We start from the raw sequence: 57,671 nt of genomic DNA on the forward strand, positions 1-57,671 counted from the left end.
GCTTGCCGCCCGCCGACAGCGTGCCGTCTTCCTTGACGGCTCCCGCGTCCGCGCCCGGAGTGTGGGGCGTGATGACGGCCACGTCGTCGGTGCCGTTGATGGTGACGCTGACCGTCTTGGTGTCCGTGCCGCCCTGGCCATCGCTGACCTGCACCGTATAGGTTTCGGTCACGGCCTGACCGGACTTCAGCACCTGCGCGGCGCTGTTGTCCAGCGTGTAGGTCCACTTGCCGGTGCTGGCATCGACCGTGAAGGCGCCAAAGGTGCCTTTGGCGTTGCCGGCGACGGAGTAGGTGAGCTTGTCGCCGACGTCGATGTCCGTGCCCGTCAGCGTGCCGGTCGCGGTCTTGACGCCATCTTCGGTGACCGTGCCCGTGGCCTCGCCCGACAGCCTGGGTGCGTCGTTGGTGCCCTGGATGGTGACCGTGACGTCGTGCGTGGTGCCGTCGGCCGACTTGACGGTGATCGTTTCCGTCATGGTCTTGCCCGCGCCCAGCGCCTGGACAGCCGGGTTGGTGTTGTCCAGCGTGTAGACCCACGCGCCCGTGGTGCCGATGGAGAAGGTGCCGTACTGGCCCTTGGTGGCCAGCTGCGCCTGGAAGTACGACTGGCCGACGTCGGCATCCGTGATGTCCAGATTGCCGGCGGCGACCAGCGTGCCGTCTTCCTTCACCGTTCCCAGGTCGGCGCCCGGCGTGCGCGGCGTGATGATCGCGCCATCGTCGGTGCCGTTGATGGTGACGGTGACCGTCTTCACGTCCACGCCGCCCAGCCCGTCGCTGACCTGCACGACGTAGGTTTCCTTGATGCTCTGGCCCGCCGTCAGGCCCTGTGCCGCGGCGTTGTCCAGCGTGTAGGTCCACTTGCCGGTGTTGGCATCGACGGCGAAGGAACCCAACACGCCGGTGTTCGCGCCCACCACCGAATAGGTCAGCTTGTCGCCCACGTCGATGTCGGTGCCTACGAGCTGGCCGGTGGCGGTCTGCACGCCGTCCTCGGTGACCGTGCCCGTGACGTCCCCGGACAGCGTGGGCCGGTCGTTGGTGCCCCAGATGGTGACGGTGACGTCGTGCGTGGTGCCGTCGGCCGACCGGACCGTGAAGGTCTCGGACAGCGACTTGCCGAAGCCCAGCGCCTGCACCGCGGGGTCGCCGTTGTGCAGGTCGTAGGCCCAGGTGCCGGCCGCGTCGATGGAGAAGTGGCCATACTGGCCCTTGGTCGCCAGTTGCGGCTGGAAGTACGACTGGCCGAAATCCGGGTCCAGCACGCTCAGTTGGCCGCCGGTGCCCAGCGTCACGTCTTCCTTCAAGACGCCCGAGTCCGAGCCCGGCAGGGTCGGCACGATGATGGCCGCGTCGTCGGTGCCGTTGATGGTGATGGAGACGGTCTTCGTGTCCGTGCCGCCCTGGCCGTCGCTGACCTGGACGGTATAGGTTTCCGTGACCGTCTGGCCCGACTTCAGCACCTGGGCGGCATTGTTGTCCAGCGTGTAGGTCCACTTGCCGGTGTCGGCGTCGACCGTGAAGGCGCCGTAGGTGCCGATGTAGATGCCCGAGACCGAGTACGTCAGCTTGTCGCCGGCATCCACGTCGGCGCCGGCGAGGGTGCCGGTGGCGGTCCTCACGCCGTCTTCGGTGACCGATCCCGAGACGTCGCCCGACAGCGTGGGCGCGTCGTTGGTGCCCTGGATGGTCACGGTGACCTGGCTGGTGGTGCCGTCGGCCGACATCACCGAGAAGGTCTCGGTCATGAACTTGCCCGCGCCCAGCGCCTGCACGGCGGGGTCGGCATTGTTCAGGTTGTAGGTCCAGTTGCCGCTGGCGTCGACGGCGAAGGTACCGTGCGCGCCTTGCGTGCCGGCCTGCGCCTGGAAGACCGCCTGGCCGGCGTCCGGATCGAACACGTCCAGCTTGCCGCCGGTGGCCAGCGTGCCGTCCTCGCGGACATAGCCCAGGTCGGCGCCGGGCAGGTGCGGCACGATGATGGCGGCGTCATCCGTGCCGTTGATGGTGATGGAGACGGTCTTCGTGTCCGTGCCGCCCTGGCCGTCGCTGACCTGCACCGTATAGGTCTCGGTCACGGTCTGGCCGGACTTCAGCGCCTGTGCGGCGCCGTTGTCCAGCACGTAGGCCCATTTGCCCGTGCCGGGATCGACCGCGAAGGCCCCGTAGGCGCCGACGGGCGAGCCCAGCACCGTGTACGTCAGCCGGTCGCCGGCATCCACGTCCACGCCCGTGAGCGTGCCGCTGGCGATCTTCGTGCCATCCTCGGTGACCGAGCCGGTGACGTCGCCCGACAGCCTGGGCGCGTCGTTGGTGCCCTGGATGGTGACCGTGACGTCGTGCGTGGTGCCGTCGGCCGACCTGACGGTGAAGGTCTCGGACACGGACTTGCCCGCGCCCAGCGCCTGCACGGCGTTGCTGTTGTTGTCGAGGTTGTAGGTCCAGTTGCCGCTGGCGTCCACGGCGAAGGTGCCATAGGCGCCCTTGGTGGCCGCTTGCGCCTGGAACACCGCCTGGCCCGCGTCGGGGTCCGCCACGTCGAGCTTGCCGCCCGCCGACAGCGTGCCGTCCTCGCGGACGGCGCCCGCGTCCGCGCCCGGGGTGTGGGGCGTGATGACGGCGGTGTCGTCGGTGCCGTTGATGGTGATGTTGACGGTCTTCGTGTCCGTGCCGCCCTGGCCGTCGCTGACCTGGACGGTGTACGTCTCGGTCACGGTCTGGCCGGACTTGAGCACCTGCGCGGCGCTGTTGTCCAGCGTGTAGGTCCACTTGCCGGTGTTCGGATCCACGGCGAACGCGCCGTAGGTGCCCGCGGCGCTGCCCACCACCGAGTAGGTGAGCTTGTCCCCCGCATCCACGTCCGCCCCGGTGAGTTGGCCGGTGGCGGACTTCACGCCATCCTCGGTGGCCGCGCCCGTGACCTGGCCGGACAGCACCGGCGCGTCGTTGGTGCCCTGGATGGTGACGGTGACGTCATGCGTGGTGCCGTCGGCGGACTTGACGGTGAAGGTCTCGGTGACGGACTTGCCCGCGCCCAGCGCCTGCACGGCGTTGCTGTTGTTATCGAGGTTGTAGGTCCAGTTGCCGCTGGCGTCCACGGCGAAGGTGCCATAGGCGCCCTTGGTGGCGGCCTGGGCCTGGATGACGGCCTGGCCCGCGTCGGGGTCGGCCACGTCCAGCTTGCCGCCCGCCGACAGCGTGCCGTCCTCGCGGACGGCGCCCGTATCGGCGCCCGGGGTATGGGGCGTGATGATGGCGGCGTCGTCGGTGCCGTTGATGGTCACCGACACGGTCCTGGTGTCGGTGCCGCCCTGGCCATCGCTGACCTGCACCGTATAGGTCTCGGTCACGGCCTGGCCGGACTTCAGCACTTGCGCGGCGCTGTTGTCCAGCGTGTAGGTCCACTTGCCGGTGTTGGCATCGACCGTGAAGGTGCCGTACGTGCCCTTGGCATTGCCGGTGACGGAGTAGGTCAGCGTGTCGCCGACGTCGACGTCCGTGCCGGTGAGGGTGCCCGTGGCGGTCTTGACGCCATCTTCGGTGACCGAGCCCGTTACGTCGCCCGACAGGCGGGGCAGGTCGTTGGTGCCCTGGATGGTGACCGTGACGTCGTGCGTGGTGCCGTCGGCGGACTTGACGGTGATGATCTCCGTCATGGTCTTGCCCGCGCCCAGCGCCTGCACGGCCGGGTTGGTGTTGTCCAGGGTGTAGACCCACGCGCCGGTGGTGCCGATGGAGAAGGTGCCGTACTGGCCCTTGGTCGCCAGTTGCGCCTGGAAGTACGACTGGCCCGCATCCGCGTCGGACACGTCCAGGTTGCCGCTGGCGACCAGCGTGCCGTCCTCCTTCACGGTGCCGAGATCCGCGCCCGGCGTGCGCGGCGTGATGACCGCGCCGTCGTCGGTGCCGTTGATGGTGACGGTGACGGTCTTCACGTCCACGCCGCCCAGGCCGTCGCTGACCTGCACGACATAGGTTTCCTTGATGCTCTGGCCCGCGGTCAGGCCCTGCGCGGCGGCGTTGTCCAGCGTGTAGGTCCACTTGCCGGTGTTGGGATCGACCGCGATGGACCCGTACAGGCCCTTGTTCGCGCCGACGATCGAGTAGCTCAGCTTGTCACCGACGTCGATGTCGGTGCCGGTGAGCTGTCCGGTGGCGGTCTGCACGCCGTCCTCGGTCACCGCGCCGGTGGCTTCGCCCGACAGCCTGGGCACGTCGTTGGTGCCCCAGATGGTGACGGTGACGTCGTGCGTGGTGCCGTCGGCCGACTTGACCGTGAAGGTCTCGCTCATCGACTTGCCGAAGCCCAGCGCCTGCACGGCGGGGTCGCCGTTGTGCAGCTCGTAGGCCCACGTGCCGGCCGCGTCGATGGAGAAGTGGCCGTACCGGCCCTGGGTCGCCAGCTGCGGCTGGAAGTAGGCCTCGCCGAAGTCGAAGTCGATCACGTCCAGCTTGCCGCCCGTGACCAGCACGAGGTCTTCCTTCAGCGTGCCGCTGTCGCCGCCGGGCAGGTGCGGGAAGATGATGGCGTCGTTGTCGGTGCCGTGGATGCTGATCGTGACGGTCTTGATGTCCGTGCCGCCCTGGCCGTCGCTGACCTGGACGTCGTAGGTCTCGGTCACGGTCTGGCCGGACTTCAGCGGCCCGGCCGCGTTGTTGTCCAGCGTGTAGGTCCACTTGCCCGTGGCGGCGTCGACGCTGAAGGCGCCGTACGTACCCTTCGCATTGCCCGAGACCGCGTAGGTCAGGGTGTCGCCGGTGTCGACGTCCGCGCCGGTCAGCGTGCCGCTGGCCGTCTTCGTGCCGTTCTCCGTGACGGAGCCGGTCACGTCGCCGGACAGCCTGGGCGCGTCATTCGTGCCCTGGATGGTGACCGTGACCTGGCTGGTCGTGCCGTCGGCCGACTTCACCGAGAAGGTCTCGGTCATCGACTTGCCGGCGCCCAGCGCCTGCACGGCCGGGTCGGCGTTGTTCAGGTTGTAGGTCCAGTTGCCGTTGGCGTCGATGGCGAAGGTGCCGTGCGCGCCCGGCGTGCCGGCTTGCGCCTGGAACACGGCCTGGCCGGCATCGGGGTCGGCCACGTCCAACTTGCCGCCGGTGCTCAGTGCGCCGTCTTCGCGGACGGCGCCCGCGTCCGCCCCCGGCGTGTGCGGCGTGATGACGGCGGTGTCGTCGGTGCCGTTGATGGTGATCGAGACCGTCTTCGTGGCCGTGCCGCCCTGTCCATCGCTGACCTGCACGTTGTAGGTCTCGGTGACGCTCTGGCCCGACCGCAGCACCTGCGCGGCGCTGTTGTCCAGGGTGTAGGTCCACTTGCCGGTGTCGGCATCGACGGCGAAGGCGCCATACGTGCCCGTGGTCGCGCCCGCCACCGAATAGCTCAGCCTGTCGCCGACGTCGATGTCGGCGCCGGTGAGTTGGCCGGTGGCCGTCTTGACGCCGTCTTCCGTGACCGAGCCGGTGACGGCGCCGGACAGCGTCGGGGCATCGTTGGTGCCCTGGATGGTGACGGTGACGTCGTGCGTCGTGCCGTCGGCAGACTTGACCGTGAAGGTCTCCGCCAGCGTCTTCCCGGCACCCAGCGCCTGCACGGCCGGGTCGGCGTTGTTCAGGCTGTAGGTCCAGTTGCCGCTGGCGTCGATGCCGAAGGTGCCATGCGCGCCCTGCGTGCCGATCTGCGCCTGGAACACGGCCTGGCCGGCGTCGGGATCGGCCACGTCCAGCTTGCCGCTGGTCGTCCGCGCGCCATCTTCCTGCACGGTGCCCAGGTCCGCGCCAGGAGTGTGCGCGGTGATCACGGCGGTGTCGTCGGTGCCGTTGATGGTGACGCTGATCGTCTGCGTGGCCGTGCCGCCATGTCCATCGCTGACCTGCACGGTATAGGTTTCGGTGACGCTCTGGCCGGCCGTCAGCACCTGCGCGGCGCTGTTGTCCAGGGTGTAGGTCCACTTGCCGGTCGCGGCATCGACCGTGAACGCGCCGTACGTCCCGCTGGCGGTGCCCACCACGGCATAGGTGTGCGTGTCGGTGGCGTCGAGGTCGGTCGCCGTCAGTTGGCCGGTGGCCGTCTTGACGCCGTCCTCCGTGACGGAACCCGTCAGTTCGCCGGACAGTACCGGCGCATCGTTGGTGCCCTGGATGGTGACCGTGATGTCGTGCGTGGTGCCGTCGGCGGCCTTGACCGTGAAGGTCTCGCTCAGCGATTCGTTGGCGCCCAGCGCACGCACGGCCGCGTCGCCGCCGTTCAGGTTGTAGGTCCAGTTGCCGCTGGCGTCGACGGTGAAGGTGCCGTGCGCGCCTTGGGTGCCCGCCTGCGCCTGGAAGACGGCCTGGCCGGCATCCGAATCGGTGATGTCGAGCTTGCCGCTGGCGGTCAGGGCGCCCTCGGCCACCGCGCCGGCATCGGCGCCAGGCGCGTGCGGCGCGATGACCGCACCGTCGTCCGTGCCGTTGATGGTGACGGTGATGGCCTGGGTATCCGTGCCGCCATGGCCATCGCTGACCTGCACCGTGTAGGTCTCGGTCACGCTCTGGCCGCTGGTCAGCGCCTGTGCGGCGCTGTTGTCCAGGGTGTACGTCCACTTGCCGTTGGCGTCGACGCTGAAGGCGCCATAGGCTCCGGTGGCGTTGCCGACCACGGAATAGGTGTGCGTGTCGGTGGCGTCGGCGTCGGCGGTCGTCAGCTGTCCGGTGGCCGTCTTCACGCCGTCTTCCGTGACGGAGCCGGTCAGTTCGCCCGACAGCACGGGCGCGTCGTTGGTCCCTTGGATCGTGACCGTGACGTCGTGCGTGCTGCCATCGGCCGACTTCACCGTGAAGGTCTCGGTCAGCGACTCGTTGGCGCCCAGCGCGCGCACAGCGGCGTCGCCGCCGTTCAGCGCATAGGTCCAGTTGCCGTCGGCATCGATGCTGAACGCGCCATGCTGGCCCTGCGTGCCGGCCTGGGCCTGGAACACGGCCTGGCCCAGGTCCGGATCGGTCACGTCCAGCTTGCCGCCGGCGCTCAGCGCGGCTTCGTCCACCGTGCCGGCATCGGCGCCAGGCGCGTGCGGGGCGATGATCGCGCCGTCGTCCGTGCCGTTGATGGTGACGGTGATGGTCTGGGTGTCCGTGCCGCCGTGGCCGTCGCTGACCTGGACCGTGTAGGTTTCCGTGATGGCCTCGCCGCCCTTCAGGGCCTGCGCGGCGGCGTTGTCCAGCGTATACGTCCACTTGCCGTTGGCATCGACGGCGAACGCGCCGTAGGTGCCGGCGGCGTTGCCGACCACGGAGTAGGTGAGGGTGTCAGTGGTGTCCACGTCGACGGCCGTCAGCTGGCCGGTGGCCGTCTTCACGCCGTCTTCCGTGACGGAGCCGGTCAGTTCGCCCGACAGCGTGGGCGCATCGTTGGTGCCCTGGATGGTGACCGTGACGTCGTGCGTGCTGCCGTCGGCGGCCTTGACCGTGAAGGTCTCGGTCAGTGTCTCGTTCGCGCCTAGCGCGCGCACGGCAGCATCGCCGCTGTTCAGGTTGTAGGTCCAGTTGCCGTTGGCATCGATGGTGAAGGCGCCATGCGCGCCTTGCGTGCCGGTCTGCGTCTGGAAGACGGCCTGGCCCGCGTCGGGATCTGTGATGTCGAGCTTGCCGCTGGTCGCCAGCGACCCCTCGGCCACCGTACCTGCATCGGCGCCGGGCGCATGCGGCGTGATGATCGCGCCGTCGTCCGTGCCGTTGATGGTCACGGTGATGACCTGGGTATCCGTGCCGCCGTGCCCATCGCTGACCTGCACCGTATAGGTCTCGGTCACGCTCTGGCCGCCTTTCAATGCCTGGGCGGCATCGTTGTCCAGCGTGTACGTCCACTTGCCCGTGGCGGGATCGACGGCGAACGCGCCGTAGGCGCCCGTGGCCGAGCCGACCACCGCATAGGTGTGCGTATCGGTGGCGTCGGCGTCGGTGGCGGTCAGCTGGCCGGTGGCCGTCTTGACGCCGTCTTCCGTGACCGAGCCGGTCAATTCGCCGGACAGTGCGGGCGCATCGTTGGTGCCCTGGATCGTGACCGTGATGTCGTGCGTGCTGCCGTCGGCCGCGCGCACCGTGAACGTTTCCGTCAGCGACTCATTGGTGCCGAGGGCGCGCACCGCGGCGTCGCCGCTGTTCAACGCATAGGTCCAGTTGCCGTTGGCATCGATGGAGAAGGCGCCGTGCGCGCCTTGCGTGCCCGTCTGCGCCTGGAAGCTCGCCTGGCCGGCGTCGGGGTCGGTGATGTCCAGCTTGCCGCTGGTCGTCAGCGCGCCTTCGGCCACGCTGCCGGCATCGGCGCCTGGGGCGTGCGGCGCGATGATCGCGCCGTCGTCCGTACCATTGATGGTGACGGAGATGGTCTTGGTATCCGTGCCGCCGTGGCCGTCGCTGACCTGGACGGTATAGGTTTCCGTGACCGCTTCGCCGCCCTTCAGGGCCTGCGCGGCGGCGTTGTCCAGCGTGTAAGTCCACTTGCCGGTGGCATCGACGCTGAACGCGCCGTACGTGCCGGCGGCATTGCCGGCCACGGAGTAGGTGAGGGTGTCGGTCGTGTCGACGTCGACGGCCGTCAGCTGGCCGGACGCCGTCTTCACGCCGTCTTCCGTGACCGAGCCGGTCAGTTCGCCGGACAGCACCGGCGCCTCGTTGGTGCCCTGGATCGTGACCGTGACGTCATGCGTCGAGCCATCGGCCGCGCGCACCGTGAAGGTCTCGGTGAACGACTCGTTGGCGCCGAGCGCGCGCACGGCGGCATCGCCGGCATTCAGCGCATAGGTCCAGTTGCCATTGGCGTCGATGGCAAACGTGCCGTGCGCGCCTTGCGTGCCCGTTTGCGTCTGGAAGACGGCCTGGCCCGCATCCGGGTCGGCGATGTCCAGCTTGCCGCTGGCGGTCAACGCGCCTTCGGCCACCGTGCCCGCATCGGCGCCAGGCGCATGCGGCGTGACGATCGCGCCGTCGTCCGTGCCATTGACGGTGACGGTGACGACCTGGGTGTCGGTGCCGCCGTGGCCGTCGCTGACCTGCACCGTATAGGTCTCGGTCACGCTCTGGCCGCCTTTCAGGGCCTGTGCGGCGTCGTTGTCCAGCGTGTACGTCCACTTGCCGGTGGCGGGATCGACGGCGAACGCGCCGTAGGCGCCCGCGGCGGCGCCGACGACGGCGTAGCTGTGCGTGTCCGTCGTGTCGGGGTCGGCCGCGGCCAACTGGCCCGTGGCCGTCTTGACACCGTCTTCCGTCACGGAACCGGTCAGCTCGCCCGACAGCGTCGGGGCGTCGTTGGTACCCTGGATCGTGACCGTGACGTCGTGCGTCGAGCCGTCGGCCGCGCGCACCGTGAAGGTCTCCGTGAACGACTCGTTGGCGCCCAGGGCACGCACGGCGGCGTCGCCGGGGTTCAACGCGTAGGTCCAGTTGCCGTTGGCATCGACCGAGAACGCGCCATGCGCGCCCGGCGTACCCGTCTGCGTCTGGAAGCTTGCCTGGCCGGCGTCGGGGTCGGCGATGTCGAGCTTGCCGCTGGCGGTTGACGCGCCCTCGGCAACCGTGCCGGTATCCGCGCCCGGCGCATGCGGCGTGATGACCGCGCCATCGTCCGTGCCGTTGATGGTCACGGTGATGGTCTGGGTGTCCGTACCGCCATGGCCGTCGCTGACCTGGACCGTATACGTTTCCGTGACGCTCTGGCCGGCCTTGAGCACCTGTGCCGCGCTGTTGTCCAGCGTGTAGGTCCACTTGCCGGTGTTCGGATCCACGGCGAAGGCGCCGTAGGTGCCCGCCGCGGAACCGACCACCGCATAGCTGTGCGTGTCGGTGGTGTCGAGGTCGGTGGTCGTCAACTGGCCGGTGGCCGTCTTGACGCCATCCTCCGTGACCGAACCGGTCAGTTCCCCGGACAGCACCGGGGCGTCGTTGGTGCCCTGGATGGTCACCGTGATGTCGTGCGTCGACCCATCGGCCGCCCGGACGGTGAAGATTTCGGTCACAGACTCGTTGGCGCCCAGCGCGTGAATCGCGGCGTCGCCGCTGTTCAACGCGTAGGTCCAGTTGCCGTTCGCATCGATGGAGAAGGCGCCGTGCGCGCCTTGCGTGCCGGCCTGCGTCTGGAAGGTCGCCTGGCCCGCGTCGGGGTCGGTGATGTCCAGCTTGCCGCTGGCGGTCAATGCGCCTTCGGCAACGGTGCCGGCATCCGCGCCCGGCGCATGCGGGGCGATGATCGCGCCGTCATCGGTGCCGTTGATGGTAACGGTGATGACCTGGGTGTCCGTGCCGCCATGGCCATCGCTGACCTGGACTGTATAGGTCTCGGTGGCGGCCTCGCCGCCCTTCAGGGCCTGCGCGGCGGCGTTGTCCAGCGTGTACGTCCACTTGCCGTTGGCGTCGACGGCGAAAGCGCCGTAGGCGCCCGTCGTCGCACCGACGACGGAGTAGGTGTGTGTGTCCGTCGTGTCGGCATCGGCCGTGGCCAGCTGGCCAGTGGCCGTCTTCACGCCATCTTCCGTGACCGAACCGGTCAGCTCCCCGGACAGCACCGGGGCGTCGTTGGTGCCTTGGATCGTGACGGTGACGTCGTGCGTCGAGCCATCGGCCGCGCGTACCGTGAAGGTTTCGGTGAACGACTCGTTGGCGCCCAATGCGCGTACCGCGGCATCGCCGCTGTTCAGTGCATAGGTCCAGTTGCCGTTGGTATCGATGGAGAACGCGCCGTGCGCGCCCTGCGTGCCGGTCTGCGCCTGGAACGACGCCTGGCCCGCATCGGGATCGCTGATATCGAGCTTGCCGCTGGTGGTCAACGCGTTATCCGCGACGGTGCCGGCATCGGCGCCCGGGGCGTGCGGCGTGATGATCGCGCCGTCGTCCGTGCCGTTGATGGTCACGGTGATGACCTGGGTGTCCGTGCCGCCATGGCCGTCGCTGACTTGCACGGTGTACGTTTCGGTGACGCTCTGTCCACCCTTCAACGCCTGGGCGGCGGCGTTGTCCAGCGTGTACGTCCATTTGCCGTTGGCATCGACGCTGAACGCGCCGTACGCGCCCGCCGCGCTGCCGACGACGGAATAGGTGTGTGTATCCGTCGTGTCGGCGTCAGCCGTGACCAGCTGGCCCGTGGCCGTCTTCACGCCGTCTTCCGTGACGGAGCCGGTCAATTCGCCGGACAGCGTCGGCGCATCGTTGGTGCCCTGAACGGTGACGGTGATGTCATGCGCCGAGCCATCGGCCGCGCGGACGGTGAAGGTCTCGGTGAACGACTCGTTGGCGCCCAGCGCGCGCACCGCGGCATCGCCGGGGTTGAGCGCGTAGGTCCAGTTGCCGTTGGCATCGATGGAGAACGCGCCATGCGCGCCCTGCGTGCCGGTCTGCGCCTGGAAGCTTGCCTGGCCGGCGTCGGGATCCGTGATGTCCAGTTTGCCGCTGGCAGTCTGCGCACCCTCGGCCACCGTGCCGGCATCGGCGCCCGGTGCGTGCGGCGTGATCACCGCGCCATCGTCCGTGCCGTTGATGGTCACGGTGATGGTCTGCATGTCCGTGCCGCCATGGCCATCGCTGACCTGGACGGCGTAGGTTTCAGTCACGCTCTGGCCGGCCTTCAGCACCTGCGCGGCGCTGTTGTCCAGCGTGTAGGTCCACTTGCCGGTGTTCGGTTCCACGGCGAAGGCGCCGTAGGTGCCCGCCGCGGAACCGACGACCGCATAGCTGTGCGTGTCGGTGGTGTCGACGTCGGTGGTGGTCAACTGGCCCGTGGCCGTCTTGACGCCATCTTCCGTGACGGAGCCCGTCAGTTCACCCGACAGCCTCGGGGCATCGTTGGTGCCCTGGATGGTGACCGTGATGTCGTGCGTGCTGCCATCGGCCGCGCGGACGGTGAAGGTCTCGGTCAGCGACTCGTTGGCGCCGAGCGCGCGGACCGCCGCGTCGCCGGCATTCAGCGCGTACGTCCAGTGGCCGTTGGCGTCGACCGAGAACGCGCCGTGCGCGCCTTGGGTGCCGGTCTGGGCCTGGAAGACGGCCTGGCCCGCATCGGGGTCGGTGATGTCGAGCTTGCCGCTGGCGGTCTGCGCGCCTTCGGCGACAGTGCCGACATCCGACCCCGGCGCATGCGGGGCGATGATCGCACCGTCGTCCGTGCCGTTGATGGTGACGGTGATGGTCTGCGTATCCGTGCCGCCGTGGCCATCGCTGACCTGCACGGTGTAGGTCTCGGTGGCGACTTCGCCGCCCTTCAGCGCCTGCGCGGCCGCGTTGTCCAGCGTATAGGTCCACTTGCCGCTGGCATCGACGCTGAACGCGCCATAGGTGCCGGCGGCATTGCCGACGACGGAGTAGGCGAGGGAGTCGGTCGTGTCGGCGTCGGCGGCCGTCAATTGGCCGGTGGCGGTCTTCACGCCATCTTCCGTGACCGAGCCGGTCAGTTCGCCGGACAGCACCGGCGCCTCGTTGGTGCCCTGGATCGTGACGGTGACGTCGTGCGTCGAGCCATCGGCCGCGCGTACCGTGAATGTCTCGGTGAACGACTCGTTGGCGCCCAATGCGCGCACCGCCGCGTCGCCGCTGTTCAGCGCATAGGTCCAGTTGCCGTTGGCATCGACCGAGAACGCGCCGTGCGCGCCCTGCGTGCCGGTCTGCGTCTGGAACGAGGCCTGGCCCGCATCGGGGTCGGTGATGTCCAGCTTGCCGCTCGTCGTCTGCGAGCCCTCGGCCACCGTGCCGACGTCCGCGCCCGGCGCATGCGGCGTGATGATCGCGCCGTCGTCCGTGCCGTTGATGGTGACCGTGATGACCTGAGTATCCGTGCCGCCATGGCCGTCGCTGACCTGGATGGTATACGTCTCGGTCACGCTCTGGCCGCCCTTCAGGGCTTGGGCGGCGTCGTTGTCCAGCGTGTACGTCCACTTGCCGGTGTTCGAGTCGACCGCGAAGGCGCCGTAGGCCCCCGTGGCCGCGCCGACCACCGAATACGTGTGCGTGTCTGTGGTGTCGGCATCGGCGGTGGCCAGTTGGCCCGTCGCCGTCCTGACGCCATCTTCCGTGACGGAACCGGTCAGTTCTCCGGACAGCGCGGGCGCATCGTTGGTGCCCTGGATGGTGACCGTGATGTCGTGCGCGGAACCATCGGCCGCGCGCACGGTGAAGGTTTCCGTGAACGACTCGTTGGCGCCCAATGCGCGCACCGCCGCGTCGCCGCTGTTCAACGCGTAGGTCCAGTTGCCGTTGGCATCGACCGAGAACGTACCGTGCGCGCCTTGCGTGCCAGTCTGCGTCTGGAAGCTTGCCTGGCCGGCATCGGGGTCGGTGATGTCCAGCTTGCCGGTGGCGGTCTGCGCGCCTTCGGCAACGGTTCCGGCATCGGCGCCCGGCGCATGCGGCATGATCACCGCCCCATCATCGGTGCCGTTGATGGTCACGGTGATGACCTGGGTGTCGGTGCCGCCATGGCCGTCGCTGACCTGGACGGTGTAGCTTTCCGTGACGCTCTGGCCGGCCTTCAACACCTGCGCGGCGTCGTTGTCCAGCGTGTAGGTCCACTTGCCGTTGGCATCGACCGCGAACGCGCCGTACGTGCCGGCCGCGCTGCCGAGGACGGAGTAAGTGTGCGTGTCGGTCGTGTCGACGTCGGCCGTGGCAAGTTGGCCGGTGGCGATCTTCACGCCATCTTCCGTGACCGAGCCCGTCAACTCGCCGGACAGCGTCGGAGCATCGTTGGTGCCCTGGATGGTGACGGTGATGTCGTGGGTCGACCCATCCGCCGCGCGAACGGTGAAGGTCTCGGTCAGCGATTCGCTGGCGCCCAGTGCGCGGATCGCGGCGTCGCCGGTATTCAGCGCGTAGGTCCAGTTGCCGTTGGCGTCGACCGAGAACGTGCCGTGCGCGCCTTGCGTGCCGGTCTGCGTCTGGAAGACGGCCTGGCCGGCATCGGGGTCGGTGATGTCCAGCTTGCCGGTGGCGGTCTGCGCGCCTTCGGCAACGGTTCCGGCATCGGCGCCCGGCGCATGCGGGGCGATGATCGCGCCGTCGTCCGTGCCGTTGATGGTCACGGTGATCGTCTTGGTATCCGTACCGCCATGGCCATCGCTGACCTGCACGGCGTAGGTTTCCGTGACCGCTTCGCCGCCCTTGAGCGCTTGGGCGGCGGCATTGTCCAGCGTATACGTCCACTTGCCGTTGGCGTCGACGCTGAATGCGCCGTAGGTGCCCACGGCATTGCCGACGACGGAGTAGGTGAGGGTGTCGGTGGTGTCGACATCGACGGCGGTCAACTGGCCGGAAGCTGTCTTCACGCCGTCTTCGGTGACCGAACCGGTCAGCTCGCCGGACAGCACGGGCGCCTCGTTGGTGCCCTGGATCGTGACGGTGATGTCATGCGTCGAACCATCGGCCGCGCGGACGGTGAAGGTCTCGGTCAGCGATTCGTTGGCGCCCAGCGCACGCACGGCGGCATCGCCGGCATTCAGCGCGTAGGTCCAGTTTCCATTGGCGTCGATGGCGAAGGTGCCGTGCGCGCCTTGCGTGCCTGTCTGCGTCTGGAAGGTTGCCTGGCCAGCGTCAGGGTCGGTGATGTCCAGCTTGCCGATGGCGGTCAGCGCGCCTGCGGCGACCGTGCCGGCATCGGCGCCCGGCGCATGCGGCGTGATGATCGCGCCGTCGTCGGTGCCGTTGATGGTGACCGTGATGACCTGGGTATCCGTGCCGCCGTGGCCGTCGCTGACCTGGACGATGTAGGTCTCGGTCACGCTTTGCCCGCCCTTGAGTGCCTGGGCCGCGTCGTTGTCCAGCGTGTAGGTCCACTTGCCGGTGGCGGGATCGACCGCGAAGGCGCCATAGGCGCCCGTCGCGGCGCCGGCGACCGCATAGCTGTGCGTGTCGGTGGTGTCGGCGTCGGCCGCGACCAGTTGACCCGTTGCCGTCTTGAGGCCGTCTTCCGTGACCGAGCCGGTCAGTTCGCCCGACAACGTCGGCGCGTCGTTGGTGCCTTGGATCGTGACGGTGATGTCGTGCGTGGAGCCATCGGCCGCGCGGACGGTGAAGGTCTCGGTGAACGACTCGTTGGCGCCCAGCGCGCGGACCGCGGCATCGCCGTTGTTCAGCGCGTAGGTCCAGTTGCCGCTGGCATCCACGGAGAACGCGCCGTGCGCCCCTTGCGTGCCGGTCTGGGCCTGGAAGACGGCCTGGCCCGCATCCGGGTCTGTGATGTCGAGCTTGCCGCTGGCGGTCTGCGCGCCTTCAGCGACCGTGCCCGTGTCCGCACCCGGCGCATGCGGCGTGATGATCGCGCCGTCGTCCGTGCCGTTGATGGTGATGGTGATGACCTGGGTATCCGTGCCGCCATGGCCATCATTGACCTGGACCGTATAGGTCTCGGTGACGCTTTGGCCGGCCTTCAGCACCTGCGCGGCGCTGTTGTCCAGCGTGTAGGTCCATTTGCCGTTCGCATCGACCGCGAAGGCACCGTACGTGCCGGCGGCGTTGCCGACGACGGAGTAGGTGTGCGTGTCGGTGGTGTCGACGTCGCTCGTGGCCAACTGGCCCGTAGCCGTCTTCACGCCGTCCTCCGTGACCGAGCCGGTCAGTTCGCCGGAGAGCACAGGCGCCTCATTGGTGCCCTGGATGGTGACCGTGATGTCGTGCGTGGAACCATCGGCCGCGCGCACGGTGAAGGTCTCGGTCACCGATTCGTTGGCCCCCAGCGCGCGAATCGCGGCGTCGCCGCTGTTCAACGCATAGGTCCAATTGCCGTTGGAATCGACCGAGAACGTGCCGTGCTGGCCCTGCGTGCCGGTCTGGGTCTGGAACACCGCCTGGCCCGCATCGGGGTCGGTGATGTCGAGCTTGCCGCTGGCGGTCTGCGCGCCTTCGGCGACCGTGCCCGCGTCCGCCCCAGGCGCGTGTGGGGCGATGATCGCACCGTCATCGATGCCGTTGATGGTGACGGTGATCGTCTTCGTATCCACGCCGCCGTGGCCGTCGCTGACCTGGACCGTGTAGGTCTCGGTGGCGACTTCGCCGCCCTTCAGCGCCTTGGCGGCGCCGTTGTCCAGCGTGTAGGTCCATTTGCCGTTGGCGTCGACGCTGAAGGCGCCATAGGTGCCGGAGGCATTGCCGACGACGGAGTAGGTGTGCGTGTCGGTGGTGTCGGCGTCGGTCGTGACCAGTTGGCCGGTAGCGGTCTTGACGCCATCTTCCGTGACGGAGCCCGTCAGCTCGCCTGACAGCACGGGCGCCTCATTGGTGCCCTGGATCGTGACGGTGATGTCGTGGGTGCTGCCGTCGGCCGCGCGCACCGTAAAGGTCTCTGTGAACGACTCGTTGGCTCCCAATGCGCGCACCGCGGCATCGCCGCTGTTCAACGCGTAGGTCCAGTTGCCATTCGCATCGACCGAGAACGTGCCGTGCGCACCCTGCGTGCCGGTTTGCGCCTGGAACACCGCCTGACCCGCATCCGGATCGGTGATGTCGAGCTTGCCGTTGGTCGTTTGCGACCCTTCGGCAACCGTGCCGGCATCGGCGCCCGGCGCATGCGGCGTGATGATCGCGCCGTCGTCCGTGCCGTTGATGGTGACGGTGATGGTCTTCGTGTCTGTACCGCCGTGGCCGTCGCTGACCTGCACCGTGTAGGTCTCGGTCACGCTCTGGCCGCCCTTCAAGGCCTGGGCCGCGTTGTTGTCCAGGGCATATGTCCACTTGCCGCTGGCATCGACGCTGAAGGCGCCGTAGGTGCCGGCGGCATTGCCGACCACGGAGTAGGTGGGGGTGTCGGTCGTGTCGACGTCGACGGCCGTCAACTGGCCGGAGGCGGTCTTGACGCCGTCCTCGGTCACCGAGCCGGTCAGTTCGCCGGACAGCGCCGGGGCATCATTGGTGCCCAGTATGGTGACCGTGACGTCGTGCGTCGTGCCGTCGGCCGACCTGACCGTGAAGGTCTCCGTCAGCGACTGGTTCGCGCCCAGCGCCTGGGTGGCCGGATCGGCGTTGTTCAGGCTGTAGGTCCAGTTGCCCGCGGCATCGATGGCGAAGGTGCCATGCGCGCCTGGCGTGCCGGCTTGCGCCTGGAACACCGCCTGGCCGCCGTCCGGATCCACGACGTCCAGCTTGCCGCCGGTGGCCAGCGTGCCGTCCTCGCGGACGGTGCCCGCGTCCGCGCCCGGGGTGTGCGGCGTGATGACGGCGCCGTCATCGGTGCCGTTGATGGTGACGGTGATGGTCTGGGTGTCCGTACCGCCATGGCCATCGCTGACCTGCACCGTGTAGGTCTCGGTCACGCTCTGGCCAGACTTCAGCACCTGCGCGGCGCTGTTGTCCAGGGTATAGGTCCACTTGCCGTTGGCGTCGACGCTGAAGGCGCCATAGGTGCCGCTGGCATTGCCCACGACTGAGTAGGTGTACGTGTCGGTGGTGTCGGCGTCGGCCGTGACGAGCTGGCCCGTCGCAGTCTTGACGCCGTCCTCGGTCACGGAACCGGTCAACTCGCCGGACAGCACGGGCACATCGTTGGTGCCCCGGATGGTGACCGTGATGTCGTGCGTCGAGCCGTCGGCGGCCCGGACGGTGAACGTTTCCGTGACCGACTCGTTGGCGCCCAGCGCTCGCACGGCGGCATCGTTGCCGTTCAGCGCATAGGTCCAGTTGCCGTTGGCATCGACGGAGAAGGTGCCATGTGCGCCTTGCGTGCCGGTCTGCGCCTGGAAGGTCGCCTGGCCCGCATCGGGGTCGAAGATGTCGAGCTTGCCGCTGGCGGTCGACGCGCCTTCGGCCACCGTGCCTGCATCGGAGCCGGGCGCGTGCGGCGTGATGATCGCGCCGTCGTCCGTGCCGTTGATGGTGATGGTGATGGTCTGCGTATCCGTACCACCGTGGCCGTCGCTGACCTGCACCGTGTAGGTCTCGGTGACGGTCTCGCCGCCCTTGAGGGCCTTGGCGGCATCATTGTCCAGCGTATACGTCCACTTGCCGCTAGCAGGATCGACGGCAAACGCACCATAGGCGCCGGCGTCCGAGCCGACGACTGCGTACGTGTGTGTGTCGGTGGTGTCGGCGTCGGCCGTGACGAGCTGGCCCGTGGCCGTCTTCACCCCGTCTTCCGTGACGGAGCCCGTCAGTTCGCCGGACAACACCGGCGCCTCGTTGGTGCCCTGGATCGTGACGGTGATGTCGTGCGTAGAACCATCGGCCGCGCGGACGGTGAACGTCTCCGTCAGCGATTCATTGGCGCCCAGCGCACGCACGGCGGCATCGCCGCCGTTCAACGCATAGGTCCAGTTGCCGTTGGCATCGACGGAGAAGGTGCCATGCGCGCCCTGCGTACCCGTCTGCGCCTGGAACACCGCCTGGCCCGCATCCGGATCGGTGATGTCGAGCTTGCCGCTGGCGCTCAGCGTGCCTTCGGCGACGGTGCCCGCGTCCGCGCCGGGCGCGTGCGGCGTGATGATCGCGCCATCGTCCGTGCCGTTGATGGTGACCGTGATGGTCTTCGTATCCGTGCCGCCATGGCCATCGCTGACCTGCACCGTATACGTCTCGGTCGCGCTTTCGCCGCCCTTCAACGCCTGGGCGGCGGTGTTGTCCAGCGTGTACGTCCACTTGCCGTTCGCATCGACCGCGAACGCCCCGTAGGCGCCCGTCGTCGTACCGATGACAGAGTAGGTGTGCGTGTCGGTCGTATCGGCATCGGCCGTGGCCAACTGGCCGGTGGCCGTTTTCACGCCATCCTCGGTCACGGATCCGGTCAGTTCGCCCGACAGTACGGGCGCATCGTTGGTGCCCTGGATGGTGACCGTGACGTCATGCGTGGAGCCGTCAGCCGACCGCACTGTGAAGGTTTCGGTCAGTGTTTCGTTGGCGCCCAGCGCACGCACCGCGGCGTCGCCGCTGTTCAATGCGTACGTCCAGTTGCCGTTCGCATCGATGCTGAACGCGCCATGCTGGCCCGGCGTGGCGGTCTGGATCTGGAACGAGGCCTGGCCCGCATCGGGATCGGTCACGTCCAGCTTGCCGGCGGCGTTCAGCGCGCCTTCCGCGACGGTGCCCAGGTCCGAGCCCGGCGCGTGCGGCGCGATGATGGCGGCGTCGTCGGTGCCGTTGATGGTGATGGTGATGACCTGGGTATCCGTACCGCCATGGCCATCGCTGACCTGGACGGTGTACGTCTCGGTCACGCTCTGGCCGGCCTTCAGCGCCTGCGCGGCGTTGTTGTCCAGCTTGTACGTCCACTTGCCGTCGGCGTCCACGCTGAACGCGCCGTACGCGCCCACCGAGCTGCCCACGACAGAATAGGCATGGGTGTCTGTGGTGTCGGCGTCGCTGGTGACGAGCTGGCCCGTGGCGGTCTTGACACCGTCTTCGGTCACCGAACCCGTCAACTGTCCGGACAGCGCCGGCGCATCGTTGGTGCCCTGGATGGTGACCGTGACGTCGTGCGTGCTGCCGTCCGCCGACCTGACCGTGAAGGTCTCCGTCAGCGTCTGGTCCGCGCCCAGCGCCTGGATGGCCGGGTCGGCATTGTTCAGCGCATAGGTCCAGTTGCCGGCGGCATCGACGGCGAAGGTGCCATGCGCGCCCGGCGTGCCGGCCTGCGCCTGGAACACGGCCTGGCCCGCATCGAGGTCGGCCACGTCCAGCTTGCCGCCGGTCGACAGCGCGCCATCCTCGCGGACAGTGCCCGCGTCCGCGCCGGGCGTGTGCGGCGTGATGACGGCGCCGTCATCGGTGCCGTTGATGGTGACGCTGATGACCTGGGTGTCCGTGCCGCCATGGCCATCGCTGACTTGCACCGTATAGGTCTCGGTCACGCTCTGGCCGGACTTCAGCACCTGCGCGGCGCTGTTGTCCAGGGTGTAGGTCCATTTGCCGGTGGCAGCGTCGATGCTGAATGCGCCGTACGTGCCTGCCGCATTGCCGACCACGGCATAGGTGTGCGTGTCGGTCGTGTCGGCATCCGTGGTGGTCAGCTGGCCGGTGGCCGTCTTGACACCGTCTTCCGTGACGGAGCCCGTCAGTTCGCCGGACAGCACGGGCGCATCGTTGGTCCCTTGGATCGTGACCGTGATGTCGTGCGTGCTGCCATCGGCCGCGCGGACGGTGAACGTCTCCGTGATCGACTCGTTGGCGCCCAGGGCGCGCACGGCGGCGTCGCCGCTGTTCAGCGCATAGGTCCAGTTGCCGTTGGCGTCGACCGAGAACGTGCCGTGCGCACCCTGCGTGCCGGCCTGTGCCTGAAACACCGCCTGGCCCGCGTCGGGGTCGGTGATGTCGAGCTTGCCGCTGGCCGTCGATGCGCCTTCGGCAACGGTGCCCGTATCGGCGCCCGGGGCATGCGGCGCGATCACCGCGCCGTCGTCGGCGCCGTTGATGGTGACGGTGATGGTCTGGGTCGCCACGCCGCCGTGGCCGTCGCTGACCTGGACGGTATAGGTCTCCTGGACGCTCTGGCCGTCCTTCAAGGCCTGGGCGGCGGCGTTGTCCAGGGTGTAGGTCCACTTGCCGTTGGCGTCGACGCTGAAGGCGCCATAGGTGCCCACAGCGTTGCCGACCACGGAATAGGTGTGGGTGTCAGTGGTGTCGGCGTCCGTGGTGACGAGCTGGCCCGTGGCGGTCTTGACGCCGTCCTCGGTCACGGAACCCGTCAGTTCTCCGGACAGCGTGGGGGCTTCATTGGTGCCCTGGATGGTGACCGTGACGTCGTGCGTGCTGCCGTCGGCCGACTTCACCGTGAAGGTCTCGGTCAGCGTTTCATTGGCGCCCAGCGCGCGTACGGCGGCGTCGCCGCTGTTCAGCGCATAGGTCCAGTTGCCGTCGGCATCGATGCTGAACGAGCCATGCTGGCCCGGCGTGCCAGCCTGGGCCTGGAACACGGCCTGGCCCAGATCCGGGTCGGTCACGTCCAGTTTGCCGCCGGCGGTCAATGCGGTTTCGTTGACCGAGCCGGCATCGGCGCCAGAGGTGTGCGGGGCGATGACCGCGCCGTCGTCGGTACCATTGATGGTGACCGTGATGGTCGTGGTATCGGTGCCGCCATGGCCATCGCTGACCTGGACGGTGTAGGTCTCGGTCATGCTCTGGCCGGCCTTCAGCGCCTGCGCGGCGGCGTTGTCCAGCGTGTACGTCCACTTGCCGGTGGCCGCATCGACCGCGAAGGCGCCATAGGCGCCCGTCGCCGCGCCGACGACGGCGTAGGTGTGCCTATCGGTGGTGTCGGCGTCGGCGGTCGTCAGTTGGCCGGTGGCCGTCTTCACGCCGTCTTCCGTGACCGAACCCGTCAGCTCGCCTGACAACGCCGGCGCGTCGTTGGTCCCACGGATGGTGACCGTGACGTCGTGCGTCGAACCGTCGGCCGCGCGGACGGTGAAGGTCTCCGTGATCGACTCGTTGGCGCCCAGGGCGCGCACCGCGGCGTCGCCGCTGTTCAGCGCGTAGGTCCAGTTGCCATTGGCGTCGATGGCGAAGGTGCCGTGCGCGCCCGGCGTGCCGGCCTGCGCCTGGAAGGTCGCCTGGCCCGCATCCGGATCGGTGACGTCGAGCTTGCCATGGGTGGTCAGGGCGCCTTCGGCCACCGTGCCGGCATCGGCGCCCGGCGCGTGCGGCGCGATGATCGCGGCATCGTCGGTGCCGTTGATGGTGACGGACACGACCTTGATGTCCGTGCCGCCGTGGCCATCGCTGACCTGGACGGTATAGGTCTCGGTGATGCTCTGGCCGGCCTTCAGCGCCTGGGCGGCGCCGTTGTCCAGCGTATAGGTCCACTTGCCGGTATTGGCATCGACCGTGAAGGCGCCGTATGCGCCCGTGGCCGCGCCGACCACCGAATAGCGCAGCGTGTCACCCGTGTCGACGTCGGCGCCGGTGAGGGTCCCGGTGGCGGTCTTCGCGCCATCCTCGGTGACCGAACCGGTGAGATCGCCGGACAGCCTGGGCGCGTCGTTGGTGCCCTGGATGGTGACCGTGACGTCGTGCGTGCTGCCGTCCGCGGACTTGACCGTGAAGGTCTCCGTCATGGTCTTGCCCGCGCCCAGCGCCTGCACGGCGGGGTCGGTATTGTTCAGCGCATAGGTCCAGTTGCCGGCCGCATCGATGGCGAAAGTGCCATGCGCGCCTGCCGTGCCAGCCTGGCTCTGGAACACGGCCTGGCCTGCGTCGGGGTCGGTGACGTCCAGCTTGCCGCCGGTGCTCAGCGTGCCGTCCTCGCGGACCACGCCCGCGTCCGCGCCCGGCGTATGGGGCGTGATGACGGCGCCGTCGTCGGTGCCGTTGATGGTGACGGTGATGGTCTTCGTATCCGTACCGCCATGGCCGTCGCTGACCTGCACGGTGTACGTCTCGGTGACGCTCTGGCCGGACTTCAGCACCTGGGCCGCGCTGTTGTCCAGGGTGTAGGTCCATTTGCCCGTGGCGGCGTCGACGCTGAACGCGCCGTACGTGCCCGTGGCCTTGCCGACCACGGAGTAGGTATGTGTGTCCGTTGTGTCGACGTCGGTGGTGAGCAGCTGGCCGGTGGCGGTCTTGACGCCGTCCTCGGTCACCGAGCCCGTCAACGCGCCCGACAGCACCGGCGCGTCGTTGGTGCCTTGGATCGTCACGGTGACGTCGTGGGTCGACCCGTCCGCGGAGCGCACCGTGAAGGTCTCGGTCAGCGTCTGGTTCGCGCCCAGCGCGCGCACGGCGGCGTCACCGGCGTTCAGCTCATAGGTCCAGTTTCCGTTGGCATCGACGGAGAACACGCCGTGCGCGCCCGGTGTGCCGGCCTGCGCCTGGAATACCGCCTGGCCCGCATCCGGGTCCGCGACGTCCAGCTTGCCCGCGGCCGTCTGCGCGCCTTCCGCGACGGTGCCGGTGTCGGCGCCGGGGGAGTGAGGCGTGATGACCGCGCCGTCATCGCTGCCGTTGATGGTGACGGTGATCGTCTTCGTGTCCGTGCCGCCGTGCCCGTCGCTGACCTGCACCGTGTAGGTCTCGGTGACGGCCTGGCCTCCCTTCAACGCCTGCGCGGCGTTGTTGTCCAGCGTGTAGGTCCACTTGCCGTTGGCGTCGACGCTGAAGGCGCCGTAGGCGCCGGTGGCCTTGCCGACCACGGCGTAGGTGAGGGTGTCGGCGGCGTCGACGTCGGTGGCCGTCAGTTGGCCGGTGGCCGTCTTGACGCCGTCTTCCGTGACCGAGCCTGTCAGCGCGCCCGCCAGCCTGGGCGCATCGTTGGTGCCCAGTATGGTGACCGTGACGTCGTGCGTGGCGCCGTCGGCGGAACGTACCGTGAAGGTCTCCGTCATCGACTGGCCGGCGCCCAGCGCCTGCACGGCCGCATCGGCGTTGTTCAGCGCATAGGTCCAGTTGCCGTTGGCATCGACGGCGAAGGTGCCGTGCGCGCCCGGCGTGCCGGCCTGCGCCTGGAATACGGCCTGGCCGGCATCCGGGTCGGCCACGTCAAGCTTGCCGCCAGTGGTCAGCGTGCCGTCCTCGCGGACGCTGCCCGCGTCCGCGCCCGGCGCATGCGGCGTGATGATGGCCGCATCGTCGGTGCCGTTGATGGTGATGGCAACGGTCTTGGTGGTCGTGCCGCCCTGGCCATCGCTGACCTGGACGGTGTAGGTCTCGGTGATGCTCTGCCCGGCCTTCAGCGCCTGCGCGGCGCCGTTGTCCAGCGTATAGGTCCACTTGCCGGTGGCGGTATCGACCGTGAAGGCGCCGTACGCGCCCTTGACCGCGCCCACCACCGAATACGCCAGCTTGTCACCGGTGTCGATGTCGGTGCCGGTGAGCGTGCCGGTGGCGGTCTTCGCGCCATCTTCCGTGACCGCGCCCGTGACGTCTCCCGACAGCTTCGGTGCGTCGTTGGTGCCCTGGATCGTGACCGTGACGTCATGCGTGGTGCCGTCCGCAGACTTGACCGTGAAGGTCTCCGTCATGGTCTTGCCCGCGCCCAGCGCCTGCACGGCCGGATCGGCATTGTTCAGCGCATAGGTCCAGTTGCCGTTGGCATCGACGGCGAAGGTGCCGTGCGCGCCCGGCGTGCCGGGCTGTGCCTGGAACACGGCCTGGCCCGCGTCGGGGTCCGTCACGTCCAGCTTGCCGTTGGCCGTCAGCGTGCCGTCCTCGCGGACGACGCCCGCGTCCGCGCCCGGGGTGTGCGGCGTGATGACGGCGGTGTCGTCCGTGCCGTTGATGGTGATGGCCACGGTCTTGGTGGCCGTGCCGCCCTGGCCGTCGGAGACCTGGACCGTGTACGTCTCGGTGACGCTCTGGCCGGACTTCAGCACCTGCGCGGCGCTGTTGTCCAGTGTGTAGGTCCACTTGCCCGTGTTGGCATCGACCGTGAAGGCGCCATACGTGCCCTTGGCCGCGCCCGCCACCGAATAGCTCAGCGTATCACCCACGTCGATGTCGGCGCCGGTGAGCTGGCCGGTGGCGGTCTTCACGCCATCCTCGGTGACCGCGCCGGTGACCGCGCCGGTGACCGCGCCCGACAGCGTCGGCGCGTCGTTGGTGCCCAGGATCGTGACGGTGACCGCGTGCGCGGTGCCGTCGGCGGACTTCACCGAGAAGGTCTCGGTCATCGTCCTGCCGGCGCCCAGCGCCTGCACCGCCGGATCGGCATTGTTCAGGGTGTAGGTCCAGTTGCCGTTGGCGTCGACGGCGAAGGTGCCATGCTGGCCTTGCGTGCCGGCCTGCGCCTGGAAGACGGCCTGGCCCGCATCGGGGTCGGCCACGTCCAGCTTGCCGGCCGCGGTCAGCGTGCCGTCCTCGCGGACGGCGCCCGCATCGGCGCCCGGGGTGTGGGGCGTGATGACGGCGGTGTCGTCGGTGCCGTTGATGATGATCGAGACGGTCTTGGTGGCCGTGCCGCCCTGGCCGTCGCTGACCTGGACGGTGTACGTCTCGGTGATGGCCTGGCCGGCCTTCAGCGCCTGCGCGGCGGCGTTGTCCAGCGTGTAGGTCCACTTGCCGGTCGCGGCATCGACCGTGAACGCGCCATAGGCGCCCTGGGCTGCGCCGACCACCGAATAGCTCAGCGTGGCGCCGGCATCGACGTCGCTTCCGGTGAGGGTGCCGCTGGCCGTCTTCACGCCATCTTCCGTCACCGAACCCGTGACGTCGCCCGCCAGCGTGGGCGCATCGTTGGTGCCCTGGATGGTGACCGTGACGTCATGCGTGGCGCCGTCGGCGGACCGCACAGTGAAGGTCTCTGTCAGGGTCTTGCCGACGCCCAGCGCCTGCACCGCCGGATCGGCGTTGTGCAGGTTGTAGGTCCAGTTGCCGTTGGCATCGATGGTGAACGTGCCATGCGCGCCCTGGGTGGCGGGCTGTGCCTGGAACACGGCCTGGCCGGCATCGGGGTCCGCCACGTCCAGCTTGCCGCTGGTGTTCAGCGTGCCGTCCTCGCGGACGATGCCCGCGTCCGCGCCCGGGGCATGCGGCGTGATGATGGCCGCGTCGGCCGTGCCGTTGATGGTGATCGAGACGGTTCGGGTGTCCGTGCCGCCCTGGCCGTCGCTGACCTGGACGGTATAGGTCTCGGTGATGCTCTGGCCGGCCTTCAGCGCCTGCGCGGCGGCGTTGTCCAGCGTGTAGGTCCACTTGCCGGTCGCGGCGTCGATGCCGAAGGCGCCGTATGCGCCCTTGGCCGCGCCCACCACGGCATAGGTCATCCTGTCGCCGGCATCCACGTCGACGCCGGTCAGCGTGCCGGTGGCGGTCTTCACGCCATCTTCCGTCACCGAGCCTGTGACGTCCCCCGTCAGCCTGGGCGCGTCGTTGGTGCCCTGGATGGTGACCGTGACGTCGTGCGCGGCGCCGTCCGCCGACCTGACCGTGAAGGTCTCGGTCATGGTCTTGCCGGCGGCCAGCGCCTGTACCGCCGGATCGGCGTTGTTCAGCGCATAGGTCCAGTTGCCGTTGGCGTCGAGCGTGAAAGTGCCGTGCGCGCCTTGCGTGCCGGTCTGCGCCTGGAAGACCGCCTGGCCCGCGTCGGGGTCGGTGACGTCCAGCTTGCCGCCGGTCGTCAGCGTGCCGTCCTCGCGGACCACGCCCGCGTCTGCGCCAGGCGTGCGCGGCGTGATGATGGCGCCGTCGTCGGCGCCGTTGATGGTGATGGTGACGGTCCTGGTGTCCGTGCCGCCGTGGCCGTCGCTGACCTGGACGAGATACGCCTCGGTGACGCTCTGGCCCGCTTTCAGCACCTGCGCGGCGCCGTTGTCCAGGGTGTAGGTCCATTTGCCGGTGGCGGCATCGACCGTGAAAGCGCCGTAGGTGCCGCGGGCTGCGCCGCTGACCGCGTAGCTCAGCCTGTCGCCGGTGTCGACGTCGGTGCCGGTCAGCGTGCCGGTGGCGGTCTTCACGCCGTCCTCGGTCACCGAGCCGGTCTGCTGGCCGGACAGTTTCGGCGCATCGTTGGTGCCCTGCACGGTGACGGTGACGTCATGGGTCGAGCCGTCCGCCGACTTCACGGTGAAGGTCTCGGTCATCACCGCGCCCGCGCCCAGCGCCTGTACGGCGGGGCTGGCGTTGTTCAGGTTGTAGGCCCAGTTGCCGTTGGCATCGACGTTGAACGTGCCGTACTGGCCCTTGGTGCCGGCTTGTGCCTGGAACACCGCCTGGCCCGCGTCGGGGTCGACCACGTCGAGCTTGCCGCTGGTATTCAGCGTGCCGTCTTCGCGGACGACGCCTGCGTCGGCACCCGGCGCATGCGGCGTGATAATGGCGGCATCGTCCGTGCCGTTGATGGTGACGGACACGACCTTGGTGTCCGTGCCGCCCTGGCCATCGCTGACCTGGACGGTGTAGGTCTCGGTGATGCTCTGGCCAGTCTTCAGCGCCTGCGCGGCGCCGTTGTCCAGCGTGTAGGTCCACTTGCCGGTGGCGGCGTCGACGGTGAAGGCGCCGTATGCGCCCTTGGCCGCGCCGACCACCGCATAGGTCATCCTGTCGCCGGCATCGACGTCGACGCCTGTCAGCGTGCCGGTAGCAGTCTTCACGCCGTCTTCGGTGACCGAGCCGGTGACGTCGCCCGACAGCGTCGGCGCGTCGTTGGTGCCCTGGATGGTGACCGTGACGTCGTGCGTGGCGCCATCCGCGGACTTGACCGTGAACGTCTCGGTCATGGTCTTGCCCGCGCCCAGGGCCTGCACCGCCGGGTCGGCGTTGTTGAGGCTGTAGGTCCAGTTGCCCGCCGCATCGATGGCGAAGGTGCCGTGCGCGCCTGGCGTGCCGGCCTGGCTCTGGAACACGGCCTGGCCCGCGTCGGGATCGGCCACGTCCAGCTTGCCGCCCGTGGTCAGCGTGCCGTCCTCGCGGACGCTGCCCGCGTCCGCGCCCGGCGCATGCGGCGTGATCACGGCGCCGTCGTCGGTGCCGTTGATGGTGACGCTGATGACCTTGGTGTCGGTGCCGCCATGGCCATCGCTGACCTGCACGGTGTAGGTCTCGGTCACGCTCTGGCCCGACTTCAGCACCTGCGCGGCGCTGTTGTCCAGGGTGTACGTCCACTTGCCGGTGGCGGCATCGACCGTGAAGGTGCCATACGTGCCGGCGGCCTTGCCGACGACGGAATAGGTGTGCGTGTCCGTCGTGTCGGCATCGGCGGCGACGAGCTGGCCGGTGGCGGTCTTCACGCCGTCTTCGGTCACCGAGCCGGTCTGTTGGCCCGACAGCACGGGCACATCGTTGGTGCCCTGGATCGTGACGGTGACGTCGTGCGTGGCGCCATCCGCCGACTTCACGGTGAAGGTTTCGGTCAGCACGGCGCCGGCGCCCAGCGCCTGCACGGCCGGGCTGGCGTTGTCGAGGGTGTAGGTCCAGTTGCCGTTCGCGTCGATGGCGAACGTGCCGTGCCGGCCCTGCGTGTTGGCCTGCGCCTGGAACACGGCCTGGCCGGCGTCGGGGTCGGTCACGTCCAGCTTGCCGCCCGTGGTCAGCGTGCCGTCTTCGCGGACGGCGCCCGCATCGGCGCCCGGCGCGTGCGGCGTGATCGCCGCGCCGTCGTCGGTGCCGTTGATGGTCACCGTGATGGTCTTCGTGGCCGTGCCGCCCTGGCCGTCGCTGACCTGCACGGTATAGGTCTCCTGCACGCTCTGGCCGGCCCGCAGGGGCTGCGCGGCGGCGTTGTCCAGCGTGTAGGTCCACTTGCCGGTCGCGGCATCGACCGTGAAGGCGCCGTACGTGCCGGCGGCCTTGCCGACCACGGCATAGCTCAGCCTGTCGTCCGTGTCGACATCGGTGCTTGTCAACTGCCCGGTGGCGGTCTTCACGCCGTCTTCAGAAACCGAGCCGGTCAACTGGCCCGTCAGCTTCGGCGCGTCGTTGGTGCCCTGGACGGTGACCGTGACGTCGTGCGTGCTGCCGTCGGCGGAGCGCACCGTGAAGGTCTCGTTCACCGAGCGGCCTGCGCCCAACGCCTGCACAGCGGGGCTGGCGTTGTCCAGCGTGTAGGTCCAGTTGCCGTTGGCGTCCACGGCGAAGGTGCCGTAGGCGCCCTTGGTGCCGGCCTGCGCCTGGAACACGGCCTGGCCCGCGTCGGGGTCGGCCACGTCCAGCTTGCCGCCGGTGGCCAGCGTGCCGTCTTCGCGAACCGTGCCCGCGTCCGCGCCCGGCGTGTGCGGGGCGATGACCGCGCCGTCGTCCGCGCCGTTGATCGTGACGCTGACGACCTTGGTGTCCGTGCCGCCGTGGCCGTCGCTGACCTGCACGGTATACGTCTCGGTCACGCTCTGGCCGGCCTTCAGGGCCTGCGCGGCATCGTTGTCCAGCGTGTAGGTCCACTTGCCGTTGGCATCCACCGCGAACGCGCCGTACGCGCCCCGGGCGTTGCCGACGACGGAATAGCTGTGCGTGTCGCCGGTGTCGACGTCGGCGGTCGCCAATTGGCCGGTGGCCGTCTTCACGCCGTCCTCGGTCACCGAACCGGTCAACTCGCCCGACAGTGTCGGGGCATCATTGGTGCCCGAGATCGTGACCGTGACGTCGTGCGTCGCGCCGTCGGCCGACTTCACGGTGAAGGTCTCGGTCAGTACCGCGCCCGCGCCCGCGCCCAGCGCCTGCACGGCGGGGCTGGCGTTGTTCAGAGCATAGGTCCAGTTGCCGTTCGCGTCGATGCTGAACGTGCCGTGCTGGCCCTGCGTGCCGGCCTGCGCCTGGAAGACGGCCTGGCCCGCATCGGGGTCGGTCACGTCCAGCTTGCCGCCAGTGGTCAGCGTGGCGTCCTCGCGGACGGCGCCCGTGTCGGCGCCGGGCGCATGCGGGGCGATCACCGCGCCGTCGTCGGCGCCGTTGATGGTGACGGTGATGGTCCGCGTATCCGTGCCGCCGTGGCCATCGCTGACCTGCACGGTATAGGCCTCGGTCACGCTCTGGCCCGCCTTCAGGGGCTGCGCGGCCGCGTTGTCCAGCGTGTACGTCCACTTGCCGGTGGCGTCGACGCCGAACGTGCCATAGGTGCCACGGGCATTGCCCGCGACGGAATAGGTATGGGTATCCCCAGCGTCGACGTCGGTGGCCGTCAACTGGCCCGTGGCGGTCTTCACGCCATCCTCGGTCACCGAGCCGGTCTGCGCGCCGGCCAGCACCGGCGCGTCGTTGGTGCCCTGGATGGTGACCGTGACGTCATGCGTGGCGCCGTCGGCCGACTTCACCGTGAAGGTCTCGGTCAGCACCGCGCCCGCGCCCAGCGCCTGCACGGCGGGGCTGGCGTTGTTCAGCGCATAGGTCCAGTTGCCGTTGGCGTCGACGGCGAAGGTGCCGTGCGCGCCTTGCATGCCGGCCTGCGCCTGGAAGACGGCCTGGCCCGCATCGGCATCGCTGATGTCCAGCTTGCCACCGGTGGTCAAGGTCGCATCCTCGCGCACCGTGCCGGCATCCGCGCCCGGCGCGTGCGGAGCAATCACCGCGCCGTCGTCGGCGCCGTTGATGGTGACGGTGATGGTCCGCGTATCCGTGCCGCCATGGCCGTCGCTGACCTGCACGACGTAGCTTTCGCGCACGCTCTGGCCGGCCGTCAGCGGCTGCGCGGCCGCGTTGTCCAGCGTGTACGTCCACTTGCCGGTCGCGGCGTCGACGCTGAACGCGCCGTACGTGCCGGCCGCCTTGCCGACCACGGAATAGGTGAGGGTGTCGCCCGTGTCGGCATCGGTGCCGGCCAGCTGGCCGGTGGCCGTCTTCACGCCGTCCTCGGACACCGAGCCGGTCAGCTCGCCGGACAGCCTGGGCGCATCGTTGGTGCCCAGCACGGTGACGGTGACGTCGTGCGTCGACCCATCGGCCGACCGCACGGTGAAGGTCTCGGACACCGACGCGCCGGCGCCCAGCGCCTGCACGGCGGGGCTGGCGTTGTCCAGGTTGTAGGTCCAGTTGCCGTCGGCATCGATGGCGAAGCGGCCGTACTGGCCCTGGGTGCCGGCTTGCGGCTGGAAGGCGGCCTGGCCCGCGTCGGCGTCGCTGATGTCCAGCTTGCCGCTGGCGGTCAGCGTGGCGTCCTCGCCCACGGTGCCCGCGTCGGCGCCCGGCGCATGCGGCGCGATCACGGCGCCGTCGTCGGTGCCGTTGATCGTGATGGTCACGACCTGCGTGTCCGTGCCGCCGTGGCCGTCGCTGACGCGCACGGTATAGCTTTCCTGGACGCTCTGGCCGGCCTTCAGGGGCTGCGCGGCGGCGTTGTCCAGCGTGTACGTCCACTGGCCGGCGGCATCGACGGCGAAGGTGCCGTAGGCGCCTGCCGCGCTGCCCACGATGGCGTAGGTATGCGTGTCGGTGGCGTCCGCATCGGCGACGCTCAGCTTGCCCGTGGCCGACAGCGCGCCGTCCTCGGCGACCGCGCCGGCCGCCTGGCCGCTGATCGTGGGTACGTCATTGGTGCCGTTGATGGTGATCGTGACCGTGCGGGTCGTGCCGTCGACCGTGGTCACCGTGAAGGCGTCCGTCACCTTGTCGCCGGCGCCCAACGCCTGCACGGCAGGGCTGGCGTTGTTCAGCGCGTAGGTCCAGTTGCCGTCGGCGTCGATGGAGAATGCGCCGTACTGGCCGGCCTTCTGCGCCTGAGCCACGAAGGTCGACTGGTCGTCGTCCGGATCCACGACCGTCAGCTTGCCCTGCGTGGCCACCGTCGCATCTTCCTGCACGGTGGAGCCGATCACGCCCGAGATGGCCGCGGCGTCGTTCACGCCGACCACCGTCACTTCCAGCACTGCCGTCGAGGTGTGGCCGTTCGAATCGGTGATGGTGTACTGCACCGTGGTGACGGCGGTCTGCCCCTGGCCCAGGTGCTGGAAGCCCGCGCCCGGCACGAAGGTGTAGCTGCCGTCGGCCAGCAGCGTGAAGGTGCCGCCGTTCGAGCCCGCCAGCGTGATGCCGGCCGCTTCCATGGCCCGGCCGTTCACGCCCGTGACCGTCAGCCTGTCGCCGTCCGGATCCGTGTCGTTGCCCAGCACACTGCCGCGCAGGGTGTTCTTCTCGGTGGTGGCGAGCTGGTCGTCCACGGCCGTGGGCGCGCGGTTGCCGACCGGCGTGGCCGGCGTGGTGGGCGTGGTCGTCGTGGGGGGCAGGGCGCCGCTGCCGACGCCGGCATCGTCGGTCCCGCCGCCGATGCCCGACATCGAGGCGCGCGACGTGTAGTCGTCGAAACGCGCGGGATTCGGATACTCCAGGCCCATCGGCCGGGTGGTTTCCAGGATGTGGACCAGGCGCACGACGCCGCCGCCGCCTTCGCCGCCTCCCGCGCCGCCGCCGCCGCCCAGCGTGGCCGCGGTGGGATCCAGTTCATCGAAGGGATCGCCGCCGGATTCCAGGATGGCCAGCAGGCGCTCGGACTCGGGGCCCCTAGGCGGCATGAACGCCGCTTCGCTGGGGTCGGCCAGCGGACCGGCCAGGTCGTCATGGATACCCACCAGGCGCTCGGCGCCGATGACCACCGGCATGCCGTTCTCGACCTGCAGCGTGACCGTGGCGCCGGTCGCGGTGACGATCTCGCTGTTGGGCGGGATCTTGCTGCCTTCGTGCAGCGCGGTCAGCGAGCCGTCGGGGTGACGGATCCAGGCACGGCCAGTGATGGCGATGACGGTGGCGGGAGCAGAGATGGCCATAGGGTATCCACGTTAAGGATTAATCCGTATGACCAAATCCTAGAGGGCGTACCGGGGCGGCGGTATTGTCCTCGAGTACAGGTTCGGAAACTTATTTCGCGTGCGCCGCCTGGGGCTGCGACACGCCATGCACCAGCAGGGCCAATTGCAGCCTGTCGGTCACGCCGAGCTTTTCGAATACCGCGGAAAGATGGGCCTTGACGGTGCGTTCCGTGATGCCCAGTGCGACGGCGATCTCGGCGTTGGCCTGGCCGTAGGCGGCGCGGTGCGCGACCGAGGCCTCGCGCTCGGTCAGGAGCCCCTGCGTCCAGCTGCTGGAAGGCTGGCCGCGCTCGCTGACCAGCTGCAACAGGCGGCGCACCAGCGAGCGGCCCATCCAGGTCTCGCCCGCGGCCACGAATTCCAGCACCTGTCCCAGGGCCCGTGCGGGCTTGTAGCCATGGCAATAGCCCATGGCGCCGGCCCCCAGAACCAGGGTGCCCTGGTCGTCGTTGGGATTGGCGCTGGCCACCACCAGCTGCAGGCCCGCCAGCAACGCCGGCCATGACGACGCCTTCCACGGGGGCAGGCGGGGCAGGTCGGCGTCCAGTACGACCAGGGTGCGGCGCTGCTCGCGCCACCGTTCCAGGTCGGACAGGCTGGTACCTCGGGCCGGCAGCCAGCGCGCGGGGTCGAGCCCGCGCCAATGCTGCCAGAGCAGGTCGTCGTGCGTGATCAACAGGACGGGGGTAGGCATGGCGTCTCCTTCGTTCCTCCGGTCAGCGCTCAGTGAAGGCATTCTCGCGCGCCCGCAGGATCGGCTTGAGCAGATACTGCAGCACGGTGTGCTTGCCTGTAAGGACGTGCACTTCGGCGACCATGCCGGGGATGATCGGCAGTTGCTGATTCCCCACGGCACTCTTGTCGGTACGGACGCGCACGATGTAGAACGAGTTTCCTTTTTCGTCGGTGACGGTGTCGGCGCCGATCTGCTCGACCTTGCCCTTCAGGCCGCCATAGATCGAGAAATCGTAGGCCGTGAACTTCACGTCCGCCTCCTGCTGGGGATGCAGGAAGCCGATGTCGCGCGGCTGCACCTTGACCTCCAGCAGCAAGGTGTCGTCCTTGGGCACGATCTCGATGATGTCCTTGCCCGGCTGGACCACGCCGCCGACGGTGTTGTTGAACAGGGTCTTGACCGTGCCGTTGACCGGCGCGCGCACCTCGGCCAGCTTCACCCGGTCGGCCAGTGCGGCCTGGCCTTCGCGCAGCGTGGCCAGCTTGGTATTGGTGTCCGACAGCTCGCTGCGGGCGGTATTGCGGATGGTCAGCTCGGCTTCCTGCACCTTGTTCTGCGCCTCGGAAATCGACGACTGGATGCGGCCGATCTGCGCCTCGGCGCCTTTCTGGTCGCCGCAGAAGCGCGCCACGTCGCGCTGCAGGCGCAGCAGTTCCACTTCCGACACCGCGCCGCTGGACAGCAGCGGCCGGGTCACCGCCAGTTCGCGCGAGGTGAGGGCGCAACTGGACGCGGCCTGGTCGCGCTTGGCGATGGTCTCGCGCAGCTCGTCCTGGCGCTGCTTCAACTGGTCGCGCGCCACGTTGACGGTGGCGTTGATCTCGTTGGTGCGGGCCTGCCAGGCATTGCGCTCCTGTTCGCCGATCAGCGGGGCTTCCTTGGCCACGCGCTCGGGAACCACGAAGGGTTCGCCCGTGGCCAGCGCCTGCAGGCGCGCCGACTTGGCCAGCAGCGACAGGTACTCGGCATTGTTCTCGCCCAGCGAGGAGGAGAAGCGGGTGGGGTCGAGCTTGAGCAGCACTTGGCCCGCCTGGACCTCCTGGCCCGGCCGCACCAGGATCTCCTGCACGATGCCGCCGTCCAGGCTCTGGATGATCTGCACCTGCCGTGACGGTACGACCTTGCCTTCGCCGCGCACCACCTCGTCGATGTAGCCGAACGCGGCCCAGACCAGCAGCAGGATGACCGTGACCAGGCTGACCCAGAGAAGGATGCGCGAGCCGCGCGCCTGGGATTGGTGGATCACCCATTCGGCATTGCCGACATAGTCGGAGCGGTGTTCGGGCGTGCCTTTCTCGGCGCCGTCCAGGATGCGGTCGAAAATGCGCACGATGCCGTCGCGCGGGATCTGCCACAGCCTGGCCAGTGCCGAGGTCTTCTTTTCCGGCGCGGGCAGGCCGGGCCGTGGGGGATTGGGCTGTCCGGAGGGCGGCTTCTGGCCGGGTACGGTCTGCATCTCCATGTTTTTCCTCAGCTTCCCCGTCCGACGCGCCCCTGGCGCAGGGCCTCGACCACGTTGTCCTTGGCGCCGTCGGCCACGATGCGGCCGTTGTCGATCACGATCAGCCGGTCGACCAGGTCCAGCAGCGCGGTGCGGTGCGTGACCAGGATGATCGTCTTCTTGGCGCTGGCCTCGCCCAGCCGGCGGCGCAATTGCGCCTCGCTCTGGTTGTCCATGTTGCTGCTGGGCTCGTCCAGCAGCAGGATCGGTGGGTCGTTGATCAGCGCGCGCGCCACCGCCACGGACTGGCGCTGGCCGCCCGACAGTGATTCGCCGCGCTCGCCGATCACCATGTCGAAGCCCTTGGGATGCAGGTTGGCGAACTCGCTGACGCCGGCCATGTCGGCCGCGGCCAGGATGCTGGCGTCATCGGCGTAGGGCGCGCCCATCGACAGGTTGTGCTTGAGGCTGCCGTAGAACAGCAGGGGATCCTGCGGCACGTAACCGATGGCCCGCCGCAGGTCGGAGGGATCGATCTGGCGAACGTCCACGCCGTCGATCAGCACCGCGCCTTCGGTGGGCTGGTACAGCGACAGGATGAGCTTCTCCAGCGTGGTCTTGCCCGAGCCGATGCGGCCGATGATGCCGACCTTCTCGCCGGGCTTCAGCTTGAACGACACCTTCTTCAGCACCGGCTGGTCGGTGCCGGGATAGGAGAAGGTCACGTCGCGGAACTCGACCCCGCCGTGGAAGACGGGGCGATGCAGGAACTCGGCCTCGGCGGGGCGCTCGATCGGCAGGGACATGTACTTGTCGATCGAGCCCAGCGACGTGCGTGCGTTCTGGTACTGCATCAGCAGGCCGGCGATCTGGCCCAGCGGCGCCAGGCAGCGGCCTGCGATCATCGAGGCGGCGATGATGCCGCCCATGGACACGGCCGAGGCGCGCGCCTCGTACACGCCGATGATGACCACGGCGATGGACACGAACTGCTGCGCCACGCTGACGAAGCCCACGGTGCTGGACGATATCAGCTTGAGCTTCCCGCCCGTCTGCGCGATGAACTCGGTCGAGCGCTCCCAGTTGCGCTGGATGGCGCCCTGGGCGTTCAGCGTCTTCACCGCCTCCATGCCGGTCAGCGCTTCCACCAGGGTGGCGTTGCGCTGCGCGGTGGCCTGGAAGGTCGACATGGTCAGCGATTCCATGCGCGCCTGCGCGGCCAGCGACACCAGTACGATGATGATGATGGCGGTGATGGGCGGGATCAGCATCAGCGGCGAGATCCAGGCCAGCGCGGCCAGGAACAGGATGATGAAGGGCAGGTCGACCAGTGTGGTGATGCTGGCCGAGGCGATGAAATCGCGGATCGACTCGAACGAGCGCAGGTTGGCGGCGAACGAGCCCACCGACACCGGCCGGCCCTCCATGCGCAGGTCGAGCACGCGCTCCATGATCTGCGCCGACAGGCGCACGTCCACGCGCTTGCTGGCGCTGTCGACCACGTGCGCGCGCGCAGTGGTCAGGATCAGGTTGAAGATCAGCACCAGGCTGATGCCGATGGCCAGCACCCACAGCGTCTCGACCGCATTGTTCGGCACCACGCGGTCGTACACGTTCATGGTGAACATGGGCATGGCCAGCGCGAACACGTTGATCAGCAGCGCGGCGATCAGTGCGTCGCGGTACAGGCGGCGGTTCTCCATGACCGCGGCCCAGAACCAGTGCCGTTCGCGCACCTTGGCGGTCTCGGGCGCGCGTTCGTCGAAGCGGAACTGCGGCCGCACGAAGCACACCAGGCCGGTATAGCGCTGCGCCAGCGTGGCGCCGTCCAGCTCCATGGAACTGCCGCCCAGTTCGGGATGGCTGACCAGGTAGGTGTCGCCCTCGCGCTTGAGCAGCAGACAGGCCTTCTCGCCCTTGAGCAGCAGGATGGCCGGCAGCAGTTCCGGCGAAATGCTTTCCAGCGAGCGTCGCACGACGCGCGCCGCCAGTTGCGCCCGGGCGGCCGCGCGCGGCAGCAGGGCGGGAGTCAGGTGATGTTCCTCCAGCGGCAGGCCGGCCGTCAGGGCCTGGGCCGTGGTCGTCACGCCGTGGATGCGCGTCAGCTCGACCAGGCAGTCCAGCAAGGGGTCATCGTGCGTCGCCCGCGCGTCGCCGCGCCACTCGCGTTGCGGAATCGGCGGCGGGACCGGCGTGTTGGTGCTGTCGGTCTCGGCGGGCGTGTTCTCGGAACTGTCAGAGTACTTGTCCATCGTCGTCATCCAGCAGGTCGAGGTGCTCGGTCAGGCGCTTGCGCTGCTGCTTGCGTTGCGTCAGCTTCACCTGCGCGCTCGGCGGAAGATCGGTCAGGCGCAATGTGCCGTTGGCGATCAGCGAATCGATGAGGTCTTCCAGCACACGGACGAAGTCCGCATCCAGCTGGGAAAAGCCTTCTTCCTTGTTTGCCATGAGCGTTCCTAGGCGTGCGTTCTTACGGTCGCTGCAGGGTGGGATCCAGCCCGGTCCGGGGGGACTGCGACTCCATCGGGACCAGCGTCGGTGGCAACGGGCCTTCGTTGTACTTGACCTTAACGGGCTGCAGGCGCGCCGACTCGGGCAACATCGAACTGCACATCTTGATGACCTCGTCCGAGACTTCCAGCTTGCCGTTCTCTTCGGGCATTTCGTCGCGCGCGGGGCGCAGCGACAACGCCGGCAGCAGCGCATGCGACAGCGACAGCCAACGATACTGGGCGATCCGCAAGTCGTATTCCGCATTGACCAGAGAACGGCGCGACTCGAACAACTCGTTCTCGGTGTTCAGCAGGTCCAGCAGGGTGCGCTGCCCGATCTGGAATTGCTGGCGATAGGCGTCGCGCACCTTGGCGGTGGCCAGCTCGTGGTCTCGCAGGAACGGCAGCTGTGCCTGCACGCGCGTGACGTTGTTCCAGGCCACGGCCAGGTCCTGCTGCACGTTGCGGCAGGTGTAGTCGCGCACGTCGCGCGCCGCGTACTGCTGCGCCGTGGTCTGGCGCACCCGGGCCGAGTCCGCGCCGCCGCGGTACAGGTTGTAGCTCATCACCAACTGCACGCTGGAACTGCGGATGTCCTTGTATTCCGGCGAGGGATCAGTCTGGTCCTGTCCGGTGCTGGCCACGAACTCGAACTTCGGCGAGAACGCGCCCTTGGACGAGGCCAGGCCGGCCTGGGCGGCCTGCAGGCTGGCCTGCTTGGAGAGGAAGCTGGGATTGCGGCGCAGCGAGTCCGCGAAGTCCGTCGGCCGGGCAGGCAACCTGGCGGAAATGTCGGGCACGGTCAGCAGATTCGCGGGCGGCGACATGCCGGTGATGCGCTGGAAGCGCTGCGTCACGTCAAGCAGGTTGGCGGTCTCCGTCATCAGGTTGCTCTGCGCCAGCGCCAGGCGGCCGCCGGCCTGCTCCTGGTCGACGCGGCGGCCCACGCCGGATTCCGTGCGTTCGTCGATCTGCTTGAGCGTGCTCTCGTGCAGCGCATAGTTCTGGCGAGCCAGCGACTCCATGTCGCGGTAGCGCTGCAGGTCGATATAAGCCTGCACGGCGTCCATTGCGGTGGTATCGCTTACGGCCAGCAGGTCGTAGAAGCGCGCCAGCTTGTCGAAGCCCGCCTGCTTCACGTCGTTGGGCGTGCGAAAGCCGTCGAAAATGAGCTGGCGCAGCTCGAGGTTGTAGCCGGGACGGCTCCAGCTCTCGCTGCCCGAGCCGGGCACGTTGGAGCGGTATTCGCGGCCGTAATAGCCTTGCGCATTGACCTGCGGCAGGTAACCGCCGCGGCTCACGGCCTGGCCCTCGAGCGCCGAGCGGAAGTCGTGATAGCGCGCCTGGATCTCGGGATTGGTCAACAGCGTGTTCTCGACCACCTGGTTCAGGGTGATCGAACTGCCGCCCGCCGCGGTGACCGCGGCCGCGTAAGCCGGCGACGGTGTCTCGGGCATGGCCGGCATGGGCGCGCTGCCGGCACCGCCTGGGGGCATTGCCGCGCCGTCGCGCTGGGCCGGCGAGGGCGTGGCGGGCGCCGCGTCGCCGCGGGGGCCGGCGGCGGAGGGCGCCCTACGCGGGGCGTTCGCCGGCGTGGACACGTCGCTGGCCGGCGTGGCGGCGGGCGGTTGCGCCTGGGAGACACGGACGGGCGCCCGTGCGGCGGCGGTCTTGGACCGTGGCGCAGGCACCGCCTGCGCTGCCGCGGTAGCGGTGCGAGCCGGTGGCGGCGCGCTGTCGGACGTCACGCCGTCGGGCGCCGCGCTGTCGGGCGCCAGGGCAACGGCCGCCGGGCCCAGCGACACCATCTGGACCGGCAGCGAGGCGCCACGGCGCTTCGGTTCCGCGGGCCTCGCAGGGGAAGCGGGTTGGGGCGTCAGCGTCACGGCGGGCATGAACAGCGATGCCACCCGGATCGGCTCGGCTGTAGTCCGGGGGGTGGCGCTGGCAATCTCGATGTCAGTCGGCGCGCCGACGGGCTTCCTGGCGGGCTTGGCCGCCGGCGCCACCTTGCGCGCGGGTGGGGCAGTGTCGGCTGCCGGCGCGGGGCGAGCCGTCGGCCTGTCGGCCCCCGGCTCGGTCGCCACCATGCGGACCGCCTGTGCGTTCTGTCCGGAACCCGGCGCCTCGCGCCGCGCTGGCGTCGGGAAGGCGTCCTTGCTGGCGGATGGAGCCTGCCGTGGCGCGGTGTCGGCCGGGGCAGCCGCGGCAGGCGCCGAGGGCGGCGGCGGCGCGGAGAACGGGCTGGAAAGCAATGGCGTCTGGTAGGAAAAACCCGGCGCCGTTTGTCCTAATACCGAAGTACTAAATACCAGGCCGAAAGCCGCAACAATGGGAGTAACCGGAATGGTGTATCGGCCGGGCGAGGCCATTATTCGATTTCGGTATGACGATGACGCAGGCGGGACACGGCCGGAGCCGGCCATGCCCGTATCAGCCGCATTGGCCGTAGCGGCCGCCGATACTTCTTGTAAGAGGTCGCGCAACATCGTCAAACATCTCCTAAGTCGTGCGATCTAGGAAGTTTGCCTGAGGTCTGCACGATTGTGTGCAGTATGTCGCAGATATTTTCAAAGCGCGGTTTTGTTGTGATTCAGAAATAGCGATTCCTCACATTAAGTGACCCAAATCGAAAACCCAATGACGGGCCTCGTCATTTATCAGCAAAACAAAGAGTATTTTCCATGCCCGGGCATTTCCGTATTTTTGCCCGCTACGCCGCAGGCGGGTACTGTCTATACTAGTATTCGTGGTTGAGTTGTACTAGCTTTGGCCGGTGGGCATAATTCGCCCATGCCGCAGATGCCGGCGTCGCCGGTGTATCGAACACCGCCGCGCGGGCACGAGCCGGAATGTCCATTTGCAGAGCGCTTCCATGGCCCAATCCCTCTACGACAAACTCTGGGACGCCCACGTCGTCCACCAAGAGTCCGACGGTACCTGTCTGCTGTACATCGACCGCCACCTCCTGCACGAGGTGACCAGCCCGCAGGCGTTCGAAGGCCTGACGATGGCCGAGCGCAAGCCGTGGCGCATCAGCGCGAACCTGGCCGTGGCCGACCACAATGTGCCGACGATCAACCGCGCAGGCGGCATCGACGATCCCATTTCGAAGCTGCAGGTCGACACGCTGGACGCCAACTGCGACAAATTCGGCATCACCGAATTCCGCATGAACGACCTGCGCCAGGGCATCGTGCACGTCATCGGGCCCGAGCAGGGCGCCACGCTGCCCGGCATGACCGTGGTCTGCGGCGATTCGCACACCAGCACCCATGGCGCCATGGGCGCGCTGGCCTTCGGCATCGGCACGTCCGAGGTCGAGCACGTGCTGGCCACCCAGACGCTGCTGATGAAGAAGGCCAAGAGCATGCTGATCAAGGTCGACGGCGAGCTGCCGTTCGGCTGTACGGCCAAGGACGTCGTGCTGCACGTCATCGGCATCATCGGCACGGCCGGCGGCACCGGCCACGCCATCGAGTTCGCGGGCAGCACCATCCGCGGCCTGTCGGTCGAAGGCCGCATGACCGTGTGCAACATGGCCATCGAGGCCGGCGCGCGCTCGGGCATGGTCGCCGTCGACGACAAGACCATCGAGTACTTCCGCGGCCGCCCCTTCTCGCCCTCGGGCGTGCTGTGGGATCACGCCGTCACCTACTGGCGCACCCTGCACAGCGACGAGGGCGCCAGGTTTGACCGCGTGGTCGAGGTCGACGCCCGCACCATCAAGCCGCAGGTCACCTGGGGCACCTCGCCCGAGATGGTGCTGCCGGTGGATGCCCGCGTGCCGGATCCCGACCGCGAAAAGGACGACGTGCGCCGCAACGGCATGGAACGCGCGCTGCAATACATGGGCCTGAAGCCCAATACCCCGCTGACCGACATCCGCGTGGACCGCGTGTTCATCGGCTCCTGCACCAACTCGCGCATCGAGGATCTGCGCGCCGCCGCCGCCGTGGCGCGCGGCAAGCACGTGGCCTCGAATGTGAAGCAGGCGATGGTGGTGCCCGGCTCGGGCCTGGTCAAGCAGCAGGCCGAGCGCGAAGGGCTGGACAAGATCTTCATCGAAGCCGGCTTCGAATGGCGCGAGCCGGGCTGCTCGATGTGCCTGGCCATGAACGCCGACCGCCTGGAGCCCGAAGAGCGCTGCGCCTCGACCTCGAACCGCAATTTCGAGGGCCGGCAGGGCCAGGGCGGCCGCACGCACCTGGTCAGCCCCGCCATGGCGGCCGCCGCCGCGGTGGCCGGCCATTTCGTCGACGTCCGTTCGTTCCGCTGAGGATTCCAGTCATGCAAGCATTCACCCAACATGAAGGCCTGGTGGCGCCGCTCGACCGCGAGAACGTCGACACCGACCTGATCATCCCCAAGCAATTCCTGAAGTCCATCAAGCGCACCGGCTTCGGCCCGAACCTGTTCGACGAACTGCGCTACCTGGACCACGGCGAGCCCGGCATGGACAACAGCAAGCGTCCGCTGAACCCGGACTTCGTGCTGAACCAGCCGCGCTACCAGGGCGCCTCGGTGCTGCTGGCGCGCAAGAACTTCGGCTGCGGCTCCAGCCGCGAGCATGCGCCGTGGGCGCTGACGCAGTACGGCTTTCGCGCCATCATCGCGCCGTCCTACGCCGACATCTTCTTCAACAACAGCTTCAAGAACGGGCTGCTGCCCATCGTGCTGTCCGAGTTCGAGGTGGCGCGCCTGTTCGATGAGGTGAAGGCCTTTCCCGGCTACAAGCTGCGCATCGACCTGGACCGCCAGGTCGTCATCGCCGCCGACGGACGCGAGATGGGCTTCGACATCGAGCCCTTCCGCAAGTACCTGCTGCTGAACGGCCTGGACGACATCGGCCTGACGCTGCGGCACGCCGACAAGATCCGCGCGTTCGAGGCGGAGCGCCTGGCGCGCCACCCCTGGCTGGAAGGCCGGCCGGTGGTAGGCTGACGCCCGGCCGCGCCGCGGTTCGCCGCGGCGCATGGCGGCCGCCGCCCGTGTCCGCGCGGGCCGCCCGCGAGGCGGCGCACGGGCCGGCGCGGCGGCAAAGATTTTTTCGGTGGCGGCCCAGGCCGCCATCCCTGCCAGACCAACAGGATTCATTCATGACGCATCAAATTGCAGTGCTGCCCGGCGACGGGATCGGGCCCGAAATCGTCGAGCAGGCCGTGCGCGTGCTGGGCGCACTGGGCCTGCCGCTGGAAATGAAGCAGGCCGCCGTGGGCGGCGCCGCCTTCGACCAGTTCGAGCATCCGCTGCCGCCGGCCACGCTGGAGCTGGCCAAGCAGTCGCACGCTATACTGTTCGGCGCCGTGGGCGACTGGAAGTACGACAGCCTGCCGCGCGAATTCCGCCCCGAGCAGGCCATCCTGGGCCTGCGCAAGTCGCTGGGCCTGTTCGCCAACCTGCGCCCGGCCATCCTGTATCCCGAGCTGGCCGGCGCCTCGTCGCTCAAGCCCGAGATCGTGTCCGGCCTGGACCTGCTGATCATCCGCGAACTGACGGGCGACATCTACTTCGGCAAGCCTCGCGGCGTGCGCACGGCCGAGGACGGCCCCTTCGCCGGCGAGAGCGAAGGCTACGACACCATGCGCTACGCCGAGACCGAAGTGCGCCGCATCGCGCGCATCGGCTTCGAGGCCGCCCGCAAGCGCGGCAAGAAGCTGTGCAGCGTCGACAAGGCCAACGTGCTGGAGACCTCGCAGTTCTGGCGCGACCTGGTCATCGATGTCAGCCGCGAATACCCCGACGTCGAACTGACGCACATGTACGTCGACAACGCCGCCATGCAGCTGGTGCGCGCGCCGCGCAGCTTCGACGTCATCGTCACGGGCAATCTGTTCGGCGATATCCTGTCGGACGAGGCCGCCATGCTGACGGGCTCGATCGGCATGCTGCCGTCGGCCTCGCTGAATGCCAGCGGCCAGGGCCTGTACGAGCCCAGCCACGGTTCGGCGCCGGACATCGCGGGCAAGGGCATCGCCAACCCGCTGGCCACCATCCTGTCGGCCGCCATGCTGCTGCGCTACTCGCTGGACCAGGCCGCCCAGGCCGACCGTATCGAGGCCGCCGTGCGCAAGGTGCTGGCCTCGGGCCTGCGCACCGCCGACATCCACGAAAGCGGCACCACCAAGGTGTCCACCGCCGAGATGGGCGACGCGGTGCTGAAGGCGCTGTAAGCCGCCTGCGGGGCGGCCCCTGGCGGCCTTCCGGGCGCGGGCGCGCCGCCGCCGGACCGATGCGTCCGGCGCGGCGCCAGGCCGCGGCGGGTGTGCGTGGCGCAACATCCGCGCCCGATTTGCCGGCGCGCGCCGGCAACGCGCCGCGCATTCTGATAAATTGACAGAATTCCTTTCTTTTTTCACGTAGTTATCACTTTCAAGAGCTCTTCAAGATGACGCAAGCAGTAGGCCTCGTCGGGTGGCGCGGAATGGTCGGTTCGGTGCTCATGCAGCGCATGCGCGACGAAAACGATTTCGCCCTGATCGAACCCGTGTTCTTCTCCACCAGCAATGCCGGCGGCGCCGCCCCTTCGTGGGCGAATGGCGCGGGCCCGCTGCAAGACGCCTACGACATCGAAGCGCTCAAGAAACTGCCCATCATCGTCACCGCCCAGGGCGGCGACTACACCACCGAGATCTACGGCCGCCTGCGCAACGAAGGCTGGAAGGGCATCTGGATCGACGCCGCCAGCACGCTGCGCATGGCCGACGACGCCATCATCGTGCTGGACCCGGTCAACCGCCCGGTCATCGACGCGGCGCTCAAGCGCGGCGTGCGCAACTTCATCGGCGGCAACTGCACCGTCAGCTGCATGCTGATGGGCCTGGCCGGCCTGTTCAACAACGACCTGGTCGAGTGGATGACGTCCATGACGTACCAGGCCGCCTCGGGCGGCGGCGCGCAGCACATGCGCGAACTGCTCACCCAGTTCGGCACGCTGAACCAGGCCGTGCGTCCGCTGCTGGACGACCCCGCGTCGGCCATCCTGGACATCGACCGCGGCGTGCTGGCCGCGCAGCAGGACCCGGGCCTGGCGCGCGAGCATTTCGGCGTGCCGCTGGGCGGCAACCTCATTCCCTGGATCGACAAGGACCTGGGCAACGGCGTTTCCAAGGAAGAATGGAAGGGCGAGGCCGAGACCAACAAGATCCTGGGCCGCGGCGAAGCCTTCGGCACCAAGCCCACCCCGATCGACGGCCTGTGCGTGCGCATCGGCGCCATGCGCTGCCACAGCCAGGCGCTGACCATCAAGCTCAAGCGCGACGTGCCGCTGGACGAGATCCAGGACCTGATTGCGCAGGGCACGCAGTGGGCCAAGGTCGTTCCCAACACCAAGGAAGACACGGTCAAGGCGCTTACGCCCGTGGCCGTCACCGGCACGCTGGACATCCCGGTGGGCCGCCTGCGCAAGCTGTCGATGGGCTCGGAATACCTGGGCGCCTTCACTGTCGGCGACCAGCTGCTGTGGGGCGCCGCCGAACCGCTGCGCCGCATGCTGCGCATCGCGCTGGCCGAGGCCTGACGCACCCAAGCCGCGGCGCCATGCGCCGCGCGGGTCGTTCGTTGCGAGAGCACCTGCGGGTGCTCTCGTCGCATCCGGCGGAAATCCGCGGCATGACGGGCGCATTGCAGGTTTGTACGCCATGCGGGATGCCTTTACACTTTCGGGCTGCGTTTTCCGGCATCGCAGCCTCATGCCATACCGATTGACCACGGAAAACAAAACAGGGAATCCCGGCTCATGACTCCGCATCCGCGTGGCTTGCATCATGCTCCTCGTAACAAGGCCCTGGGCCTGGCGCTGGCGCTGGCCATCGGCGCCTCGGCCTGCGTGGATGCGCAGGCGGCGCGCGCGGGGCACGCGCGGGTGGTGTCCTCGCCCGGCGAGCCCATGCGCATCGAGGTGCCGCTGCTGGACCTGACGGCCGACGAGGCTGCGTCGCTGCAGGTGCAACTGGCCGACGCCGCCGCGTGGCAGCGCGCCGGCCTGCAGCCGCCCGCGCCCTTGGCCGATACCCGCGTCACGCTGGAAGGCAGCGGCGCTGCCCGCCGCCTGGTGCGCATCAGCGCCTCGCAACCGATCACCACGCCCACCATCGACGTGCTGCTGGACCTGCGCTCCGGCGCCGGCCAGCGCCAGATGCAGGTCACCCTGCTGGTGCCGGCCCGCGATGCCGAGGCGGGCGTGCGCCGCGCCGCCGTGCAGCCGGCGGCGGCCGCGTCGGGATCGGCGCAGCCGGCGCGGCGGGTCGACGACGTCACCGTGCGCCCGGGCCAGACCCTGTCGGGAATCGCCGCCCGCAATGCCGTGGCCGACGCCTCGATCTACCAGATGCTGGTAGCCCTGTGGCAGGCCAATCCGCAGGCGTTCATCCAGAACAACATGAACCTGGTGCGCGCCGGAGAGACGCTGACGATTCCCGACGCCGCCACCGTGCGCGCCATCGATCCCGCCGAGGCGCGCCGCATTTTCGTCGAGCAGGCCGCCGCCTACGAACGCTATCGCGCCCGGCTGGGCGCGGCCGCGGGAGCGGGCGCCGCCGTGCCGCGCGCCGACGGGTCATCCGGACAGGTCGACGGCGCAGGCAACGCGCGCGCCGCGGCGCAGCCGCCGGCGCAGGATCGCCTGCGCCTGTCCAATGCCGGCGCGGCCGGCGGTGCTTCGCCCGATGCCGCGGGCGACGTCCGCGCCTCCGAGCAGCGCGCCATGAGCGATGCACGCCAGCGCGTCGATACGCTGCAGTCCAACGTGGACGCGCTGAATCGCGCGGCTGCCGGGCAGGGCGGCGCCGCGGGCGGCCAGGGCGCGGGCTCGGGTAGCCAAGGCGCGGGCGCCGCGGGCGGGGGGCAGGGCGGCAGCGCCTCGGGCGCGCCGAACCAAGGCGGCGCCGCGCAGGCTTCCAGCAATGGCGCCGCATCCGGCTCGGCCGGGGCGGGCGCCGCCGCGGGCTCCGCCGCTGGCGCCGCGGCCGGAATCGCGGCTGCGGGCGGCAGTGCCGCTGGCGGAGGCGGCGCCTCGATGGGCGCCAACGGCGCCGCGGCAGGCGGCAATGCGGCCGGAGCGACTGGCGCACAGGCCGGGAATGCCGCTGGCGTCAATGGCGCCGCGGCGGGTGGCAATGCGGTCGGCGGTGCCTTCCCGGCAACGGGCGGCAACGCCCCTGTATCCAACGGCGCCGCGGCCGGAAGCGCTGCCGCGGGCGCCGGCGGCGCGGCGGCGGGGAGCAATGCCGCCGGGGCCACCGGCGTGGCGGGCGACAATTCCGCCGGCATCAACGGAGCGGGCAACGCCGCCACCAGCTCCAACAATGCGGTCTCCAGCGGAACCGCCGCCAACGGCGCCGGCGCGGCAACCGTCGGGCCGGCAGGCGCGTCCAGTGCCGCCGGCGGCACAGCCGCCGCCCCGCAGGCTGGCGCCGGCGGCGCGGCAGCGGGCACGCCTTCCGCCTCCGCGCCCGGTGTGGCCGCAGGCGCGCAATCCGGCGCCGATGCCGCCGCCCGCGCCAAGGACGGCATGCCCTCGTGGTTGGCCGACAACCTGCTGGCGGTGGTCACCGCCGTGCTGGCATTGCTGATCTTCATCGTGGCGTGGATGCTGCGCCGCGCGGGCGCGCGGCGCAACGAGGACGTGGAAGAGGTCGACTACGGCGATCCGCCGCCGTTCGACAGCCGGGCCTTCAACCGCAAGCTCGACGCGATCGATCTCGACCTCAACCATCCGCCCACCGACGAGCCCAAGCCGACGCAGGACAATGCGCCGTCCGCCACGCCGTCGTACGGAACCCGGACCTGACATGCAACGCATCGCCCTGGGCCTGGCCTACGACGGGTCGGCCTGGCAGGGCTGGCAGACCCAGCCGCACGGCCAGACCGTGCAGGACACGCTGGAAACCGCGCTGGGCGCCTTCGGCGGCATCCATCGCCCCATTCCCACCATCTGCGCGGGCCGCACCGATACCGGCGTGCATGGCGCGTCGCAGGTGGTGCACCTGGATACCGAACTGACGCGCCGCGACGAATCCTGGGTGCGCGGCGTCAACGCCTTCCTGCCGTCCAGCATCGCCGTGCAATGGGCGCAGACGATGCCGGACACTTTCCACGCCCGCTTCTCGGCGCGCTCGCGCACCTACGTCTACCTCCTGTGGCGGGGCCGCGTCCGTCCGCCGCTGTGGGCCGGCCGCGCAGGCTGGTGCTTTCAGCCGCTGGACCTGGATGCCATGCGCCAGGCCGCGCAAGCGCTGCTGGGCGAACATGACTTCTCGAGCTTCCGCTCCTCTCAATGCCAGGCGCGCCATCCGGTGCGCACCATGCATCGCCTGGACATCGAGGAGCGCGGCCCGTTCATCGTCTTCACGCTGCGCGCCAACGCCTTCCTGCACCACATGGTGCGCAACCTGATCGGCGCGCTGCTGCAGGTCGGGCAGGGCCGCGAGGGCGTGGCGTGGCTGGGCCAGTTGCTGCAGGCGCGCGATCGGCGGCTGGGGGCGCCGACCTTCATGCCCGACGGCCTGTACCTGGCCGACATCGAGTACCCGGACGAGTTCGATTTGCCGCCGTTCGATCCCGCCACCACGCAGCTGGCGCCGTTCCTCGGCTGACCCACCGGATGCCGTACACTGGCATCGGCGTTATCCGTTGCGACTTCGAACTCTCATGCGTACCCGAATCAAGATCTGCGGCCTGACCCGCGAGGCGGACCTCGACGCCGCCGTGCAGGCCGGCGCCGACGCCATCGGCTTCGTTTTCCATCCCGGCAGCAGGCGCTACGTGTCGCCCGCGCGCGCGGCCGAGCTGCGCCGCCGCGTGCCGGCCTTCGTCGACGTGGTGGCCTTGACCGTGAACGCCAGCCAGGACGAGCTGCGCGCCATACTGGGCGAAGTCGGTCCGGACCTGCTGCAATTCCACGGCGACGAGACGCCCGAGCAGTGCAGTCTTGCTGGCCACCGCTATCTGCGCGCCTTTCGCGTCGGCGCTCCGGGACTGGACAGCGCCCATGCGCTGGCTGCCCATTGCGCGCAGTACGGCGACGCGGCTGGCTGGCTATTCGACAGCTACAGCACCGGCTACGGCGGCAGCGGCCAGGGTTTTGATCGCGCCTTGCTGGCCGGCGTGCAGGCCGCGTCCGACAGCCGCGCCCTGGTGCTGGCCGGCGGCCTGACGCCCGACAACGTCGCCGACGCCGTGCGTGCCGTGCGCCCGTGGGCAGTGGACGTCAGCAGCGGAGTGGAAGAGGGCCCGGGCCTGAAATCCAGCGATCGCGTGAAAAAGTTCATCGACGCCGTTAACTTTTGCGCCCGCTGACTTGCAAAGCAAAAAAAGCCCATATATAATCTTTCTTCTTCGCAGCTCACACACAAAACGAGCTGCAAACTGGTAGAAATACCAGTCTGGCAGTACTACAGGCGGTTAGCTCAGATGGTTAGAGCGCCACGTTGACATCGTGGAGGTCGTTGGTTCGATTCCAATACCGCCTACCAAGAATTGAATCCAGCACTGCCAAGTGCTGACATAAAAAGCCGCTAAGTCATTCGCTTGGCGGCTTTTTTGCTTTTCCTTTGCTCGTCCAGCAGCATCCGCGGCATTCGGCCTCGTTCCGAATGCCGCGCGCTCCGCAATGCCTCGGATCGCCTTCAGCCTACTTGCACTGCTGCAACGCGATCTCGCTGATCGAATTCAACCGTGCCCGGATGTGTGTCTTCAATGCTTCCGGCACGCGCTCGTCGTTGTAGATGTTCGTCAGCATCGTGTGCATGCTGCGGTTGGCCGCCTCGATGGTGGGCTTGTCCTTTGCGACCAGGAACATCAGCAGGCCTAGCGCGGTGACGTCGGCGATGGAATTTGCGGCGTACGTGGTGATATCGACACCTGGGTCCGACATGGGTGTTCTCCGGCAAACGGTGGATGAAGAGCGATCGGCGCCGCCGCGCAAGCGACGGCACCGATGAAAGAGGGCGCAACGGTAGCACGGTTTGCGCGGCCCTCAGGGTTCGTGCTCGCGGGGGACGGCCGGCGCGGGATAGGCGCTGCCCAGCGCCGTCCGCAGGTCGTTTTCCAACTGCGCCAGCACGGCCAGCAGCGCCTGCACATCGGGGATGGCCGTCGCGCACGCGCCATGCGGCGAGCGAGCCAGTTCCACGCGGCTGTACTCGAAGGTGGCCAGCAAGGGATGCGCCGGCGCGCACAGCAGCCGCGCCGCGCCCTCGATGTAGTGGATGTGCTGGGCCGCCGCGACGCGGTCGTCGCGGCCCAGGGCCTCGCGCAGCCGCTGCCGGTCCTCGCGCAGATGCGTCAGCGCCATGGTGAGCAGGCCGCGGCGGCGCGCGGGGTCCGGGCACAGCAGGCGCAGGCGCGGCAGGTCGAGCAGGCGGGGCGCGAAGGCGGAGGCGGGCATCGGCGCTACTCGATGATGTTGCGCCTGAATTTTTCTTTCAGGTACAGGGCCAGCGCCAGGTCGTCGGCCAGCCCCAGTTTGCGCATGGCGCGGCGCTTGTGCGTGCTGACGGTCTTCTTGCTGCGGACCAGGCGCGTGGCGACCTGGGTGACCGACAGGCCCAGCGAGATGTGCCGCAGGATCTCGGTTTCCGCGGCCGTGAGCCGGGCGTCGGGATGCTGCGGTTCGGCACGATGCACGCGGCCATACGAACTGACGTAGAAGTTGCGCGGATCGCCGATGGTGGCGCGGATCATGTCGGGGATGGTGTGCGGCGGTTCGGTCTTGGACAGATAGCCGTTGGCGCCGGCGCGATAGGCGGCGTATTCGGTGTCCTGCACGCGGCCGGCGGACAGCGTGATGACGGCCATGGCGGGATGCAGGCGGCGCAGGCGGCGGATGAAGTCCATGCCGTCCCAGGGATCGTTCGGCAGGTAGTAGTCGACCACCGCGACGTCACAGGGCGCGTGCCGCAGGTTGGCGACCAGGGTCTCGGCCGAGGTGTCGGCATGGACGACGTCGAGGTCGGCATTGCCGCGCAGGAAGGACGCGATGCCCATGGTGGTGACGGGATGGTCGTCCAGGATGGCGACGCGTACGCGGTGGCTGGGCCTCGACAGCAGCATGTAGCGGCGGCCGCCGGATAGGGGGGTATCTGCTTCGCAGAGGTGGCGGGATGGGGTCTGGATGGGTGCGTGATGAAGTTGGGTCATGGGTGGGATGCGGCAAACGGCGGGACATCGAGAACATGCGACTTGCTTGACGAGGGCGTGCTTTGCGAGGTAGGTAACGGCATGTTACGTTTCTGTCGCGTCAGGGCTTGATTGGCGCTGAAAATCAGACAAAGTGACGCCGTGGATGCGACAAAAAGGCAATCGATTCCCGGCTTCTCATCAAGTGCTACAATTGGTGCAATCTGCGACCGACTTATTCCGGTGTCATGTCCTGAATACCGGAACATCGGTCGTCACCCCGACGCCATTCCTCATTACCATGCCGCTTTCGACGTCCGCACGAACTACGCCCGGATACTTTCGCCTCATGTCGCGTCAGTAATCACCAAGTCGGGTCCCGCGTGTCGCCTCAGACAGCAGCCCAGCAAGGCAAACAGATCGAACGCGGCTAAAGGCCGCGTTCTTCGTTTCTCATCCCAGGAAGTGCTCCGATGGTTCAAATCACATTGCCCGATGGTTCCCAGCGCCAGTATCCCGGCCCGGTCACGGTCGCCGAGGTCGCTCAGTCCATCGGCACCGGACTGGCCAAGGCCGCGCTGGGCGGCAAGATCGCGCAGGCGGGCGCCGAGCCGCGCCTGGTCGACACCAGTTTCCGCATCGACCACGACGCGAGCCTGGCCATCGTCACTGCCAAGGATGCCGACGGCCTGGACCTGATCCGCCACTCCACGGCCCACCTGCTGGCGTATGCGGTGAAAGAGCTGTTCCCGGACGCCCAGGTCACCATCGGTCCGGTCATCGACAACGGTTTCTACTACGACTTCTCGTACAAGCGTCCCTTCACGCCCGAAGACCTGGAAGCCATCGAGAAGAAGATGGCCGAGCTGGTGAAGAAGGACGAGGTCGTCACGCGCGAGGAATGGACGCGCGACGACGCCGTCAAGTTCTTCGAAAGCATCGGCGAGCACTACAAGGCCGAGATCATCGCGTCGATCCCGTCCAACGAGACGCTCAGCCTGTATCGCGAAGGCCAGTTCATCGACCTGTGCCGTGGCCCCCACGTGCCGTCCACGGGCAAGCTGAAGGTCTTCAAGCTGATGAAGGTGGCGGGCGCCTACTGGCGCGGCGACAGCAACAACGAGATGCTCCAGCGCATCTACGGCACGGCCTGGGGATCGAAGGAAGACCAGGAGGCCTACCTGCACATGCTGGCCGAGGCCGAGCGCCGCGACCACCGCAAGATCGGCCGCGACCTCGACCTATTCCATTTCCAGGACGAGGCGCCGGGCCTGCTGTTCTGGCATCCCAAGGGCTGGACCCTGTGGCAGCAGGTCGAGCAGTACATGCGCGCCGTGTATCGCGACAACGGCTACCAGGAAGTGAAAGCGCCGCAGATCCTCGACCTGTCGCTGTGGAAGAAGACGGGCCACTGGGACAACTACCGCGAGAACATGTTCACGACCGAGTCGGAGAACCGCGTCTACGGCCTGAAGCCCATGAACTGCCCGGGCCACGTGCAGATCTTCAACTCGGGCCTGCATTCGTACCGCGAGCTGCCCCTGCGCTACGGCGAGTTCGGCCAGTGCCACCGCAACGAGCCCTCGGGTTCGCTGCACGGCATGATGCGCGTGCGCGGCTTCACGCAGGACGATGGCCACATCTTCTGTACCGAAGACCAGATGCAGGAAGAGTGCGCCAACTTCACGGCGCTGCTGCAGCAGGTCTACCGCGACTTCGGCTTCCACGAAGTGCTGTACAAGGTGGCCACGCGCCCCGAGAAGCGCATCGGCAGCGACGAGACCTGGGACAAGGCCGAGCAGGCCCTGATGGACAGCCTGCGCCGCACTGGCTGCGAGTTCGAGATCTCGCCCGGAGAGGGCGCGTTCTACGGTCCCAAGATCGAATACACGCTGAAGGACGCCATCGGCCGCCACTGGCAGTGCGGCACGATCCAGGTCGATTTCTCCATGCCCGTGCGCCTGGGCGCCGAGTACGTGGACCAGAATGACCAGCGCCGCCCGCCCGTGATGCTGCACCGCGCCATCCTGGGTTCGCTGGAGCGTTTCATCGGCATGCTGATCGAGAACCACGCCGGCGCGATGCCGCCCTGGCTGGCTCCCGAGCACGCCGTTGTATGCTGCATTTCCGAGCCTTCGGCGGACTATGCAGCGCAAATAACACAAACCCTGAAAAAACAAGGCTTTAGGGTGCAGGCCGATTTGCGCGGTGAAAAAATCACTCGTAAAATCCGGGAGCATAGCCTGCAAAAGGTTCCGTATATCCTCGTCGTAGGCGACAAGGAGATGCAGAATGGGACTGTTGCGGTTCGCGGTTTTGGCAATCTCGACCTCGGCGTGATGCCGCTCGATGCCTTCATCGAGCGTCTGTCCGAAGACATCGCCACCCGCCGTTCCGTGCAGCAGCCCCAAAGCAGCGCCGTCTAATCTTTAGGAGTCGTCAACATCGCCACTGAAAAAAGCATACGCATCAACGGTGAAATCCGCGTGCCCGAGGTGCGTCTGATAGGTCTGGAAGGAGAGCAGCTGGGCATCGTCAAGATCGCCGATGCGTTCCGTCTCTCCGAGCAAAGCGACGTGGATCTGGTGGAAATCGCGCCCAATGCCGAACCGCCGGTCTGCCGCCTGATGGACTACGGTAAGTTCAAATATCAGGAGCAGAAGCGCCAGGCCGAGGCCCGATCGAAGCAGAAGGTCATCCAGGTCAAGGAAGTCAAGTTCCGTCCCGCCACCGACGAGGGAGACTACCAAGTCAAGCTGCGCAACCTGCGCCGCTTCCTCGAGGAAGGCGACAAGGCCAAGATCACGCTGCGCTTCCGCGGTCGTGAAATGGCTCACCAGGAACTGGGCATGCGCGTGCTCGAACGCGTGCGCGACGACCTGACCGAACTGGCCCAGGTCGAGGCGATGCCCAAGCTGGAAGGCCGCCAGATGGTCATGGTGCTGGCCCCTCGCAAGAAGGCCGGCAAGACCGACGCGGCTTGAACGACGAACGGCCCGGCCGCCTGCGGCGCCGGGCCGTATGTTTTCCTGCCCGGGGCATGCCGTGTTCCGGCCGCACCTTGTGCGCCGGGCCTTGCGCTTGTGCCTCGCACGCCCCATTTAAGCTACCATGACCGTCTGTGTCCGCCTTTGGGGCGGAGGTAACAAGCGGGTGTACCCATGCATGTCCTGTTCGTCATCGATCCCTTGCCGCTGCTGAAGGCGTACAAGGACAGTTCCGTCGCCATGATGCGCGCGCTGGTCGCGCGCGGGCACACGCTCAGCGTGGCCCTGCAGGGCGATCTGTACATCGATGAAGGCATCGTCAACGCCCGCGCCACCGCCATCGAGCTGGTGGAAGGCGCCGACCTGCACGAGCATTCGTGGTGGAAGGACGCCGCGCCGGCGCAGGACCAGCCGCTGTCGGCCTTCGACGCCGTGGTCATGCGCAAGGACCCGCCCTTCGACATGGAATACGTGTATTCCACGCATCTGCTCGAATACGCGCAGGCGCAGGGCGCGCGCGTGTTCAACAGCGGCGCGGCCATCCGCAACCACCCCGAAAAGCTCACCATCACCGAATTCGCCGACCTGGCCACGCCCACGCTGGTGACGCGCGACATGGAGCGCCTGAAGGCGTTCCACGCGCAGCACCAGGACGTGATCGTCAAGCCGCTGGACGGCATGGGCGGCACGGGCATCTTCCGCCTGCGCGCCGAAGAGCCCAACCGCAACGCCATCCTGGAGACCCTGACCGACAACGGCCAGCGCACCATCATGGCGCAGCGCTACATTCCCGAGATCGTCAAGGGCGACAAGCGTATCCTGCTGATCGGCGGCGAACCCGTGCCGTATTGCCTGGCGCGCATTCCGCTGGCCGGCGAGACGCGCGGCAACCTGGCGGCCGGCGGCCGGGGCGTGGCGCAGCCGCTGTCCGACCGCGACCGCCAGATCGCCGTCACCGCGGCCGAGCGCCTGGCCGGCCGCGGCCTGCTGCTGGTGGGCCTGGACGTCATCGGCGACTACGTCACCGAAGTCAATGTCACCAGCCCGACCTGCTTCGTCGAGATCACCGAACAAACCGGTTTCAACGTAGGAGAGATGTTCGCCAAGGCGCTCGAGCGCGCCGTCGGCTGAAGTCTCCATATCCGCCATGACATTGTCGCCCCGCGTCCCGCGCGCTTCCTGTTCGCCGCTGCCGCGCTCCTTCGGACGGACGCCATCGTGACCGGTATCGTCATCGTGGTGCACGCGCCGCTGGGCGACGCCATGCACGAACTGGCCAGCCACGTGCTGGGCGACGTGGTCGCCGACTCGCTGGCCGTGCACGATATCCAGCCCCAGGACACCCCCGACGTGCAGGCCCCGGCCGTGCTGTCCGACATCCTGCGCGTGGACCGCGGCGAGGGCGTGCTGGTGCTGACGGACCTGATCGGCGCCACGCCGGCCAACATCGCCAAGCGCGCGGTGGCCGATGCGCAGGCGCAGGGCACGCGCTGCTGCGTACTGGCCGGCCTGAACACCCCCATGCTGCTGCGGGCGCTGACCTACCGCAACCTGCCCCTGGCCGAGACCCGCGAAAAGGCCCTGGCAGGCGGCGTACAGGGCTGCTTGCAGGTAGACTGACGGGCAGCGGTTTGCCCTATATCATCCCGGTATTGCAGCTTGCGGCGCCCGGCATCGCAAGCAAGGCCGGCCTGTATCGTGGTCCCAAGAATCCTATGCCCAGTTCAGACATCGTCATCAGCAACAAACTCGGACTGCATGCGCGTGCGGCTGCCAAGCTGACGCAGCTCGCCAGCCGTTTCCAAAGCGAGATCTTCATCTCCCGCGGGGCCCAGCGCGTCAATGCCAAGAGCATCATGGGCGTGATGATGCTGGCCGCCGGCATGGGCGTCACGGTCCGGCTGGACGCCAGCGGCAATGATGCCGACCAGGCGCTGGCCGACATCCAATCCCTGTTCGACAGCAAATTCGGTGAGCACGAGTAAGAAGCAGGCAGCCGGGCCCGAGGCCACGGCAGCGACGGCGATGGCCGGCGCCGCCACGGCGCCCGGCGCCGTCATCGCGCTGCGCGGCAAGCCCGTGGCGCGCGGCTATGCCATCGGGCGGGCCGTGGTCATGGGCGCCGCCGCGCTGGAAGTCGCGCACTACCGCATCGCCCCCGAGGACATCGCCGCCGAGCGCGAGCGCCTGACCGCGGCCCTGAAGCAGGCGCAGGACGAACTGCTGGAGATGGCCGACACGCTGCCCGAGGACGCGCCGCGCGAACTGGGCGCGATGCTCAACGTGCACTGCCTGCTGCTGGGCGATCCGCTGCTGGCGGAACCGGCGCTGGCCCTCATCTCGGAACGCCAGTACAACGCCGAATGGGCGCTGACCGCGCAGGGCCAGATGCTGGGCGAGCAGTTCGAGGCCATGGAAGACGAGTACCTGCGCGAGCGCGGGGCCGACGTGCGCCAGGCCATCGAGCGCGTGCTGCGGGTGCTGTCGGGCACCTCGGCCACGCTGCCGGACACCTCGCAGGTCGACGGCAACGATCCGCTGGTCGTGGTCGCGCACGACATTTCCCCCGCCGACATGCTGCGCCTGCGCGGCGCGCGCTTCGCGGCCTTCGTCACCGACCTCGGCGGACCCACGTCGCACACCGCCATCGTGGCGCGCAGCATGGGCGTGCCCGCCGTGGTGGCCATGGGCAACGTGCGCGAACTGGTGCGCGACGGCGACGTGCTGATCGTCGACGGCGCCACCGGCAACGTGCTGGTCAATCCGTCGGCCCGCATCCTCGAGGAGTATCGCGGCCTGCAGCGCGTGTACGCGGACGAGCGCGCCGAGCTTGCGCTGCTGCGCGACGTGCCGTCGGTCACGTTGGACGGCATCGACATCGTCCTGCATGCCAACATCGAGCTGCCCGAGGAGGCCGAGCAGGCCATGGCAGCCGGCGCGCACGGCATCGGCCTGTTCCGCAGCGAATTCCTGTTCATGGGCCGCGCCACGCTGCCCACCGAGGAAGAGCAGTACGAAGCCTATGCGTCGGTCGTGAAGGTGATGGCGGGCCGCCCGGTCACCATCCGCACGCTGGACATCGGCTCCGACAAGACGCTGGACGGCGAGGCCACCGTGGCCACCAATCCGGCGCTGGGCCAGCGCGCGATCCGCTATTGCCTGGCCCGTCCCGAGATGTTCGCCACGCAACTGCGCGCCATCCTGCGCGCGTCGGCGCACGGGCACGTGCGGCTGCTGGTGCCGATGATCGCGCACATGCACGAGGTGCAGGCCACGTTCGCGGCCATCGCCTCGGCGCGCGCCGAGCTGGACGCGCGCGGCCAGGCCTATGCCCCGCGCATCGAGGTGGGCGCCATGGTCGAGGTGCCGGCCATCGCCATCGCCATCGAGCCTTTCGCGCAGGCGCTGGATTTCCTGTCGATCGGCACCAACGACCTGATCCAGTACGCGCTGGCCATCGACCGCGGCGACCACGACGTGGCGTCGCTGTACGACCCGCTGCATCCGGCCGTGCTGCGGCTGGTGGCCAACACCATCAATGCCGGCGAGCGCGCCGGCAAGCCGGTGGCGGTGTGTGGCGAAATGGCGGGCGACTCGCGCTACACGCGCCTGCTGCTCGGCCTGGGGCTGACCGAATTCTCGATGCACCCGCAGCAGTTGCTGGACGTCAAGCGCGAGGTGCGCCGCGCGCACTCCAATGCCCTGCGCGTGAAGGTGGCGGGCATCATCAACCGCGCCTTGCCGGTGGACCTGGACCAGCTCGACCAGGCATGAGCGGCGGTGGCGGCGGGCGCCGCCGCCCGCTGCCCCGTTTCACCGCCACGGTCCGAGCCGTTTACCGCCCGCATCGCCGTCGGGGAAACGGGGCGATATCCACCCGATCTTTCTTTTTCACCCGGTTGTACCCGCCGCGCAACGGTATGGTCACGTTCGATCGGATTATGTTGCGGCGCAGCATGCGCAGGCCTAAGATGAATTCGTCAGTCACCCCCGCGCACGCCTCCTGGAGAGAGCCATGAACGACACCGTCCGTACCGACATCCGCATCGCAGCCGCACCGGCCAGCAGCACCGCCGGACAGTCCCGACTGCGTTCCCGTGCTCGCCGCCTCAAGCGCCTGGGCGAGGGCTTCGGCGCAGCCTGGCGCGAGATCGCGCAGGGCATGCAGGCCGCGCGCCAGGCGCATCCGGTGATCTCGGCTTTCCGCCCATACTGATCACGGCACGCGGAGCCGGATAGCCAACAGCCCCGGCTTCCCGCATTCATCAGGCGGCCGCCGCAGCGTCGAAGGACACTGCGGCGGCCGCTGGCTTTTCAGGCCGGGGCAAGGCCCTCAGACACGCGAAGCCGAATTCAGCGGGCTGTCCATCATCGAAGCGGTACCGTATGGTGGCTCCTGGTCAGGCACCCAGCAAGCCGGGCGGCATCCCATCACGCGGTCCGGATGGCGCCGGCTCACACCGCCATCTGCACCAGCAGGTACCCATCCAGCACCACGATCGCGCTGGTGGCCGCCACCGCTGCCACCGACCAGCCGCCTCGCAGCACGTGGCGGCCCATCACGTCGGCGCGACGCGCCAGCACTACCAGCGGGATCAGCGCGAAGGGCAAGGCCAGGCTCAGGATCACCTGGCTGAGCACCAGCAGGCCGTCCGGATCGCTGCCGCCCGTGGCGGCCAGCAAGGCGAGGGCGGCGACGCCCGCGACGGCGCGCGTCGCCAATGCACGGCGCCGTTCCGACCAGCCGGCGCCGGCGGGCTGGAAACCTCGCGACAGCACGCGGCCGGCCATCACGCCGGTGATG

At 68.6% G+C, this 57,671-nt stretch carries 25 protein-coding genes and 1 tRNA gene (2 of these 26 cut by a window edge); 16 read left to right on the plus strand and 10 right to left on the minus strand.

What is annotated here, in order from left to right; genetic code table 11:
* The 6 genes from FS845_RS26470 to FS845_RS09180 form a co-directional block, all read right to left on the minus strand.
* On the minus strand, nt 1-32,050 hold the 5' portion of the coding sequence (locus tag FS845_RS26470; protein ID WP_186332216.1) for a VCBS domain-containing protein. 7,154 nt of this gene lie to the left of the window's left edge; 32,050 of the gene's 39,204 nt are visible here — the first part of the coding sequence; its start codon is at nt 32,048-32,050; its stop codon lies beyond the left edge, outside the window.
* Nucleotides 32,051-32,141: 91 nt separating this feature from the next.
* The gene (locus FS845_RS09160) at nt 32,142-32,786 is read right to left on the minus strand and encodes a helix-turn-helix transcriptional regulator (protein ID WP_144633313.1); all 645 of its coding nucleotides are present in this window, start codon (nt 32,784-32,786) and stop codon (nt 32,142-32,144) included.
* A gap of 22 nt (nt 32,787-32,808) precedes the next feature.
* Nucleotides 32,809-34,284 (minus strand): HlyD family type I secretion periplasmic adaptor subunit, encoded by a 1,476-nt coding sequence (locus FS845_RS09165; RefSeq protein WP_144633316.1) that lies wholly within the window; start codon nt 34,282-34,284, stop codon nt 32,809-32,811.
* A gap of 14 nt (nt 34,285-34,298) precedes the next feature.
* Nucleotides 34,299-36,521 (minus strand): type I secretion system permease/ATPase, encoded by a 2,223-nt coding sequence (locus FS845_RS09170; RefSeq protein WP_144633319.1) that lies wholly within the window; start codon nt 36,519-36,521, stop codon nt 34,299-34,301.
* Nucleotides 36,505-36,717 carry a hypothetical protein gene (locus FS845_RS09175; protein WP_144633323.1) on the minus strand — a complete coding sequence of 71 codons (213 nt, stop codon included), beginning with the start codon at nt 36,715-36,717 and terminating at the stop codon, nt 36,505-36,507. Before FS845_RS09175 ends, FS845_RS09170 begins: the two co-directional genes overlap by 17 nt.
* Nucleotides 36,718-36,739: 22 nt before the next feature.
* Complete coding sequence (locus tag FS845_RS09180) at nt 36,740-38,218, minus strand: TolC family outer membrane protein (protein WP_260986243.1); 1,479 nt, start codon at nt 38,216-38,218, stop codon at nt 36,740-36,742.
* Here FS845_RS09180 and FS845_RS26475 point away from each other — a divergent pair.
* The 9 genes from FS845_RS26475 to FS845_RS09225 all read left to right on the plus strand — a co-directional run bounded on the left by FS845_RS26475 (nt 38,217) and on the right by FS845_RS09225 (nt 48,235).
* A complete protein-coding gene (locus FS845_RS26475; protein ID WP_186332218.1) occupies nt 38,217-39,029 on the plus strand; it encodes a hypothetical protein in 813 nt (270 codons plus the stop codon). The two genes, FS845_RS09180 and FS845_RS26475, sit on opposite strands and share 2 nt — an antisense overlap.
* A 607-nt stretch (nt 39,030-39,636) precedes the next feature.
* Complete coding sequence (leuC, locus tag FS845_RS09190) at nt 39,637-41,040, plus strand: 3-isopropylmalate dehydratase large subunit (protein ID WP_144633329.1); 1,404 nt, start codon at nt 39,637-39,639, stop codon at nt 41,038-41,040.
* 11 nt (nt 41,041-41,051) lie between these two features.
* Nucleotides 41,052-41,705, plus strand: coding sequence for a 3-isopropylmalate dehydratase small subunit (gene leuD / locus FS845_RS09195; RefSeq protein ID WP_144633332.1), 654 nt, complete (start codon nt 41,052-41,054; stop codon nt 41,703-41,705).
* A gap of 155 nt (nt 41,706-41,860) precedes the next feature.
* Nucleotides 41,861-42,934: a 3-isopropylmalate dehydrogenase gene (leuB, locus tag FS845_RS09200; protein WP_144633335.1), complete on the plus strand. Its 1,074-nt coding sequence runs from the start codon at nt 41,861-41,863 to the stop codon at nt 42,932-42,934.
* Nucleotides 42,935-43,149: 215 nt separating this feature from the next.
* The gene (asd, locus tag FS845_RS09205; RefSeq protein WP_144633338.1) at nt 43,150-44,280 is read left to right on the plus strand and encodes an aspartate-semialdehyde dehydrogenase; all 1,131 of its coding nucleotides are present in this window, start codon (nt 43,150-43,152) and stop codon (nt 44,278-44,280) included.
* Between the two features lie 219 nt (nt 44,281-44,499).
* A complete protein-coding gene (locus tag FS845_RS09210; RefSeq protein ID WP_144633341.1) occupies nt 44,500-46,551 on the plus strand; it encodes a FimV family protein in 2,052 nt (683 codons plus the stop codon).
* A gap of 1 nt (nt 46,552) precedes the next feature.
* Complete coding sequence (gene truA / locus FS845_RS09215; RefSeq protein WP_144633344.1) at nt 46,553-47,356, plus strand: tRNA pseudouridine(38-40) synthase TruA; 804 nt, start codon at nt 46,553-46,555, stop codon at nt 47,354-47,356.
* 55 nt (nt 47,357-47,411) lie between these two features.
* Nucleotides 47,412-48,059 carry a phosphoribosylanthranilate isomerase gene (locus tag FS845_RS09220; RefSeq protein WP_144633347.1) on the plus strand — a complete coding sequence of 216 codons (648 nt, stop codon included), beginning with the start codon at nt 47,412-47,414 and terminating at the stop codon, nt 48,057-48,059.
* A gap of 99 nt (nt 48,060-48,158) precedes the next feature.
* Nucleotides 48,159-48,235, plus strand: a tRNA-Val gene (locus tag FS845_RS09225).
* A 158-nt stretch (nt 48,236-48,393) separates the two neighbouring features.
* On the opposite strand, the gene FS845_RS09230 is transcribed toward FS845_RS09225, so the two are convergent.
* From FS845_RS09230 to FS845_RS09240, 3 genes are all read right to left on the minus strand, one after another.
* Nucleotides 48,394-48,636 carry a hypothetical protein gene (locus FS845_RS09230; protein ID WP_144633350.1) on the minus strand — a complete coding sequence of 81 codons (243 nt, stop codon included), beginning with the start codon at nt 48,634-48,636 and terminating at the stop codon, nt 48,394-48,396.
* Nucleotides 48,637-48,738: 102 nt separating this feature from the next.
* Nucleotides 48,739-49,149, minus strand: coding sequence for a hypothetical protein (locus tag FS845_RS09235; protein ID WP_144633353.1), 411 nt, complete (start codon nt 49,147-49,149; stop codon nt 48,739-48,741).
* 5 nt (nt 49,150-49,154) lie between these two features.
* Nucleotides 49,155-49,814, minus strand: coding sequence for a response regulator transcription factor (locus tag FS845_RS09240; protein ID WP_186332244.1), 660 nt, complete (start codon nt 49,812-49,814; stop codon nt 49,155-49,157).
* Nucleotides 49,815-50,353: 539 nt separating this feature from the next.
* On the opposite strand from FS845_RS09240, the gene thrS reads away from it, so the two are divergent.
* The 7 genes from thrS (at nt 50,354) to FS845_RS09275 (ending at nt 57,083) form a co-directional block, all read left to right on the plus strand.
* Entirely contained in the window at nt 50,354-52,306 is a 1,953-nt protein-coding gene (gene thrS, locus FS845_RS09245; RefSeq protein WP_144633359.1) for a threonine--tRNA ligase, read from the plus strand.
* Nucleotides 52,307-52,366: 60 nt separating this feature from the next.
* Complete coding sequence (infC, locus tag FS845_RS09250; RefSeq protein WP_260986223.1) at nt 52,367-52,864, plus strand: translation initiation factor IF-3; 498 nt, start codon at nt 52,367-52,369, stop codon at nt 52,862-52,864.
* 177 nt (nt 52,865-53,041) lie between these two features.
* On the plus strand, nt 53,042-53,998 hold the full coding sequence (gene gshB, locus FS845_RS09255; protein ID WP_144633365.1) for a glutathione synthase: 957 nt from the start codon (nt 53,042-53,044) through the stop codon (nt 53,996-53,998).
* 87 nt (nt 53,999-54,085) lie between these two features.
* Nucleotides 54,086-54,487: a PTS sugar transporter subunit IIA gene (locus tag FS845_RS09260; RefSeq protein WP_144633369.1), complete on the plus strand. Its 402-nt coding sequence runs from the start codon at nt 54,086-54,088 to the stop codon at nt 54,485-54,487.
* Nucleotides 54,488-54,582: 95 nt separating this feature from the next.
* On the plus strand, nt 54,583-54,852 hold the full coding sequence (locus FS845_RS09265) for an HPr family phosphocarrier protein (protein ID WP_144634548.1): 270 nt from the start codon (nt 54,583-54,585) through the stop codon (nt 54,850-54,852).
* Between the two features lie 40 nt (nt 54,853-54,892).
* Nucleotides 54,893-56,641: a phosphoenolpyruvate--protein phosphotransferase gene (gene ptsP, locus FS845_RS09270; RefSeq protein ID WP_260986244.1), complete on the plus strand. Its 1,749-nt coding sequence runs from the start codon at nt 54,893-54,895 to the stop codon at nt 56,639-56,641.
* Nucleotides 56,642-56,882: 241 nt separating this feature from the next.
* Nucleotides 56,883-57,083, plus strand: coding sequence for a hypothetical protein (locus FS845_RS09275; protein ID WP_144633372.1), 201 nt, complete (start codon nt 56,883-56,885; stop codon nt 57,081-57,083).
* 239 nt (nt 57,084-57,322) lie between these two features.
* On the opposite strand, the gene FS845_RS09280 is transcribed toward FS845_RS09275, so the two are convergent.
* Nucleotides 57,323-57,671, minus strand: partial view of an Nramp family divalent metal transporter gene (locus FS845_RS09280; protein ID WP_144633377.1) — the end only. It continues 944 nt past the right edge of the window; the window shows 349 of its 1,293 coding nt (coding positions 945-1,293); the start codon falls outside the window, past its right edge — the gene reads right to left on this strand; it ends in the stop codon at nt 57,323-57,325.

The sequence above is a fragment of the Bordetella genomosp. 13 genome, from assembly GCF_007679965.1.
Classification (GTDB): Bacteria; Pseudomonadota; Gammaproteobacteria; order Burkholderiales; family Burkholderiaceae_B; genus Bordetella.

What these genes read in the sequence shown, in the direction of transcription:
- FS845_RS09230 (WP_144633350.1), bottom strand. Translation starts at nt 48,636, where the DNA reads ATGTCGGACCCAGGTGTCGATATCACCACGTACGCCGCAAATTCCATC.
- gshB (WP_144633365.1), top strand. Translation starts at nt 53,042, where the DNA reads ATGCATGTCCTGTTCGTCATCGATCCCTTGCCGCTGCTGAAGGCGTAC.
- leuC (WP_144633329.1), top strand. Translation starts at nt 39,637, where the DNA reads ATGGCCCAATCCCTCTACGACAAACTCTGGGACGCCCACGTCGTCCAC.
- FS845_RS09160 (WP_144633313.1), bottom strand. Translation starts at nt 32,786, where the DNA reads ATGCCTACCCCCGTCCTGTTGATCACGCACGACGACCTGCTCTGGCAG.
- FS845_RS09165 (WP_144633316.1), bottom strand. Translation starts at nt 34,284, where the DNA reads ATGCAGACCGTACCCGGCCAGAAGCCGCCCTCCGGACAGCCCAATCCC.
- leuB (WP_144633335.1), top strand. Translation starts at nt 41,861, where the DNA reads ATGACGCATCAAATTGCAGTGCTGCCCGGCGACGGGATCGGGCCCGAA.
- asd (WP_144633338.1), top strand. Translation starts at nt 43,150, where the DNA reads ATGACGCAAGCAGTAGGCCTCGTCGGGTGGCGCGGAATGGTCGGTTCG.
- FS845_RS09275 (WP_144633372.1), top strand. Translation starts at nt 56,883, where the DNA reads ATGAACGACACCGTCCGTACCGACATCCGCATCGCAGCCGCACCGGCC.
- FS845_RS09240 (WP_186332244.1), bottom strand. Translation starts at nt 49,814, where the DNA reads ATGCTGCTGTCGAGGCCCAGCCACCGCGTACGCGTCGCCATCCTGGAC.
- FS845_RS09220 (WP_144633347.1), top strand. Translation starts at nt 47,412, where the DNA reads ATGCGTACCCGAATCAAGATCTGCGGCCTGACCCGCGAGGCGGACCTC.
- ptsP (WP_260986244.1), top strand. Translation starts at nt 54,893, where the DNA reads ATGGCCGGCGCCGCCACGGCGCCCGGCGCCGTCATCGCGCTGCGCGGC.
- FS845_RS09235 (WP_144633353.1), bottom strand. Translation starts at nt 49,149, where the DNA reads ATGCCCGCCTCCGCCTTCGCGCCCCGCCTGCTCGACCTGCCGCGCCTG.
- FS845_RS09175 (WP_144633323.1), bottom strand. Translation starts at nt 36,717, where the DNA reads ATGGCAAACAAGGAAGAAGGCTTTTCCCAGCTGGATGCGGACTTCGTC.
- FS845_RS09170 (WP_144633319.1), bottom strand. Translation starts at nt 36,521, where the DNA reads ATGGACAAGTACTCTGACAGTTCCGAGAACACGCCCGCCGAGACCGAC.
- FS845_RS26475 (WP_186332218.1), top strand. Translation starts at nt 38,217, where the DNA reads ATGGCCGGCATGGGCGCGCTGCCGGCACCGCCTGGGGGCATTGCCGCG.
- FS845_RS09265 (WP_144634548.1), top strand. Translation starts at nt 54,583, where the DNA reads ATGCCCAGTTCAGACATCGTCATCAGCAACAAACTCGGACTGCATGCG.
- thrS (WP_144633359.1), top strand. Translation starts at nt 50,354, where the DNA reads ATGGTTCAAATCACATTGCCCGATGGTTCCCAGCGCCAGTATCCCGGC.
- FS845_RS09180 (WP_260986243.1), bottom strand. Translation starts at nt 38,218, where the DNA reads ATGCCCGAGACACCGTCGCCGGCTTACGCGGCCGCGGTCACCGCGGCG.
- leuD (WP_144633332.1), top strand. Translation starts at nt 41,052, where the DNA reads ATGCAAGCATTCACCCAACATGAAGGCCTGGTGGCGCCGCTCGACCGC.
- FS845_RS09210 (WP_144633341.1), top strand. Translation starts at nt 44,500, where the DNA reads ATGACTCCGCATCCGCGTGGCTTGCATCATGCTCCTCGTAACAAGGCC.
- truA (WP_144633344.1), top strand. Translation starts at nt 46,553, where the DNA reads ATGCAACGCATCGCCCTGGGCCTGGCCTACGACGGGTCGGCCTGGCAG.